Annotated in this window: 42 protein-coding genes and 3 pseudogenes (1 of these 45 only partly in view); 22 read left to right on the forward strand and 23 right to left on the reverse strand. The window is 46.4% G+C overall.

Annotated elements, in window-relative coordinates:
- The 3 genes from ACO0K1_RS07645 to xerD all read left to right on the forward strand — a co-directional run.
- Nucleotides 1-183, forward strand: partial view of a TRAP transporter substrate-binding protein gene (locus ACO0K1_RS07645; RefSeq protein ID WP_423024357.1) — the 3' end only. Its footprint begins 831 nt before the window's first position; the window shows 183 of its 1,014 coding nt (coding positions 832-1,014); its start codon lies off the left edge, out of view; it ends in the stop codon at nucleotides 181-183.
- Between the two features lie 570 nt (nucleotides 184-753).
- Nucleotides 754-1,251, forward strand: a complete 498-nt coding sequence (locus ACO0K1_RS07650) for a methylated-DNA--[protein]-cysteine S-methyltransferase (protein WP_423024359.1) — start codon at nucleotides 754-756, stop codon at nucleotides 1,249-1,251.
- A gap of 20 nt (nucleotides 1,252-1,271) precedes the next feature.
- On the forward strand, nucleotides 1,272-2,222 hold the full coding sequence (gene xerD / locus ACO0K1_RS07655; RefSeq protein ID WP_423024361.1) for a site-specific tyrosine recombinase XerD: 951 nt from the start codon (nucleotides 1,272-1,274) through the stop codon (nucleotides 2,220-2,222).
- Nucleotides 2,223-2,293: 71 nt separating this feature from the next.
- On the opposite strand, the gene ACO0K1_RS07660 is transcribed toward xerD, so the two are convergent.
- Nucleotides 2,294-5,179 (reverse strand): TonB-dependent receptor plug domain-containing protein, encoded by a 2,886-nt coding sequence (locus tag ACO0K1_RS07660; protein WP_423024363.1) that lies wholly within the window; start codon nucleotides 5,177-5,179, stop codon nucleotides 2,294-2,296.
- A gap of 371 nt (nucleotides 5,180-5,550) precedes the next feature.
- Here ACO0K1_RS07660 and ybaK point away from each other — a divergent pair, with 371 nt between their 5' ends.
- The 3 genes from ybaK to ACO0K1_RS07675 all read left to right on the forward strand — a co-directional run bounded on the left by ybaK (nucleotide 5,551) and on the right by ACO0K1_RS07675 (nucleotide 7,396).
- On the forward strand, nucleotides 5,551-6,045 hold the full coding sequence (ybaK, locus tag ACO0K1_RS07665; RefSeq protein ID WP_423024437.1) for a Cys-tRNA(Pro) deacylase: 495 nt from the start codon (nucleotides 5,551-5,553) through the stop codon (nucleotides 6,043-6,045).
- Nucleotides 6,046-6,205: 160 nt separating this feature from the next.
- On the forward strand, nucleotides 6,206-6,811 hold the full coding sequence (gene plsY, locus ACO0K1_RS07670; RefSeq protein ID WP_423024365.1) for a glycerol-3-phosphate 1-O-acyltransferase PlsY: 606 nt from the start codon (nucleotides 6,206-6,208) through the stop codon (nucleotides 6,809-6,811).
- Nucleotides 6,812-6,937: 126 nt separating this feature from the next.
- The gene (locus tag ACO0K1_RS07675; protein WP_423024367.1) at nucleotides 6,938-7,396 is read left to right on the forward strand and encodes a cache domain-containing protein; all 459 of its coding nucleotides are present in this window, start codon (nucleotides 6,938-6,940) and stop codon (nucleotides 7,394-7,396) included.
- Nucleotide 7,397: 1 nt separating this feature from the next.
- On the opposite strand, the gene tsaD is transcribed toward ACO0K1_RS07675, so the two are convergent.
- The 6 genes from tsaD to ACO0K1_RS07705 all read right to left on the reverse strand — a co-directional run bounded on the left by tsaD (nucleotide 7,398) and on the right by ACO0K1_RS07705 (nucleotide 17,906).
- Nucleotides 7,398-8,426 carry a tRNA (adenosine(37)-N6)-threonylcarbamoyltransferase complex transferase subunit TsaD gene (tsaD, locus tag ACO0K1_RS07680; protein WP_423024369.1) on the reverse strand — a complete coding sequence of 343 codons (1,029 nt, stop codon included), beginning with the start codon at nucleotides 8,424-8,426 and terminating at the stop codon, nucleotides 7,398-7,400.
- 90 nt (nucleotides 8,427-8,516) lie between these two features.
- A complete protein-coding gene (locus ACO0K1_RS07685; protein ID WP_423024371.1) occupies nucleotides 8,517-11,891 on the reverse strand; it encodes a PAS domain S-box protein in 3,375 nt (1,124 codons plus the stop codon).
- Between the two features lie 347 nt (nucleotides 11,892-12,238).
- Nucleotides 12,239-13,819 (reverse strand): DUF3369 domain-containing protein, encoded by a 1,581-nt coding sequence (locus tag ACO0K1_RS07690; protein WP_423024373.1) that lies wholly within the window; start codon nucleotides 13,817-13,819, stop codon nucleotides 12,239-12,241.
- 135 nt (nucleotides 13,820-13,954) lie between these two features.
- The gene (locus ACO0K1_RS07695; protein WP_423024375.1) at nucleotides 13,955-15,517 is read right to left on the reverse strand and encodes a sensor histidine kinase; all 1,563 of its coding nucleotides are present in this window, start codon (nucleotides 15,515-15,517) and stop codon (nucleotides 13,955-13,957) included.
- A 306-nt stretch (nucleotides 15,518-15,823) separates the two neighbouring features.
- Nucleotides 15,824-16,453, reverse strand: a complete 630-nt coding sequence (locus ACO0K1_RS07700; RefSeq protein ID WP_423024377.1) for a TetR/AcrR family transcriptional regulator — start codon at nucleotides 16,451-16,453, stop codon at nucleotides 15,824-15,826.
- The gene (locus tag ACO0K1_RS07705) at nucleotides 16,446-17,906 is read right to left on the reverse strand and encodes a PLP-dependent aminotransferase family protein (protein WP_423024379.1); all 1,461 of its coding nucleotides are present in this window, start codon (nucleotides 17,904-17,906) and stop codon (nucleotides 16,446-16,448) included. The genes ACO0K1_RS07700 and ACO0K1_RS07705 overlap by 8 nt, the downstream gene beginning before the upstream one ends.
- Before the next feature lie 193 nt (nucleotides 17,907-18,099).
- Here ACO0K1_RS07705 and ACO0K1_RS07710 point away from each other — a divergent pair, with 193 nt between their 5' ends.
- The 8 genes and pseudogenes from ACO0K1_RS07710 to ACO0K1_RS07745 all read left to right on the forward strand — a co-directional run bounded on the left by ACO0K1_RS07710 (nucleotide 18,100) and on the right by ACO0K1_RS07745 (nucleotide 29,070).
- On the forward strand, nucleotides 18,100-19,410 hold the full coding sequence (locus ACO0K1_RS07710; RefSeq protein ID WP_423024381.1) for an aspartate aminotransferase family protein: 1,311 nt from the start codon (nucleotides 18,100-18,102) through the stop codon (nucleotides 19,408-19,410).
- A gap of 56 nt (nucleotides 19,411-19,466) precedes the next feature.
- Nucleotides 19,467-20,966 carry a CoA-acylating methylmalonate-semialdehyde dehydrogenase gene (locus ACO0K1_RS07715; protein WP_423024383.1) on the forward strand — a complete coding sequence of 500 codons (1,500 nt, stop codon included), beginning with the start codon at nucleotides 19,467-19,469 and terminating at the stop codon, nucleotides 20,964-20,966.
- A gap of 202 nt (nucleotides 20,967-21,168) precedes the next feature.
- Nucleotides 21,169-22,560 (forward strand): annotated as a pseudogene (locus tag ACO0K1_RS07720) (NAD(P)-dependent oxidoreductase).
- 1 nt (nucleotide 22,561) lies between these two features.
- Nucleotides 22,562-23,854 (forward strand): NAD-dependent dihydropyrimidine dehydrogenase subunit PreA, encoded by a 1,293-nt coding sequence (gene preA / locus ACO0K1_RS07725; protein WP_423024385.1) that lies wholly within the window; start codon nucleotides 22,562-22,564, stop codon nucleotides 23,852-23,854.
- A 323-nt stretch (nucleotides 23,855-24,177) separates the two neighbouring features.
- A pseudogene (locus ACO0K1_RS07730) lies at nucleotides 24,178-25,640 on the forward strand (NCS1 family nucleobase:cation symporter-1).
- An 85-nt stretch (nucleotides 25,641-25,725) separates the two neighbouring features.
- Nucleotides 25,726-27,153, forward strand: coding sequence for a dihydropyrimidinase (hydA, locus tag ACO0K1_RS07735; protein ID WP_423024387.1), 1,428 nt, complete (start codon nucleotides 25,726-25,728; stop codon nucleotides 27,151-27,153).
- Between the two features lie 24 nt (nucleotides 27,154-27,177).
- Nucleotides 27,178-28,428 (forward strand): Zn-dependent hydrolase, encoded by a 1,251-nt coding sequence (locus tag ACO0K1_RS07740; RefSeq protein ID WP_423024389.1) that lies wholly within the window; start codon nucleotides 27,178-27,180, stop codon nucleotides 28,426-28,428.
- Between the two features lie 129 nt (nucleotides 28,429-28,557).
- Nucleotides 28,558-29,070, forward strand: a pseudogene (locus ACO0K1_RS07745) (GNAT family N-acetyltransferase).
- A gap of 27 nt (nucleotides 29,071-29,097) precedes the next feature.
- Here the strand turns inward: ACO0K1_RS07745 and ACO0K1_RS07750 are convergent.
- The 7 genes from ACO0K1_RS07750 to ACO0K1_RS07780 all read right to left on the reverse strand — a co-directional run bounded on the left by ACO0K1_RS07750 (nucleotide 29,098) and on the right by ACO0K1_RS07780 (nucleotide 37,264).
- A complete protein-coding gene (locus ACO0K1_RS07750; protein WP_423024391.1) occupies nucleotides 29,098-29,751 on the reverse strand; it encodes an FMN-binding negative transcriptional regulator in 654 nt (217 codons plus the stop codon).
- A 6-nt stretch (nucleotides 29,752-29,757) separates the two neighbouring features.
- A complete protein-coding gene (locus ACO0K1_RS07755; protein WP_423024393.1) occupies nucleotides 29,758-30,219 on the reverse strand; it encodes an OsmC family protein in 462 nt (153 codons plus the stop codon).
- A gap of 154 nt (nucleotides 30,220-30,373) precedes the next feature.
- A complete protein-coding gene (gene leuA, locus ACO0K1_RS07760; RefSeq protein ID WP_423024439.1) occupies nucleotides 30,374-32,080 on the reverse strand; it encodes a 2-isopropylmalate synthase in 1,707 nt (568 codons plus the stop codon).
- A gap of 746 nt (nucleotides 32,081-32,826) precedes the next feature.
- A complete protein-coding gene (locus ACO0K1_RS07765) occupies nucleotides 32,827-34,905 on the reverse strand; it encodes a M13 family metallopeptidase (RefSeq protein WP_423024395.1) in 2,079 nt (692 codons plus the stop codon).
- 266 nt (nucleotides 34,906-35,171) lie between these two features.
- Nucleotides 35,172-35,978: a prolipoprotein diacylglyceryl transferase gene (lgt, locus tag ACO0K1_RS07770; RefSeq protein WP_423024397.1), complete on the reverse strand. Its 807-nt coding sequence runs from the start codon at nucleotides 35,976-35,978 to the stop codon at nucleotides 35,172-35,174.
- Complete coding sequence (locus tag ACO0K1_RS07775) at nucleotides 35,972-36,883, reverse strand: LysR substrate-binding domain-containing protein (protein WP_423024399.1); 912 nt, start codon at nucleotides 36,881-36,883, stop codon at nucleotides 35,972-35,974. The genes lgt and ACO0K1_RS07775 overlap by 7 nt, the downstream gene beginning before the upstream one ends.
- Nucleotides 36,884-37,039: 156 nt before the next feature.
- Entirely contained in the window at nucleotides 37,040-37,264 is a 225-nt protein-coding gene (locus ACO0K1_RS07780) for a TIGR04438 family Trp-rich protein (RefSeq protein WP_423024401.1), read from the reverse strand.
- Nucleotides 37,265-37,390: 126 nt separating this feature from the next.
- On the opposite strand from ACO0K1_RS07780, the gene ACO0K1_RS07785 reads away from it, so the two are divergent.
- Nucleotides 37,391-37,699, forward strand: a complete 309-nt coding sequence (locus ACO0K1_RS07785; RefSeq protein WP_423024403.1) for a c-type cytochrome — start codon at nucleotides 37,391-37,393, stop codon at nucleotides 37,697-37,699.
- A 190-nt stretch (nucleotides 37,700-37,889) separates the two neighbouring features.
- On the opposite strand, the gene ACO0K1_RS07790 is transcribed toward ACO0K1_RS07785, so the two are convergent.
- Nucleotides 37,890-39,038, reverse strand: a complete 1,149-nt coding sequence (locus tag ACO0K1_RS07790) for a branched-chain amino acid ABC transporter substrate-binding protein (RefSeq protein WP_423024405.1) — start codon at nucleotides 39,036-39,038, stop codon at nucleotides 37,890-37,892.
- Nucleotides 39,039-39,185: 147 nt separating this feature from the next.
- On the opposite strand from ACO0K1_RS07790, the gene ACO0K1_RS07795 reads away from it, so the two are divergent.
- Nucleotides 39,186-39,695, forward strand: coding sequence for an Lrp/AsnC family transcriptional regulator (locus ACO0K1_RS07795; protein WP_423024407.1), 510 nt, complete (start codon nucleotides 39,186-39,188; stop codon nucleotides 39,693-39,695).
- Nucleotides 39,696-39,903: 208 nt separating this feature from the next.
- Here ACO0K1_RS07795 and ACO0K1_RS07800 read toward each other — a convergent pair whose 3' ends face one another.
- From ACO0K1_RS07800 to folD, 6 genes are all read right to left on the reverse strand, one after another.
- Nucleotides 39,904-41,211, reverse strand: coding sequence for a D-amino acid dehydrogenase (locus tag ACO0K1_RS07800; protein WP_423024409.1), 1,308 nt, complete (start codon nucleotides 41,209-41,211; stop codon nucleotides 39,904-39,906).
- Nucleotides 41,212-41,388: 177 nt separating this feature from the next.
- Nucleotides 41,389-41,766 carry a hypothetical protein gene (locus ACO0K1_RS07805; protein WP_423024411.1) on the reverse strand — a complete coding sequence of 126 codons (378 nt, stop codon included), beginning with the start codon at nucleotides 41,764-41,766 and terminating at the stop codon, nucleotides 41,389-41,391.
- A gap of 1 nt (nucleotide 41,767) precedes the next feature.
- Nucleotides 41,768-42,205: a DNA polymerase III subunit chi gene (locus tag ACO0K1_RS07810; protein WP_423024413.1), complete on the reverse strand. Its 438-nt coding sequence runs from the start codon at nucleotides 42,203-42,205 to the stop codon at nucleotides 41,768-41,770.
- A complete protein-coding gene (locus ACO0K1_RS07815) occupies nucleotides 42,189-42,809 on the reverse strand; it encodes a glutaredoxin family protein (protein WP_423024415.1) in 621 nt (206 codons plus the stop codon). The genes ACO0K1_RS07810 and ACO0K1_RS07815 overlap by 17 nt, the downstream gene beginning before the upstream one ends.
- Nucleotides 42,810-42,819: 10 nt before the next feature.
- Complete coding sequence (locus ACO0K1_RS07820) at nucleotides 42,820-44,883, reverse strand: M3 family metallopeptidase (RefSeq protein ID WP_423024417.1); 2,064 nt, start codon at nucleotides 44,881-44,883, stop codon at nucleotides 42,820-42,822.
- A 1-nt stretch (nucleotide 44,884) separates the two neighbouring features.
- Nucleotides 44,885-45,730 (reverse strand): bifunctional methylenetetrahydrofolate dehydrogenase/methenyltetrahydrofolate cyclohydrolase FolD, encoded by an 846-nt coding sequence (gene folD / locus ACO0K1_RS07825; RefSeq protein ID WP_423024419.1) that lies wholly within the window; start codon nucleotides 45,728-45,730, stop codon nucleotides 44,885-44,887.
- A gap of 695 nt (nucleotides 45,731-46,425) precedes the next feature.
- On the opposite strand from folD, the gene aceE reads away from it, so the two are divergent.
- The 4 genes from aceE (at nucleotide 46,426) to ACO0K1_RS07845 (ending at nucleotide 54,148) form a co-directional block, all read left to right on the forward strand.
- Nucleotides 46,426-49,122: a pyruvate dehydrogenase (acetyl-transferring), homodimeric type gene (gene aceE / locus ACO0K1_RS07830; protein WP_423024421.1), complete on the forward strand. Its 2,697-nt coding sequence runs from the start codon at nucleotides 46,426-46,428 to the stop codon at nucleotides 49,120-49,122.
- A gap of 101 nt (nucleotides 49,123-49,223) precedes the next feature.
- Nucleotides 49,224-50,582, forward strand: a complete 1,359-nt coding sequence (aceF, locus tag ACO0K1_RS07835; protein WP_423024423.1) for a dihydrolipoyllysine-residue acetyltransferase — start codon at nucleotides 49,224-49,226, stop codon at nucleotides 50,580-50,582.
- A gap of 14 nt (nucleotides 50,583-50,596) precedes the next feature.
- Complete coding sequence (lpdA, locus tag ACO0K1_RS07840) at nucleotides 50,597-52,708, forward strand: dihydrolipoyl dehydrogenase (protein ID WP_423024425.1); 2,112 nt, start codon at nucleotides 50,597-50,599, stop codon at nucleotides 52,706-52,708.
- A gap of 216 nt (nucleotides 52,709-52,924) precedes the next feature.
- The gene (locus tag ACO0K1_RS07845) at nucleotides 52,925-54,148 is read left to right on the forward strand and encodes an SGNH/GDSL hydrolase family protein (RefSeq protein ID WP_423024427.1); all 1,224 of its coding nucleotides are present in this window, start codon (nucleotides 52,925-52,927) and stop codon (nucleotides 54,146-54,148) included.
- An 11-nt stretch (nucleotides 54,149-54,159) separates the two neighbouring features.
- Here ACO0K1_RS07845 and ACO0K1_RS07850 read toward each other — a convergent pair whose 3' ends face one another.
- Nucleotides 54,160-54,360, reverse strand: a complete 201-nt coding sequence (locus tag ACO0K1_RS07850; protein WP_423024428.1) for a hypothetical protein — start codon at nucleotides 54,358-54,360, stop codon at nucleotides 54,160-54,162.
- A 661-nt stretch (nucleotides 54,361-55,021) separates the two neighbouring features.
- Between ACO0K1_RS07850 and ACO0K1_RS07855 the strand changes: the two genes are divergently transcribed.
- Nucleotides 55,022-55,579, forward strand: a complete 558-nt coding sequence (locus ACO0K1_RS07855; RefSeq protein WP_423024430.1) for a PEP-CTERM sorting domain-containing protein — start codon at nucleotides 55,022-55,024, stop codon at nucleotides 55,577-55,579.
- Nucleotides 55,580-55,730: 151 nt separating this feature from the next.
- Here ACO0K1_RS07855 and ACO0K1_RS07860 read toward each other — a convergent pair whose 3' ends face one another.
- Nucleotides 55,731-56,171 (reverse strand): hypothetical protein, encoded by a 441-nt coding sequence (locus ACO0K1_RS07860; RefSeq protein ID WP_423024431.1) that lies wholly within the window; start codon nucleotides 56,169-56,171, stop codon nucleotides 55,731-55,733.
- A 345-nt stretch (nucleotides 56,172-56,516) separates the two neighbouring features.
- On the opposite strand from ACO0K1_RS07860, the gene ACO0K1_RS07865 reads away from it, so the two are divergent.
- Nucleotides 56,517-56,798 (forward strand): hypothetical protein, encoded by a 282-nt coding sequence (locus ACO0K1_RS07865; RefSeq protein WP_423024432.1) that lies wholly within the window; start codon nucleotides 56,517-56,519, stop codon nucleotides 56,796-56,798.
- Nucleotides 56,799-57,380: the final 582 nt, after the last annotated feature.

The raw sequence follows: 57,380 nt of genomic DNA on the forward strand, positions 1-57,380 counted from the left end.
AATGATAAGGCGCTGGCAGCTATCAAAAAATCCGGTAAAACCAAAATTTATGTGTTGAACGAGCAGGAAAAAAATATCTGGCGTAAAGCATTGTTACCAGTACAAAAAGAAGTCGAGCCGCGAATTGGCAAAGACTTGTTTGCCAGCATTAACAAAGAGGCTGCAAAATTTGGCAATCAATAAAAGCGGCTCAGTGACCTATTCTGTCGTGAATAAATATCAATGCTAAAACGATAATTTTATTTATTTTCCTTGCGTAAATAAAATTTACAGCGACGTTTTTTTTACGCTATTATTTCCATCGAGCAATTAAAGCATCGCTCATGATTTTAAGAAACCGTTTACCACATTTTCACACTTTGTAAATGTGTTTTACATATATGCAACAGATGCGTGGTTTTACGTAGCTTTTTTTTGTCACTGGTATTTGGTCATGCTATATTCTGGCCTAACTTGAAATATGCAGGTAACAGAATTAAAAGGCGGTAGTGCAAAAAAACGGTACTCATACCGTTCACTGAGGAGACGCGCGTTTTTAATACAAGCTGAGTTAATGTGATTACACAAAAACTAAACAGCCGAAAACGCGAGATATGTTTTAAGGGCGCATCTTTGGATGCGCCTTTTTTCTTTTTGGCAATTGTTTGAATTTTGTTCTTAAGCCAATTTGCCACATTTGCCACAGGCCTAACCAAACTCCCCAAAAATTGCGCCATCCGCTATGCTATGAGCTTTCAAGAACCAAGTTAAATCATGTCTGACCATGAATCGACCATTTTTTCAGCGATTTTGCATGCGCCTTTTGGTGCGATGGGCATTCGCGTAGAAGATCAACAGTTGGCTGAACTGGTCTATTTACCTCCCCGCTTCAAAGAAAAAGCGCCGTTGGATGGTGTCTCTGAGCAAGTGATGGAACAAATTTGCGCGTATTTTGATAACCCAGACTATCGATTTCAATTGCCAATGAAGCCGGTTGGCACGGCGTTTCAACATCGGGTTTGGCAAGCGATTTCTGCAGTACCGCGAGGCGAAGTAGCTACTTACGGCCAAATCGCCAGGCATATTCGTTCTGCGCCGAGGGCAGTCGGTCAGGCTTGCGGTGCAAACTGGTATCCATTGGTGATTCCTTGTCATCGTGTTACCGCCGCCGGAGGTTTAGGTGGATTTGCGCATCATGATGATGAAACTGGCTTCCATCTTGGGGTAAAACGTTGGTTGCTCGCACACGAGGGTGTTTCGGCTTATCGCTAAGATCGGACGGTTCAGCTATCATGCGCATCGCAAACAATACCTCGAAGAACCCGACCGAACTTCCTATCGTCTTGGCAGACGAGGTGGTTGCACAAATTGATCAGTTTTGCGACATTCTGTGGCTTGAAGATGGGCTTGCCAAAAACACAGTGGAAGCTTACCGCCGCGACATGCGTTTGTTTGCAGAATGGTTGCAAGCGACAAAATCCAAAGATTTATATCAGGTCGAACACCACGATATTAGCGACTATATTGCTGCCAAACATACAACGTCAAAAGCCACGTCGGCGAATCGGCGTTTGAGTGTTCTTAAACGGTTTTATTTGTTGGCATTGCGCCAAAATCTTGTCGCTCTTAATCCATGCAGCAAACTCAAATCCGCAAAACAAGCCGCCCGCTTGCCTAAGACACTCAGTGAAGCCCAAGTTGAATCCTTATTAAATGCGCCGGATGATAGTCCATTAGGTCTACGTGATCGGACGATGCTGGAATTGATCTATGCGTGTGGATTGCGGGTCTCCGAGCTCGTTAATTTAAAATCTATTGAAGTGGGATTGAATGAAGGCGTGCTAAGGGTAACCGGCAAAGGTGATAAAACCCGCTTGGTTCCATTCGGAGAGATTGCACGTATCTGGTTAGAGAAATATTTGAAAGAGGCGCGTCCGATCATTCTGCAAGGTCAAGTCGACGATGCGTTGTTCGTCACCGCAAGAGGCGGGGCGATGACGCGTCAAATGTTTTGGATACTAATCAAAAAGTATGCTGCGCAAGCGGGTATTACCAATCATTTATCCCCACATACTATGCGCCACGCGTTTGCCACCCATTTACTCAATCATGGCGCGGATTTGCGCGTTGTTCAGTTATTGTTAGGCCATGCTGATATTTCTACGACTCAAATCTATACCTACGTTGCTAAAGAGCGGCTCAAAAAACTCCATGCCGAACATCACCCCCGAGGTACTGCATAAAAAAACGCCCCGCAAAAATAATTGCGGGGCGTTTTTTGACCATCAGCAGAATCGATACAACTTCATGAAGATTAGCGGAATGTATATTTCGCTGAAACTCTGAAGTAACGACCAAGATTGTTGTGCAGATCAGCGTTATAGCCTTGCTGAACTGTTGTCGATGTATTACCTGCAGGATAGTAAGGTGCTTTGATATCAAAAATATTGGCTACATTGACACCGAGAACCAGGTTTTTAAAGCCTGAATAAGTATAACCAACATCTACAGTTGTCCAGGTTGGTACCTGGCAGTCAGGGTAGTAAGAGTTGTACTTCGGCACACCACCTAAGCTAGTTGCCGTGGATGGTTGACCTGAGCCATAGTGGCAGTATGGTGTTGGGTAGGTAGTCGCATTATCGTAGCGGCGCACTTCTGAGATGCTATCGATAAAACGTACCGACGCGACGACATTATGCGCATCTTTTTCCCAACTTGCAGATAACGTTGCACGCAAGCGTGGAATTGGACCCACGGATGTTGACCAATCGTTCAGGCCACCTGCCGTACCAACAGCATTACGTTCCACATCACCTGGTTGTTCCGCACGACGATACGAGATCAGATATGTCGTATTCAATGAGGTTTTCAGATTGCCATAATCACCCAGACTGCTACGTAATTTCATGTCAACGTCAACACCACTCGTTTCAGTACTACCTTGATTAACCCAAGGTGTTTTGACCGCTAACAATGGGCCTGTTCCAGCGATAGGGTTGCCATTGGCATCTTTTAATTGATTCAATGGGTTGGTATCACGAACGATATAATCCGCAGGATAGTTGCCTGGATGTTCCAGCAAGAAGGTTGCACTACTCAGACTGATTTCACCTTCTTTGCGAATCTTGAATACATCAACTGTGACATCAAAATTCTTTGTCGGAGAAAAAACAAGACCTAAAGAATAGCTTTTTGATGTTTCAGGTTTCAGATCAGGATTTGCACCACCGACACCGGAAATACTTTTCGCGCAGTCAGACGTGTCCGCACCAGGGGCAGGATTCACACCGTTCGGGCAGCGAATTGGATCAACCGTACCATTTAGAAAGAACTGTGCGCCGCCCGCAGCGATTTGGGACACCGCTGGAGCACGGAAACCTTCGGAATACGAACCACGGAATGCCAAACTATCGTTGACCGTCCACTTAGCGCCAACTTTTGGTACAAAATTGGCTTTAAGATTTGGATATTTATCAAGACGACCAGCAAAGTCCATCTCGAAATTTTTCAAGAATGGCGTGCGTAATTCAACGAATGCAGAAGAAACATTGCGTTTCGCATCGATAGCCGTTGTTGCCAAACCAAGAATATCGCCGTTTGCATTTGCTGCATCCGGAGCAATCGTTAATTTTTCCTGACGGAATTCAACGCCTGAAGCGAAACCAATTGCACCACCTGCTAATGAACCAAATTCCGTACTAGCCTTGGCATCCCACTGCGTAATTTGTGCCACGCCATTGTTAGTCAAATCACGTGTAATGCTAGGATCTGCTGCGATCGATGCTAAAGAGCGATTTTGATTAATCAGCTTGTTTAAAGTCGGGATATACAAGAATCCATAAGCAGTTTCAATTCGCTTGGAGCGATTCCACAGCAGGCCAGTTTCCCAGTCCCACCCAGCATTCGTGCCGCGGAAACCACCGAGCAGACGTGCATTTTGGTTTTCAAGATCCGTGCCTGTTTTTAAGTTCTCAAAACGATAGCCTACAGCTGCGCGGGCATCTGAGAATGGATTATCCGGATGTCCGATTGGTAAAATTGCCTGGAATGGTGTCGCCAGACCGCCAACTAAAAAGTTAGTTGTTGGAGATGTGCCCAGAATGGTACGGGCAGGTGCGCGATAGACACGTTTTGAATCTGTCAAAGCCACTTCACCGAAAGCACTGAGATTTTCGTTGATTTTCAGATTGCCAACAGACATCAAATTGACATCGTCGGATTTGCCTTGAACGTCAACAAACTGGTCCGTGTCATAGTTACAGAATTTCCGGCCTAACAGCAAGCCGCTGGTAATGCCATATTGCGGGCCGCCTACAAGCTGGCGTGATGGATCGCAATTCAATTGATTTACGGCGTTAGGACCGCTGGTGTAAAACGATTTTGAATTGGGTGTTTTTTCTCTGAAGAAAAACGCTTGATTTGAAATGTAACTGTTATAAGGATTCAGACGATAGTTCATGTCGGCGTACTGCGCTGCTTGAACACCATTTGATCCTTGACGTTCTGTCGTCGCTTGCTTGGAGGAGTAATCCAAAGCAAACAAAACGTTCCAGCCATCTGTAGTTAAATCACCAAAGCCGATTGCGCCATTCGCATTTTGGCGACGGAATTGGTTATCACCATTGGCGCTGGCATTGATTGTTACTTCGCCACCTTGATAGTCACGTTTTGTGATGAAGTTGATGACGCCGGCAATTGCGTCAGAACCATAAACGGCTGAGGCACCGTCTTTAAAAATTTCTACACGATCCAGTGCAGATAATGGAATGCTGTTGAGATCGTATAGCGTGGATTGTCCATTGTTCGGATTCGCATATGCTGATGGCGTCATGCGGCGACCGTTCAGCAGAATCAGTGTGGATGTCGAGCCCAAACCGCGCAACGATGCTGTCGCAACACCTTTTGAGAATCCGTTTTGATCTGGCGTATCGTTATAGCCACCAACACCCATCGATGGAACCTGTTTCAGCAATTCGAGCACAGTTGTGGCACCGCTATCACGGATATCCTTGGCTGTGATTGTTTGAATTGGGGACGTACCTTCTTTATCGGCACGCTTGATATTTGAACCGGTAACTTCAACTTTTTGAATCTTTAATTCACTTGTTTCCTGAGCAAAACTGGCAACGCACAGCGTACTTGCAAGTACGCTTAAAGCGAGTTTTACGGAAGTAACTACCGTTTTTTCTCTTAATACCATTGCAACTTCTCCAAAGAAATAACTTATTTTTATTAAATGCACCGAAGATTGTTCGAACCACTTTGGTTCGTGCGCGGTGCCGTCAACGGGCCTTCATACATTGAACTCGATGTAGCATTGGTTTACGTAGTGATACATAAAATCGAGTTGAGTTACATTATGCCCATAAAGTGTATCCGCTGAAACATTAAGTTACCAATTGAGATTTATTTGTTGCATTCTTGTGACACGTAAAGGAAATAAATTTTCATTTTTCATTTTATTTTTTTGCCGTCGCGGGTCAACATTTAACGTCAAATGAGCAAAAAATCTCTGTTGTAGTATCAGTGAAGCTATAATTCACCTCTGTTTTTTCAGCTTGACGAGAATAAATTTTGGCAAAAAAAGAGCACGTATCCGAGACACCAGCAACGCAATTGTTAAGGAAAAACAAGATCGATTTTTCTGAGCATCCGTATGCCTACGAAGATCATGGCGGAACTTCAGTATCTGCACGTGAATTGGGGGTAGATGAGCATGCTGTCATTAAGACGCTGGTTATGCAGGACGAGGCAGCAAAACCGCTCATCGTCCTCATGCATGGTGATCGTAAAGTCTCGACCAAGAATCTGGCACGGCAAATTTCGTGCAAATCAGTTGAGCCATGTAAACCAGAGATTGCACAAAAACATTCCGGCTTTTTGGTCGGCGGCACTTCGCCTTTTGGTACAAAAAAAGCGATGCCAGTTTATGTCGAGCGTACGGTGTTAGATCTGCCAAAAATTTATATCAATGGCGGACGCCGCGGATACTTGATCGGTATTTCACCGGCTGTATTAGTTTCCTTGTTGCAAGCTAAAGCAGTCGAGTGCGCCATCGAAGAGTGAGTGTTGGCGACGCATGGTTCACCCGTTATATATATTGTCGTAAAAAATAAAAAATCACGGAGTATGTGATTAAATAGCCTTATTCTCAATGCAGTGAATGAGGTATTTAAAATTACTGGAGGGGAGTATCTTTCTTCTTCATGCTTAATCAAGGAAAAAAATGAATACTATTCTGGCAGCAGTAGTGGCTTATTTAATAGGGTCAGTCTCTTTTGCAGTGGTGGTGAGTAAGTTATTTGGTTTATCTGATCCCCGGACTTACGGCTCTAAAAATCCTGGTGCAACCAATGTTTTGCGCAGTGGAAATAAAGCAGCGGCGGTGTTGACTTTATTGGGCGATGCAGTCAAAGGGTGGTTTGCGGTGTGGTTGGCGACAAAATATGCAACGCAGTTTAATCTTGATGACGGCAGTATCGCAGCGGTTGCAATTGCTGTTTTTCTTGGTCACTTATGGCCGATATTTTTTAAGTTTGTAGGCGGAAAAGGAGTCGCAACAGCCGCTGGCGTCTTGATCGGTTTGAATCCTTGGCTTGGTGTCGCGACGTTAGTGACTTGGGTTGTGATCGCTTATGCGTTTCGCTATTCGTCACTGGCGGCGCTGATTGCAGCGATTTTCGCCCCTTTATATTACGGTCTTTTGTTTGGTCCAGATGTGAAATTGCTGGCGGTATTTATCATGAGTTGTTTACTGATCTATCGCCATCGTCAAAATATTACTAATTTGATGGCAGGAAAAGAAAGCCGTCTCGGTAGTAAAAAGAAATAAATCGAGATAAAAATCTTTGGATTGAATATTTTATTAAATAAGACCTGTTAATATTTTTATTTCTTACTATCATGAAATTGTAGAGATGCAATTTTAATATTCCGACTTCCGACAGAGGAAAATTTCATGATAGCCAACCTGAAATACGTTCTAGTCGTTTTAATTTTTGGCGTCAGTTTTTCGGCACTTTCAGCGGAGCAAGGTAATGCGGAAGAGGCTAAGGCATTGGTACTAAAAGCCATTGACTCAATGAAAAAACATGGTATTGATCAGACAATTGTCGATATCAATAACAAAGATGGTGGCTATCGAGATCGCGATTTATATGTTGTTGTTTATGATTTGAACGCTAAAAACCTGGCGCAGATCAATCCGAAAATGATCGGTAAAAACATGATGGAATTGCGAGACGCTGATGGTAAATATTTCATCGAGGAGCGTCTCGAAATCGCCAATAAAAAAGGAAGCGGCTGGCAGGATTACAAGTTTGTAAACCCGCTGACTAAACAGATAGAACCGAAATCAATGTATATCGAAAAGTATGAAACAGTCATCGTTGGTTGTGGCTTTTATAAGAAAGACTAAACTAGGCTGACGTCAATTCATGCAAGGGCCAACGAGGTCTCACATTGAACGCATATTCTCGTGTTGCTAACGCGGGATTTTTTTTGAGTCTCAGGGCGCCGGCAAAGGCAATCATGGCACCGTTATCGGTACAGAATTCAAGTTCAGGGTAGAAAACCTGAAAGCGCTTTTTTGCCGCCGCAGCATTTAAAGCATGGCGCAGTTGTCGATTAGCACCAACACCACCAGCAATGACCAGGCGTTTTAATCCACTTTGCTTGATTGCCGTGACGCATTTGGCAACTAAGACATCAACAATGGCATCGACAAAACCACGCGCTACGTTGGCTTTGTCTGCCTCGCTCATTTCTGTAGGATATTTTTTAACTGCAGTCAGTACGGCGGTTTTTAATCCCGAAAAGCTAAAATTAAAATCTTTGGAATGCAACATCGGCCTTGGGAATTGGTGAACCGTTGGGTCTCCCGACTCTGCCAGTAAGGAGATTGCTGGCCCGCCGGGGTAGGCGAGACCTAACAATTTAGCCGATTTATCAAAGGCTTCACCGGCGGCATCATCCAGCGTTTCGCCTAACAATTGGTACTGTCCGACACCATCAACGCGCATCAATTGTGTGTGACCGCCGGAAACTAACAAGGCAATAAACGGAAATTCAGGCGGCTGACTCGCCAATAGCGGAGACAATAAGTGGCCTTCAAGATGATGTACTCCAAGGATTGGTTTGTCGAGCGCTACGCCCAGCCCACAGGCAAATGAGGCTCCAACTAGCAAGGCGCCAGCGAGTCCTGGTCCCTGTGTGTAGGCAATTGCATCAATATCGTGTTTTTGAATGGCGGCTTTCGCTATTACTTCATGCAACAACGGCAAGGTACGGCGAATATGGTCGCGCGAAGCCAGTTCAGGCACAACGCCGCCATACTCCTGATGCATTGCGATTTGTGAATGCAAGGCGTGGGCTAATAAGCCGCGCTCTGTGTCATATAAGGCTAGCCCTGTTTCGTCACAGGAAGATTCAACGCCAAGAACTATCATGAAGCTACTTTTTGAAAAGAGGGGGGAGCACAGTGAGCCTGTGCAATCGAAGTAGTGATTATAACTTTCTTGGCGAATCCACGGAAAGTTCTATGCACCACTGACGATAGGCAGCTCGACATAAAAATGTGCGCCATATCCGGTAACAGAGTCAAAGCCTATTTTCCCGCCCATGCTTTCGACTAATTCTCTGGAAATGGCAAGGCCCAGCCCGGTTCCCCCTTTTTCACGCGTATCGGAGGAATCGGCTTGTGCAAATTTTTGAAAAATCCGATCACGGAACTCGCTTGGTATACCTTTTCCGTGATCACTTACGCTGATGCGAACGTGGCCATGTTTAATGGTGGTCGCAATGTCAACAGTCTCATTGACGGGTGAATATTTGATCGCGTTTGAAAGCAAATTTGAAATTACTTGCATGAAGCGTTGACTATCGATCAAAATCTTTACGTCTGGCAAGGGTTGTTGCAAATGAAGGAGCACTTTTCTTTGCGCACCAAAGGTGGTATTCGTATCAATTGCCTGACTTAACATGGGAGCCAGCGCATATTCTTGCATGTCAAAGTGCATTTTCCCTGCACTCAGTTTTTCCATATCCAACAAGTCGTTGATCAGGAATGTCAGACGCTGACTGTTTTTGCTAGCGATATTCAGTAGTGGGGTCAGACTTTCGGGTAAGGTTCCAGTGGCGCCACCTAAGATCAATCCCAATGCGCCAGAGATCGATGTTAATGGTGTGCGCAGCTCATGACTGACCGTTGAAATGAATTCATTTTTAATATGTTCGAGACGTTTTCTTTCTGTAATATCGCGCACCAAACCAATATACAAAGCCCGTCCCTGGCGTTTGACCGCAGAGACGGATAGGTCAATAGGGAATACGCTCCCATCTTTGCGTCGCGCCTCTACTTCTTGTGCGGCACCAATCAGATTCGAGATATTGTCTGCTCTGAAAGGGAAACGAGATTGATCGCGCCTATCGTCGAGATCACTTTTATCATTGATAGGTAACAAGATACTAAAGTGCTTTCCGATTAACTCGTCTTTGTGATAACCGAAGATATTTGCAGCAGCGAAGTTAAAGGCATCGATAAAGCCCAGATGATTTACCGTGATGATGCCGTCAAGCACATTGTCGATGATGGCTTGGGTATGAGCGGCTTGATCACGTAAAGCTTGCGCGTTCATTTTGCTATCGGTCACATCCTGGAGCGTGCCGTAAATGCCGCAGATTTCGCCTTCTTTAATTTGTGGTAATCCAATAATCCTGATCCAGCGTTCGTTTTTCTTGGCTGTGATAATTTTAAATTCTGCATCGAAGCGTGTTCCTTTTGTTCCAGCCTCAGTGAGCAAGTGATGAATGTGTTCGCGACTGTCTTTGCCTTTATAAAAGGCGAGTGCCTGATCAGTATTGCATTGAAAATTCACGTCGACTTCATGAATTTGTTTTGTTACCGAACTCCAATTGATTTGTCTGCTAACGAGATCGTATTCCCATGTACCGATGCGAGCAGCAGCATTAGATTGTTCAAGCAGTTCATAGGCGTGCGCCAGCTTTTCTTCCGCGATTCGTTCTTGAGTGACGTCCTGGTGACTTCCGGACATCACGAGAGGCTGTCCATTTTCATCCCAACTGACGACACAACCGCGATCTCTGATCCACACCCAGTAACCGTCTTTATGCCGCATGCGACTGGTCAGATCAAAATACGGCAATTCGCCGTTGAAATGACGTTCAATCAGTTCAGCAGAAATCTTTGCGTCTTCTGGGTGGCATAGTTCGAGCCAGGTTTGCACCGTTGTAGGACTTAGCTCAGCCAGGGTATAGCCCAACATGCCAGCCCAGCGTTCGTTAAAAATCGTCATACCAGAGGGAATGTGGCATTCCCATGTACCGATATTTGTACCCTCAATAATATTGGCGAGCCTTTGTTCACTCTGCGCATGTTGGCGCTGAATTCTGGCTGCATTGACCAACTGACCTATCGTAATTGTGACCGGTTGAAGAAAATCAACCGTCAATTTATCGTACATAGTCGGGCTATTTGCAATACCCAACATAGCAACGACCTCGCCATCGTATTCGATTGGAATGGCAAGAAAGTGTCTTAGAGGAGGGTGATTTTTGGGTAAATCACCGACCTCGCGCTCAAACGATAAATTATTAGATATGACAGGTATTTTTGTATCGAGTCTGGGATCAAATAATAAATCGAGGTTCTCGAACTCGATCCCTTGCTGAACGGCTTTTTTGTTCACTTCTATCGTTTGTTCATCCCATCCTAAATCACGAATGGAACACACTTTCAAATAGGGAATTCCATTGCGATTACGGATGACCTCGCAAATAAATCCATACTCACTCTGTGTAAGACGCAAACTATTACTTAGTAAAGTATCAAAGCCCTTACCGCGATCTTTACCCTTGATAAATTGGGCTTGCGCTTTTGCTACAGCGTCATTCAATTGTTGCTGTCTTTGTATTGATTGATTTAGTTGTTGTCGTTTTATCGTGCTGTTGACCCAATCGCCCAAGACATTCACGAATTCAATTTCAACGTCGCTAAATTCATTTGTCCGAACTTGCGGGTCGGAAAACCCCAACGTTCCGAAACGTTTTCCTTCTACAAATAAAGGAATTCCGATATAGGATTCCTGTTTGAATAGTTGATAGCTCGGATGAGAACTAAAGCTGCTTTGACTAAGATTTGCTGCGTAGATGACGTCATGTTCGGTATTGACGAAGTCGGAAAAAGTACTTTCTTTCAGATATCGTTGTCCCTCTCTGACATTACCAGATGTAGAGTAACAAACTTGAATGACACTTTCGTTTTCTTGAATCTGAGAAATGACGCCAGTTGATACCTGCAAATATTGACAACCCAGTGCAAGTGTTTCGCGCAATAAAATTTGTGGATCTTGAAACGTTAATGAAGTAATTCTGGTCAACGTTAGCAGCGCATTGTGTTGCCTCACAGATTGCGCGTTCCCAATTTCGTGTTCCATGCAATCAGCAAGATTGCGCAAAATTTGCAACTCATCATCGGTCAGCGTTCTTGGATCGGGATCAATGAGGCATAGCGTTCCAATTCGTTGCCCATTTTTTGCGTGAAGTGGTGCACCCGCATAAAAACGAATGTTTGGAGCATCGGTGACAAGTGGATTATCGAAAAAACGTAGGTCGCAGCTTGCGTCAGGCACGTGCAATATCTCTTCCGATAAAATTGCATGACCGCAAAATGAGATATTTCTACAGGTTTCTGTTGCTGGCAAACCTTGGTTTGATTTGAACCATTGGCGATTTTCATCGATCAGCGACATCAGCACGATTTTCGTCTTGAAGATTTGTTTTGCCAGCAGGGTAATTCTGTCAAAGCGCTCTTCTGGCGGCGTGTCAAGGAGGCCGCATTCTTGAAGGGTTATTAATCGAAAATTTTCGTCGTCTGGGCGCCGTGGCGATTGCATAGAAAATAGTTGTTAGTGAAAAAGACAAACTACATGAATCAAAAAATTGCAGTACGCATAAAAAGTGCGACGCCTGTTGATGGATGCGAGAATATCACTGTGGACATTCTTCGTCATCAGAACCATTTTAAATGATAAATAGCGAGGTGTACGTTAAAACTCAAGTGTACTATTTTTATTCAGACAGGGCTTTATCAATCCGAATTTATATTTTTGAATTTCTGAATTGAAATTTCTGAATTTAAATTTCTATGCTGAAATTTCTATGTTGAAATTTCTGCGTTTGAATTTTCTACATTGAAATTTAGGTTGTCGAATTAGGCGTTTAACATTAATCTTTCGATTATTTAATGACCTTCAGAAATAATCCAATCTGGATTTTTTGTTTTGATGAAATTGACAATTGCCCAGACGACATCAGGGTCAAATTGTTTTCCGCTTCGTTCCTCAAGATACGCGATGACGTCGTCCAAAGGCCAAGCTTGCTTGTATGGACGCGCATGTAGCAAAGCATCAAAGACATCGACAACTGCGACGATACGTGCAGCAAAAGGAATTTCGGCGCCTTTCAAGCGGCGTGGATAACCGCTGCCATCGTAATGTTCATGATGGCTTCCTGCAATTTGCGCGCCAATGCTCAGGCTGCTTTCACCTTCTACCATCCTGGCTGCACGAGCAAGAACTGTCTCACCTATCTGCGCATGTCCTTCCATGATGGTTCGTTCTTCTGGGGTATGTTTGCCAGGTTTGAGAAGAACATTATCAGGAATGCCGACTTTACCAACGTCATGCAAAATACTTGCGATGCCAACAAATGCCAAAAAATTGGCATCGACTTCAGGGGGTAATTTATTTGCCGCTTTTAGTTCCATGGCAATTGCATCAGTCAATCGACAAACTCGACGTACATGACCACCTGTCGTCGCATCGCGTGATTCAGCCAGATCGGCAAGTACGACCACAGTGGCTTCTTGCGTTGCTTTTAGTAGCTCAAACATATGCAAGTTATCAAACGCTGCCGCGATCCTGTCGCAAAATATATTCAACAAGCTAATCTCCAGCTTGTTTAAAGGCCATAAGGGTTTGAAAGCCACTGCGAACTGGTGGCCATGTGCTGCTTGTATTAACAGTACATCAAGTTCATCAGAGAAAAGGCTTTTTTTCTCTTCGAATGCTTGCAGGATATTTGCCGTCCATGGATGTTCAGCACGCAAGGTTTTTTGACTTAACAGTTCTGTTGATTTGCCGGTTGTTGCGATTACTAAAGGCAGACGAATGTCATTGTCCGGGGATGATCCCATTACGCACAAGACGCCATCAGTGCCAAAATTAAGAATTGCGCTGATTTGTGTCAGAACGCCTGAAGCTAATTCTTTCAGCGAATCGAGTTGGTATAAATTGCTGGCGGCTTCCAGAATTTTATCGAGTCCACGACGGTTTGTTTCTATCGTCTTCAATCCTTCGTACGCTCGAAGTGAAGAAATGACGGTCGTAAACATTTTTTGTGCTGTCAGTTCGGTTTTGAGTTTGTAATCGTTGATATCGTAATCAACAATCACACTTTGTTCTGGCGCTTGTCCAGGTTGTCCGGTGCGCAAAATAATTCGCACCAAGTCATTGTGTAATTCTTCGCGGATTCTCTTTGCTAGTAGGAGTCCTGCATCCTCGGTTTCCATAACAACATCAAGCAAAATCATGCCGATGTTGTCTTCTTTGACGAGTAAGTCGTAGGCTTCAATACCAGAATACGCCGACAGTATTTCTAATTCGCGGCCTTTGTAAGTTAGCTTGTTGAGTGCCAAGCGCGTTACGGCATGGATATCTGGTTCATCATCGACAATGAGAATTCGCCAATAATCTGACGATCTTTTGTTTTCTGCGGGCTCATCTTCCTCCAGCCATTTTTCTTCGTCGATGATGTCTGTCATGATAAATCCTTAATAATCCATTAAGCTCTATCCGAAGATTTTCTTCAAATCGGAAGACTTTATTCCCGGAAACTAATTTCCAAATTTAGAATAACAAAATTGCTCTGTAAACACTATATAAACACTATATAAACACTATATTTTTTCTAGCTGTTGTGTGACTCTCGGGATACAAATGGTAAACACGGCGCCTTGTTCTGGGTGGTTGTGTGCAGTGATGCTGCCACAAAGTTGTTTATTGATAATATTGAAAACAATATTCAAGCCTAAGCCAGTGCCACCCTGGCCACGTTTTGTTGTAAAAAATGGCTCAAAAATTTTGTCCAGAAATTCCTCAGGAATGCCACGCCCATTGTCTCTGAAACCAAGATAAACCGATGCACCAGTTAGATGAACCAGAATATCAATTTGGCCGGCCATCCCATCAGGAAATGCGTGGGTTACTGCATTCATTGTAAGGTTGGTAACGACTTGCGCCAAAAGCCCCGGATAGCTATCCATGACAATTTTTTCCTGGCTGATGATTTGAATGTTGACTCGCGCCTTACGTAGTGTTGGGTTCAAGCTGGTAATGATGTCATCAAGAAATTCGGTGAGTTCAAACTCTCGCCGTTGCTCGCTGGTTTGATCTACCGCTACCTGCTTAAAACTTTGTATTAGGTGTGCGGCTCGACTTGCATTACTTATAATTAAACGTGAACATTCATTCGTCGTATTCAAAAACGCCGTAATATCGGATTTCCGGATGGCTCCCGCAGACATGCTTTGAGTGACTTCACTACTTGCGTCTGCGAGTACAGAAGCACTGGTTACGATAACGCCAACGGGGGTGTTAATTTCATGCGCAATGCCTGCAACAAGACTTCCCAAACTGGCTAATTTTTCTGCTTGTAATAGGGATTTTTGGGCGGCTTTGAGGCTAATATAAGCCTCTTCGGTCTGCTTGGACGAGGCGAGTGCAAGGGCTTCTGCCTGTCTTTGTAAGACGATAATATTTTTTAAATTACGTAACACCAAATTGAAGCCGCGAATAACTTTTCCAAATTCGTGACTTTTTGATTCCGGTAATTCTGCTGCCGCCTCTGCATCATGTGAGCTCAATTCATACAGTGCGCTCTGTAGTCGTTTTATTGGATCAAACACGACTTTCAAACTCATGGCCAGTGCGATGATTAATATGGCATCGAGGATAAAAATTTGCAGGATCGTGAGCATTAAACTTTCGCGCAATTTTTTATCAATATAGTCATGCGAAAAAGTCACGATAAGTTCACCCAATGCTTGGCTAGTATGGGGTATTTGTGCCGAATTTCTTGGAATGACATCCGCAAATAACTGTGCTTTGATTTGGTATTCGCTCGGAAGTTGGTTCTTAGAATTAGCTTGGTTGTTAAGTCCCGACTTTGTTGCCCTTACAAAGCTAACATCAGGCATTTCAGCAGAGTAAACGGCGATCTCATTAACATCAAAATTTTGGATTTCCGCTTTAATAATCTTTGCTGCAGTCGATTCGTCCATGTTCCATAAGGTTGATGGCAGAGAGGTCTCCAAACGAGATATCACTTCTTTTTGGTGTGACTTGAAGTTTTTTTCGAGCTCATCAGAAAGGTGGATGTATTGATAAATCCCGAAGCTGGCAAGGGTTGCCGTAACGATTAAGACGAAAATCGCAATCAAGCGGAATCGAAGTGAATACATAGTACTCTTTCTTTTCTACATGGTGTACGGTCGCTTCCTGAGAACGGAAGGCGCGCAGGGCTCATCAAAGGAGGCCGATTCAGATGAGTTCAATCAGATCGCGGCGAACAACATAAAATGTTGTCGAGATTTAATTATATAGAACTGCAATTAGTTGTCCAGCCAATATTGTGGTTTCTTTTTTGTAATATTTTCATCTCTGCGATGCAGGCGGATGTTCAATATGGCATTAAAACATTATTAATAAATTATTAATAAATTATTAAAAGGCAATTTATTTTCGCATTATAAAAGTTAAAAAATCGCTTACTTGCAGTGCAAGCGCTGCAAGACTAACTCACAAATTAGTTTCTCTGCTTCATCGAAATCCGCTGATTGTAACGGTTGGTGACCGAGTACCAGACTCATCTGTGCACTGAAATCGGCATACGACTGGGTCATTGCCCAAATTAGAAAAAGTAAATGTGTCGGGTTGACTGCGGCAATTTTTCCTTGCGCAATCCAACTTTCAAAAATGGCGATATCTTTCTTTAAGAATGGGATGATTTTTTCTCGCATACTTTCAGAGTACGTCTGCGCTCCACTGATGACCTCCATGGCGTAGACACGTGATGCGTGTGCCTGCTCCCTGGAAAAACATAATTTTGCTTTGATATAACTACGAAGCAATTGTTCTGGTTCTTGGGTAGGGTCCGCCAAAATATCCATACGCTCTAGCCATTGATCCAAGACCTGATCCAATACAGTTTGGTACAACACCTGCTTATTGGCGAAATAGTAAAGCAAATTTTGTTTTGATATCCCCGCATGCTCAGCGATGGCGGCGACGGAAGTGCCTGCGAATCCAGATTCGGAAAACACTTCGGTGGCACATTGTATGATGCGCGCTTCGATCTGATCGCGTTGGTTGAGTAATGGTTCTACGCGTTTATCCATGTTGAACCCGGTTTAAAAAGTCGCGTAGTTGCGCGTTACCGCCGTAAGCAATATTGAAGCGGAACCATGGGTATGCTTGTACATCACTTGAAAAAAATTCGTTCGGCGCAAGAATAATTCCGGCTTGCAGCGCATGTTTGGTGATCTCACTCGCATGTCGTAGAGAATTTTTCCAGCCGGCACTAATGAACATCCCCCCACGCGGTTCAGCCAACGGCGTCATACCGACATCATGTAACACATCCAGGGTGCTGTTACGCGCTGTATCAAGCTGGCGTTTGAGCTTCTCTAACATTCGCCGATACAAACGTGAGCTGATCGCGTGCAGGACGGCGCGTTCGTTGATTTCAGAAGTCGTCAGGCCAGCTAACATTTTGACGCGCAATAATTCACCGATGAGAGAGTGCGATGCACAAACCGATCCTACGCGAAGTGTCGGCGACAAGGTTTTTGAAAAACTACCAACCCGTATCACACGTCGCAAACCATCCATCGCAGCTAAAGAGGGTTCTGGACGTGTACATAATTCGCGATAAATATCGTCTTCTACTAACCAGAAGTCAAACTGTTCAGCCAATGCCAGCAAACGGTGCGCATGGCTCTGGCTTAAGCTCGTTCCCAACGGGTTTTGGAGTACGGTATTGACGAACATGATCTTTGGTTGATGGAGCAAGGCCTTTTCCAATAATCCATCGACATCCAAACCATGTTCATCTCTTCGTATGCCGATTGGAATACAACCATGATGACGAATGAGAGAGAGTAAATTACTGTACCCCGGATTTTCAACAAAGACGGTATCTCCGGGTTTGCATAGGGTGCGTAAGATCAGATCAAAGCCGTGCGTGGCGCCGTTGGTGAGCAGAATTTGTTCGGCATCGACATTGAATAATTCTTGCGAAAGTTGTGCTGCCAGATGCTGGCGCAGGCTGGCAAAACCGAGTGGATTGCCGTAGCCACGTAAGCGTTGGGTAGGAATACGCATGGATTGTTTTAATGCATCTAGTAATACGTCATCACCATACCATTCTGGAGGTAACCAGCCCGAGCCAACGGGCAAGGCGGTTGATACGCCAGAGTATAAATCCGGGCTTAGTGCATCAAGGACAGTCGTCAACGGCTGTGTGCTGACAGAACCGGCTGCTTGTGAGGGTAACGGTGTTAAAGCTGGTTTGCTCACAAAATAACCTGAGCCACGACGCGAGCTGAGCAGACCCAGTGTGATTAATCGCTCATAGGATTCCACCACGGTGAAGGTGCTCACTGCATTGCATTTGGCAAATTGTCTGACCGATGGCATTTTGCAACCCAGTGGCAGGTGATTTTGGCGTACCAGACGGGTCACCTCCTGCACAATCTGATCGACCAAGCTGGATTGACACCTGCGCACTAACGCCAGCTGTGGCCATTCTAAGGGTGTTTCGTTGACGGCTTCTTCGTTCACAACTTCCATATTCTTCTCCGGTCTGGTACGCCGCAAAATTGTTGCCTGATCTTCGCTTTCATCCACTGTTTGGAACTGTATTGCTCATAAAAACTGTACGGTTGGACGAAATTTTGCTGGCTGTATATGTCTTCCGTGCCTATGCTTATCTAGGATTTCAACATATTTTTACCACTTGGTAAATCGTTTTCAGGAGAAACACATGCTTAGCAAACAACAGCTCAATTCTTATTGGATGCCTTTTACGGCGAATCGTGACTACAAAGAGGCACCACGGGTTGTTGCATCGGCGTCTGGCATGTATTACCGTGATCAGAATGGTCGCGAGATTCTGGATGGCACTGCCGGCTTATGGTGTGTGCCATTGGGACATTCGCATCCAACGATCGTTAAGGCCGTGCAGGATGCGATTGCTACCTTAGATTACGCGCCAGCATTTCAAATGGGGCATCCGGCAGCATTTGAGTTGGCAGAGCAACTCATCGAGTACAGCGGTCACAAATTTGGTCAGGTGTTTTATACCAACTCTGGTTCTGAAGCGGTCGATACCGCCTTAAAAATGGTGCTTGCCTACCACCGTGCACGTGGCGAAGCACAACGTACTCGTTTTATCAGTCGCGAACGTGGTTATCACGGGGTAGGCTTCGGCGGTATGTCGATTGGTGGCTTGCCAGCTAATCGCAAGCAATTTGGCAATTTGTTGGGTGGCGTTGATTACTTGCCTCACACACACAATCTGGAAAAAAACGCATTCACCCGCGGGTTGCCTGAATATGGCACCCACCTCGCGGATGAGCTAGAACGGCTCGTCACCTTACACGACGCATCCACTATTGCAGCAGTTATCGTTGAGCCCCTATCGGGTTCCGCAGGCGTAATCTTGCCGTCGAAAGGGTATTTAAAACGTCTGCGCGAACTGTGTGATAAACATGGCATCTTGCTGATTTTTGATGAAGTGATTACCGGTTTTGGTCGTATGGCCACACCGTTTGCTTCTGACTTTTTTGATGTGCGTCCCGATTTGATGACGACCGCTAAGGGCCTTACTAATGGCGTGGTGCCGATGGGTGCTGTATTTAGCCATCAAAAAATTTACGACACCTTGCTCGATAGTCCGGCGGGCATAGAACTCTTCCATGGTTATACCTATTCAGGGCATCCACTCGCTTGCGCGGCAGGCTTAGCATCTTTGAAAGTCTTTAAAGAGGAAAAAGTACTCGAACATGCACAAAGCATGACCGCGTATTGGGAAGAGGCGTTGCATTCTTTGAAGGGCTTGCCACATGTTATTGATCTGCGCAATGTTGGCTTGATCGGCGCCATCGAACTCGAGTCTATCCCAGGAAAAGTGGGGGCACGCGCGATGGCTGTTTATAAAAAAGCGTTTGCCGAAGGCGTGTTGGTTCGCACTACAGGTGACATTATCGCGATGTCACCACCGTTGATTTTAGAGAAAAAGCATATTGACCATTTATTCGGAAAATTAGCTGAAATCCTCAAAGCGGCCGATTAAATATCGCTTCTTGCTTCACTGAAATCACATCCCATTTATTGAAAAATTATAAAAACATGAGCCAATATCAAGTCCATCACTACATCAATGGCGAATCACATCAAAACATCGATAATCGGTTTGCCGATATTTTCAACCCCGCGTTAGGCACAGTGCAAGGCGCCGTGGCGTTGGGGTCTGAGCATGAGGTGAAGATGGCTGTTGCTGCCGCTAAACAAGCGTTTCCTGCCTGGGCAAGTACGCCAGCGCTGAGTCGCGCCCGCGTTCTCATCAATTATCTTCAGCTATTACAACAACACACCGAAGAGTTTGCACATCTGTTGACCAAAGAGCACGGCAAAACGCTCGCAGATGCGCGTGGTGAAGTGGCTCGGGGCATCGAAGTGGTGGAGTTTGCGATAGGCATTCCACAATTACTAAAGGGCGAATTTTCTGAACAAATCGCACGTGGGATTGATGCTTGCAGCATGCGTCAACCGCTGGGCGTCGTTGCAGGCATTACGCCATTTAATTTTCCCGTGATGGTGCCCATGTGGATGTTCCCGATTGCGCTGGCGTGTGGCAATACTTTCGTTCTCAAACCTTCTGAGCGAGATCCATCCGCCTCATTATTGCATGCCAGATTATTGCAAGAAGCCGGTTTGCCAAAAGGTGTATTCAATGTTGTGCAGGGCGATAAAGTTGTGGTTGATGCTTTGCTTGATCATCCTGACGTAAAAGCCATTAGCTTTGTCGGTTCGACACCGATTGCCCAAGCAATCTATGCACGTGGGTGTGCGAATGGCAAACGCGTACAAGCCTTGGGTGGCGCAAAAAATCACATGGTGGTGATGCCAGACGCCGATCTGAATATGGCGGTCGATGCTTTAATGGGGGCGGCATATGGTTCTGCTGGTGAGCGTTGTATGGCGATTTCTGTTGCGGTCGCCGTTGGCTCAGCGGCAGATGCACTGGTAGACGCCATGGCAGCGCGTGTCAAGACGTTGAAAATTAATAACGGCCTGGTGGACGGCGCTGAAATGGGACCGGTTATCACGCATGCCGCCAAACAGCGGATTGAAAGCCTGATCTCTGAAGGGGTGGAGCAAGGTGCCACCTTGGTGGTTGACGGACGTAATTACGTTGTACCAGGATGTGAACAGGGCTACTTTACAGGTGGTAGTTTATTTGATCATGTCACACCAGAGATGAGCATCTATCAACAAGAAATTTTTGGCCCTGTGCTATGCGTCGTTCGGGTGCCAGATATGGCAGCTGCAGCCGAGCTGATTAATCAGCATGAATATGGCAACGGCGTTGCGGTGTTCACGGCGGATGGTGGTACAGCACGTGAATTTGTTCGCATGATAGAAATTGGTATGGTGGGTGTGAACGTACCGTTGCCGGTACCGATGGCATTTCATAGTTTTGGTGGTTGGAAACGTAGTCTTTTTGGTGATCACCATATTTACGGACCTGAAGGCGTAAGGTTTTATACGCGTGTAAAAGCAGTGATGCAGAGATGGCCAGACAGCATTGCTAAAGGAGCGGAATTCTCTTTCCCGCAAATGAAATAAGACTTCCTGATAGCGCGTGTTGTGGACGAGAAACCGCATAACTTCACTTAGCACAGCGCGCCAGATATCGATGATTAGTGTGTTATTCGTTGCATACATCGCTGCAAACGTCACTGCAAATGTCGCAGGATACGTGCAGTGTGGGTTTTTATTTTCGTCATTTTTGTAATGGCAGTAGTATTTAGCCTGATTGGAGCCACCTATGTTGGAATCCCTTAAGTTGGAAACCCTCAAACATCTCACTGCAACAAACACGCGCCATGAGGATCTGGACGCGCAATTTAGTGATCTTCAACCCGCCCTCACTAGCCGTCAGGCAGCGATAGAAAGCGAGCGATGCCTGTATTGTTACGATGCCTCATGTACGTGAATTTGCCCTTCAGAAATTGATGTGCCTGGATTTATTCAAAATATTGCCGTCGGCAATATCAACGGCGCAGCGAAAGGGATTCTGCAACAGAATATTTTGGGTGCCAGCTGTTCCCGCGTTTGCCCCACTGAAATTCTGTGTGAACACGCTTGCGTCCGTAATCATGATGCCGAAGGCGCGCCAGTAAAAATTGGTCTGCTGCAACGTTATGCACTGGATCATATGACTTTCAAAAAACATCCGTTTAATCGAGCTGCCTCGACTGGCAAAAAAATTGCCATCGTTGGTGCGGGACCTGCAGGCTTATCGTGTGCGCACAAACTAGCGACGTTGGGGCATGAGGTGGTGATATTTGAAGCGCAGAAAAAATCAGGTGGTCTCAATGAATATGGTATCGCGAAATATAAACTTACTGGTGATTCCGCACAGCGTGAAGTGGATTTCTTATTAAACGTTGGAGGCATTAGCATTCAACACGAACAAACGCTGGGTGTGAATTTACATCTCGAAAATCTACGACATGACTATGATGCCGTGTTTCTTGCATTGGGTTTAGGAACGAGTCGCCAATTAGGTTTGACCGGTGAAAATGCACCAGGTTTGATGGCAGCGGTCGATTATATTTCTGAATTGCGTCAGGCGGATGATTTAAGCAAGTTACCAGTGCCAGCACAATGTGTTGTCATCGGTGCTGGCAATACTGCGATTGATATGGCAGTACAAATTGCCCGTTTAGGGGCAGAGCAAGTCACGTTGGTATATCGCCGAGGTGCAGAGCAGATGTCCGCAACGGTGCATGAGCAAGAAATTGCTAAAGTGAATCAAGTAAGAATTGTCACTTGGGCACAGCCACAACAGGTCTTATTCGATTTTACAGGCAACGTTTCTGGTATGCGTTTTGAAAAGACGCGTGAAACTTCTGGCATCGCTGGCTCCCCGGGTAAGCTAGAGACGACCGGAGAAACGATCGATATCCCTGCACAAGCGATTTTTAAAGCGATTGGCCAAAGCTTTGAGAAAGCCAGTTTGAGTGATCCTATTGCCCACGATATAAAACGGGATCACGACAAAATTTGGATCGACGATCACTATCGCACCAGCTTATCCAAGGTCTATGCAGGGGGTGATTGCATCGCACCTGGACAAGATCTGACGGTGCAAGCAGTTCAACATGGCAAGCTGGCAGCGCTGGCAATTAATGACGACTTGAAAGCGAAGGTGTGATATGGCGGATCTCTCAATCAATTTTGCTGGCATTAAATCACCAAATCCATTTTGGCTGGCCTCTGCACCGCCAACCGATAAGGCTTATAACGTTATACGGGCATTCGAAGCCGGGTGGGGCGGTGTCGTATGGAAAACGCTCGGCGAAGATCCTGCACCCGTCAACGTTTCTTCTCGCTATTCCGCGCACTACGGAAAAAATCGCGAAGTCATCGGCTTCAATAACATTGAACTGATCACTGACCGCAGTCTGGAATTGAATTTACAAGAAATTACCCAAGTCAAAAAGGACTGGCCTGATCGGGCAATGATTGTCTCTTTGATGTTTCCATGCGAAGAGGAAAGCTGGAAACGTGTCTTGCCTTTAGTTGAGGCAACGGGTGCTGATGGTATTGAGTTGAATTTCGGCTGTCCGCATGGCATGCCAGAACGCGGTATGGGGGCGGCGGTAGGGCAAGTACCTGAGTATGTCGAAATGATTACTCGCTGGTGTAAAAAATATTGTTCGTTGCCAGTTATTGTGAAGCTAACGCCCAACATCACCGATGTGCGCATTCCTGCACGAGCGGCGTTGGCTGGCGGTGCCGATGCTGTATCGTTGATCAATACCATTAATTCTATTACCTCCATCGATCTGGACCAGATGGTGGCGCGCCCTATCGTCGGTACGCAGAGCACACACGGCGGCTATTGCGGCAGTGCAGTCAAACCGATCGCTTTAAATATGGTGGCCGAAATTGCGCGTGACTCAGCGACCAAGGGACTGCCTATTTCTGGTATCGGTGGCGTGGGTAACTGGCGAGATGCAGCAGAATTTTTAGCTCTGGGAGCGGGCTCGGTGCAAGTCTGTACGGCGGCGATGTTACATGGTTTCCGTATCGTCAAAGAAATGACAGATGGTCTTTCCCGTTGGATGGATGAAAAAGGCTATGAACGTATCAGCGATTTTTCTGGAAAAGCGGTGTCCAATACCACCGACTGGAAATACCTTGATATGAATTATCAGGTCATCGCTGAGATCGATCAGGACAAGTGTATACAGTGTGGCCGCTGTTATATCGCCTGCGAAGACACATCGCATCAATCGATTTCACAATTGATTAGCGCCGAAGGTACGCGTCGCTATGAAGTCAAAAAAGAAGAGTGCGTGGGCTGTAACCTGTGTCAGATTACGTGTCCGGTTGAAGAATGCATCACCATGGTGCCGCAAGTCAGCGATAAGCCGTATATGAACTGGACGCAAGATCCACGTAATCCACGGGCTGTGGCGAGCGCAGAAATCAAAGCGCTGTAAGCTGTATTAGAAAATTCAGAAATGCATTTTTTGTAGAAGAAAAAGGCCATATAAAAAAGTAAAAGATAACGCTAAATCCAGTATTAATCTTTCTGCTTTCTTGTTATTGTTCATTCTTGAGTTTGATAGGACACGCGCAAAATCACCACCACGGTGCTGACGCTCTGGTCGACCAATTTGACATGTTTTCGTCGTTTTACTTACAGAAACGTTTTCGCGTAAGTCCTAAAAAATAAGAAAGAAACTGACACCCTATTTCTGGAATAAACATTGCTAGTCATAGGGTGCAAGTTTTTTCAACACATCGATCTGGAGGAGAATATATGCATACCGAGAGCAATCAACTATGGAATGAGGATCTGGCGCCCACTTCTGAAGCACAGCGCACGTGGCGTTGGTACCACTTTGCCGCATTATGGGTAGGTATGGTGATGTGCATTCCGGCATATACGCTGGCGGCCAGGCTGATTGAGGGCGGTATGTCCGGGTACCAGGCGGTGTTATGCGTGTTTGTCGCGAATGCGATTGTCCTGATTCCTATGCTGTTGATTGGACATGCTGGTGCTAAATATGGCATTCCGTATGCCGTGTTGGCCCGAACCTCATTTGGTGTGCGTGGTGCACGTTTGCCTGCTTTGATGCGTGCGATTGTCGCCTGTGGTTGGTATGGCATCCAGACTTGGTTTGGTGGCATGATGATTTATACCTTGGGTGGCGTCTTGCTTGGGCATCCATTAGGCCAAGATAAAATTGATGGTCTTGGTATCAATGCAGCGCAATTGGTGTGCTTTCTGATTTTTTGGGGCATACAGTTTTGGTATATTTTTCATGGGATGGATGCGATTCGCAAACTGGAAACCTATACTGCGCCTTTAAAAATCTTGATTTGTTTTGTGTTACTAGGTTGGGTATATAACAAAGCAGGTAGTTTCGGGCCAATTTTAGATCAACCTTCGCAATTTATTGAGGGTGGTAAAAAAGCCGGACAATTCTGGTCAACATTCTGGCCATCATTAACTGCCATGATCGGTTTTTGGGCGACTTTGGCTTTGAATATTCCTGACTTCACCCGCTTTGCTAAATCGCAGCGGGATCAGGTACTTGGACAAACGATAGGCTTACCAGCACCAATGGGCTTGCTGGCATTGTTAGCAGTGATTGTGACATCAGCAACTGTTGTGCTGTACGGCAAAGCGCTGTGGGATCCGGTGGATCTTGCCAGCCGTATGACTGGTGGCGCAGTGTTGGTCGCATTGGTCATTTTGTTGATTTTACCGTCTCCGTCAATTTAGCCGCTAATCTGGTGGGGCCTGCCTACGATTTTTCGGCATTGAACCCACAATTAATTTCCTATAAGACCGGCGGCTATATTACGGCTGGTATTGCTTTAGTCATGATGCCATGGAAAATTCTGGAAACCACACAAGGTTATATTTTCACATGGTTAATTGGTTATTCTGCTTTACTTGGACCTATTGCCGGAATCCTGATCATTGACTACTACTTCATTCGTAAAACAGAAATTAACGTCGATGATTTGTATCAAGAGCAGGGACAATATTCTTACTCTAATGGCTGGAATATCGCCGCGGTGATCGCGTTTGTGGTGGGTGTTTTGCCGAATATTCCGGGGTTTTTAAATGCGGCATTTCCGACGTCATTTCCCGTGATTCCAGAAATGTTTAAAACGATTTACACATACGCCTGGTTCGTTGGTCTGGCTTTATCTGGCGTTGTGTACCTGGTCCTGATGGGTCATAAAGGAAGTCCGTCGGCAAAAGCATAAGAGTATCGCTAAATATATTTGCCGCGACAGAGTGTAGTCGCGGCACTCTGAAATGATGACGTTGTTGAAGAATCCAGGAGTCGTGATGAGCATCTTGATACGTGGTGGTGTGGTCGTCAATGCCGATCGTGAGTTTCGTGCTGATGTGTTGTGCGAAGACGGTAAAATTATCGCAGTCGGCGAGCATTTGCATACCCCGCCCGGTGCCGAAATCATAGACGCCGACGGTCTTTATGTGATGCCTGGGGGTATCGACCCACATACCCACATGCAGTTGCCATTTATGGGCACCGTGACCCAAGACGACTTTTTTAGTGGTACCGCCGCAGGTCTCGCGGGTGGCACCACGAGCATCATCGATTTTGTGATTCCAAATCCGCAACAAAGTCTGATGGAGGCGTTTCATACCTGGCGCGGCTGGGCCGAAAAGTCGGCTGCCGATTATTCATTTCATGTGGCGGTGACCTGGTGGGACGACAGTGTTCATGCAGATATGGGTAAATTGGTCAATGAGCATGGCGTGAATAGTTTCAAGCATTTTATGGCGTACAAGAACGCCATCATGGCGGACGATGAAATTTTGGTCAAAAGTTTTAGTCGTGCTTTGGAATTGGGAGCGATGCCTACGGTCCATGCCGAAAACGGCGAATTGGTTTATTTGTTGCAACAAGAATTATTGAAAAAAGGCCAAACTGGGCCAGACGCCCATCCGTTGTCGCGCCCACCCGTCGTTGAAGGTGAAGCGGCACAACGCGCAATTGCGATTGCCAATGTACTCAATACGCCGCTCTACATTGTCCACGTCTCTTGCCGCGAATCTCTCGATGCAATCACTCGCGCACGTGCCAGCGGACAACGCGTCTTTGGCGAAGTGCTGGCAGGTCATCTGACGATCGACGATAGCGTCTACCAACATCCTGATTTTGCACAAGCAGCAGGACACGTAATGAGTCCCCCGTTCCGCAGCAGCAGCCACCAGCAAGCACTCTGGCAAGGCTTACAAGGCGGTAATTTACATACGACCGCTACCGATCATTGCACGTTTTGCGCTGAACAAAAAGCTGCCGGAAAAAATGACTTCACTAAAATTCCAAACGGTTGCGGCGGCATCGAAGAACGCATGATGGTGTTATGGGATGCTGGTGTGAATACGGGGCGATTGACACCATCAGAATTTGTTAAAGTCACGTCCACCAATTGTGCCCAGATTTTTAATATCTACCCACGTAAGGGTGTGATCGCGGTAGGGTCTGATGCAGATATCGTTTTGTGGGACGCGCATGCCAGCAAAACTTTATCGGCAAAAACGCAATTTTCCAAAGGTGACTTAAATGTCTTTGAAGGGCGCACTGTCAAAGGCCTACCAACTCACACCATCAGCAATGGCAAACTGGTGTTCAAATTGGGGCAACTTATGGCGCAAACGGGCGCGGGTAACTATGTCAAACGGCCACCATTTTCCGCGATATTTGGTGCGTTGAATAAAATGCGCGAATCTGAAAAACTGGCTTAATCAAAGACGAATAAGGAGTGCAATATGGCTGTAGCATTACGTGATTTACGGATCAATAGTGATCGTCTTTGGGCTTCATTAATGGAGCTGGCACAAATAGGTGCGACCGCAAAAGGTGGCGTCAAACGGCTGGCACTGAGCGATCTGGATAAACAGGGGCGCGATTTGGTCGTTTCATGGGGCAAACAAGCAGGTATGACGGTGACCGTGGATAAAATTGGCAATGTTTTCATGCGCAGAGCCGGGCGCAATGCCGCGCTGCCACCAGTAATGTCTGGCAGCCATATTGACACCCAACCTACCGGCGGAAAATTTGATGGCAATTACGGCGTGTTGGCAGCGTTGGAAGTTGTGCGTACTTTGAATGATCATCAGATACAAACCGAAGCACCTATCGAAGTCGCGTTCTGGACGAATGAAGAGGGATCACGCTTTGTGCCGGTCATGATGGGTTCAGGTGTGTTTTGCGGTGCTTTTACGCTCGACCATGCGTACGCCGCAAAGGACATCGACGGCAAGACCGTCGCCGACGAACTGGCGCGTATCGGTTATCTCGGAACAGAAGAACCAGGGCAACATCCTATTGGTGCCTATTTTGAGGCGCATATAGAACAAGGCCCGGTATTGGAAGATGCCGATAAAGTAATTGGTGTCGTGCCCGGTGTTCTCGGATTATCGTGGTACGACTGCGTGGTTACAGGGATGGAGGCGCATGCAGGCCCGACCCCGATGGGATTGCGTAAAGACGCCTTGCAGGTTGCTACCCATATTATGCAAGAGGTGGTGAATATCGGAAATCGCTATCCACCGTATGGTCGCGGCACAGTCGGCATGGTGCAGGTGTTTCCGAACAGCCGCAATGTGATTCCAGGTGAAGTGAAATTTAGTATTGATCTACGCAACGTCTCAACCGACTTGCTTGACACGATGCACAATGAGATTCTGGCCTATGTCGATAGCCGTAGCCGTAGTTCCGGTCTGAAAATCAGTATAGAGCGTGTTTCCTATTTTCCACCTTGCCCATTCCATCCTGAGTGTGTAGATGCAGTGCGTAAAGCAACCGCAAACCTCGGTTATAGCACGATGGATGTGGTGTCAGGCGCTGGACACGATGCAATTTACGCTGCACGTCTGGCACCAGCAGGGATGATTTTTGTGCCGTGTAAAGACGGTATCAGTCATAATGAAATTGAAGACGCTAAGGCGGAACATCTAAGCGCTGGTTGCAACGTGTTATTACATGCAATGCTGGAGCGCGCACAACCCGTGGTCTAGCCCATGTGATCAACGTTGATATAGTGGCGATAGCGGCTCATTGAATGGTAATCTAATTAGAATCATTCCAGCATTAGATAAAGCTTGAAATGCTATTTGTCACCCTTTGATTTTCTTAGAGAAAGTGAGATGCAATTACATATTCCAAAACTCAAAACCACCCGGCTTGCGTTGGTCCAACCGGATTCCTCCCATCTGGCAAATTACCTCGCGGTATATGGCGATGCGGAAGTGATGTCTCATGTAGGTGGGCCAATGGATGCCGACCAGGTATTTGAAATGATGGCACGACAAATTGGTCACTGGGCGTTGCGAGGATTTGGAGGTTGGGTTGTACAGTTACGCGATACTGGGGCCATCATAGGGCGGCTGGGCTTGATGCGGCACTAGGGCGCTGTTGATACCGAGATTGGTTGGGTACCCGGCCGTGAAAGTTGGGGTAAAGGCTACGCAACAGAGGGGGCGCAAGTGGCGCTGGTATTGGGTTTTGATGTGGTTGGTGCGCAGCAAATATCAGCACACATCGCCCCTGGGAACACGGGCTCGATTGCGGTAGCGACCAAGCTGGGTATGTGGCTGGACACTGCGAGGTCAGTGCCAGAAACAAATGTTTATGTTCTTACTGCCGACGAATTTAATTGATCTGAAATGTGCAGTATCGCGACTTTGCTAAACGAAATCTGTTGAAACGTCGAACAACTGAGCTTCCATAATGTCTGCCAATGCAACGCCGTGCATATTATTTTCTTCACGTAATTGCACCGCAATATGGCTACGGTTGGTTGTCGATTTATTCTGGCTGGTTTTCCATTTGCCAACTAATCGTGTAATCGGGATTTCAATACCCACGATTTGTGCCATCATATTTTCAATGTATTCCGGTGGTGCATCTGCGACCGCCCATGGCTTTGGGCGTGTCGATTCAAAATGCTCGGTGAGTTGTGTGAGTAAGCTCAGAAATTGTGCGCTGTCTTCCACCACGTTGATTTTTCCATGAACATGAACAACCGCGTAGTTGTATGTTGGCACAACCGCGCCTGTTTGTTTTTTTTCTTCGTACCAGCCAGGGGTAATGTAAGCCGATGGTCCCTGAAAAATCAACAGAACCGGTTCGCGATTTTGCCACACCGGATTGGCGCGCGCGACGTGACCGAGTAATTTACCGAGCGGTGCCTCCGCCGTTGGTGGGGTAATGATGAACGGAATATGATTGGCGGTCATGCCATCCGCTTCCAAACTAACCATGCTGGCAAGCGGGTGTTGATGGATGAGATCATGTAAGACGTCGAGGCGCTCTTCAGAAAAATGGGCAGGCATGTACATACTGGGTTACTCCGGAATAATCGTGACATCAGCGCGCAAGGAATTGGCGATATAGCAGTGCTCGTGAGACAAATGATGGAGAGCATCGATTTGCTCCTTCGTGGGCATCTTCTCACCCGAAAAGCGCGTAGCAGGGCGCAACTCTATACGTGCTATGTAGAGACGTCCGCGTTCATTTTTTTCCATAAAACCGGTGGCATGGTCCTGATAGTGATCAACGATAAACCCCTGCTTTTGGGCAAAGCTCAGGAAAAATAACATATGACAACTTGCCAGAGCAGCGACTAACGCCTCTTCTGGATCGACATTTTCTGCCACCGACATCGGTAGTGGAACTGAGCCGGGTGCCGAGGAAGCGGGAACGCTAAATCCCCCATCAAATTTCCATTCGTGACCGCGACTATATCGATTATCAGTGAATAGCTGATTCCCACGTTGCCAAACTACCTCTGCCTTGTATTCGCTCATTGAATGTCCTTTTTGATCTAAAACTTCAGGGCTTAGTGTACGATAAATTGATAGAGAATCAATCTGGATTTGATGGTGAAAAATAAAAAAAGAGAAAAAGGTGTCTGACAATAGATGTCATTCCCTTTTCTCCTGGCCGTTAATGAAAAATGTCTTAGGCGACTAAGGCTTCTTCATTGTTTGTTAAGTGCCTGTTGACGACGCTACATAATGCTTGGATGTACGCTGACTCTGCCTCCGCCGCAATACCTGCACCGAATTGTTTGTCGCCATTGATGCGCGCCTCAATGACGCACTGGCATTGTTTTTGCTGCCGATGATCGATGAAGGTGTGTTCTGTTACTTCAACGGGATCAATGTGTATTCCTTGTTGTACAAATGCTGTAATGCTTGCCGCATGAATACCATGACCTGTTGCCTGGACGACTCGTGATTGTCCGTTGAACAGCAATTCCAAACGCATTGATAAATGCGCAGGAACAGATGGCGACGTTCTCTGTTCGAGAACTTGATGTGCGTGATAAGCGAAACCTGTGTCGGCAGTTAAAAATACCTGCCTGAAAATCTGAAACAAATCGCTGGCCTGAACTTCCAGTCCACTGCGATCCGCGAATTGTTGGACTACATGGCTGAACTCAATTTGCATACGGCGCGGCATGCTGATGCCGTATTCTTGTTCCAGTAAATACGTCATACCACCTTTGCCGGATTGGCTATTGACGCGGATAACCGCATCGTAATTGCGACCGATATCGCGCGGGTCAATTGGGAGATAAGGCACTTCCCATATGCCATCCGGTGCTTGTTGGGCAAAGCCTTTTTTGATCGCATCCTGATGCGAGCCAGAGAATGCGGTATGTACTAAATCACCAACGTAAGGATGGCGTGGATGAACTGGGATCTGATTACATTCTTCAACGCATTGACGCACTGCATCGATATCAGAGAAATCTAAGCCCGGTGAAATGCCTTGGGTATAAAGATTTAATGCCAAGGTGACCAGATCAACATTGCCGGTGCGCTCTCCGTTCCCGAATAAGCAACCTTCGATGCGATCTGCCCCTGCCATGACTGCGAGTTCTGCAGCGGCGACTGCTGTGCCACGGTCGTTGTGAGGATGTACGCTGAGAATTGTGGCTTCACGATGTGCAAGATGACGATGCATCCACTCGATCTGATCTGCATAGATATTGGGTGTTGTGCATTCCACAGTTGATGGAAGGTTGATAATAATTTTACGTTCTGATGTCGCTTGCCAGATTTCGCTGACGGTATCGCAGATATCTTTTGCAAAATCGAGCTCTGTCATACTGAACGTTTCGGGTGAATATTGAAAAGTCCATTCCGTCTCAGGTCGTGCGTCAGTCAATGTTTTTATCAAGCTTGTCCCATCGATTGCAATTTGCTTTACATCTTCGCGCGATTTAGCAAAAACGATACGTCTGAAAGAGGGCGAGACCGGATTATATAAATGAATAATGGCGCGCTTTGCTCCCTGCACCGCATCGATGGTGCGACGGATGAGATCGTCACGCGCCGGTGTTAAAACTTCAATCGTGACGTCATCCGGAATATGGTGGCCGGTAATTAACTGGCGGACGAAATCAAAGTCGGTATCGGAAGCTGATGGAAAAGCGACTTCAATTTCTTTGATGCCGATGCTGACCAACATCTTAAAAAAGCGCATCTTTTTATCTGCGTTCATGGGTTCGATCAACGCCTGATTCCCATCGCGTAAGTCTGTGCTCATCCAGATTGGCGCTTTCTCAATCTGACGAGATGGCCATTGGCGATCATTCAATTGGATGCTGGCAAATGGATTAAAAGCACGGTATTTAGATGATGGATGTGCAAGCATGATAAACCTTTAAAAAATAGTGAATCCTTCACCTCGCTGGAGGTGACGCTGAGAATAAATAGAAGAGAAAGGTGGTCAGAGGCTAACTGGCTTCCACCGGCTTACGCGCGGCCAGTTAACCGAGCGGTAGTCGACGTAGTCGATGTAGCAGAGTGGATGCGGGCAAGCTAGTTGCGTCATGCGAGGTGTGATTGTTCAAGACACAAACGTGCACCGCCGATGTCACGGTCTTAAACTCGGTGCTGGTTGTCTTGAATATGAACATGCTGATCATCCTGTATGGCTTATCTCGAGCCGGGTAAAACAAATAGAGTGTTGAAACTGGTAGCGATTACTTCAAGGTCTGATGAGGTAATGCTGGAAACTAGGGCTAATTATTTAGCTAGTTGTAGAGATAGTAGTGCTAGTAGTGATAGCAGCACCAAAGCGGAAACAGTCAGCACCAGAGCAGGTCTGTGCAGAGCAGTTTGTTTCGCAGCGATGATGTGTTTTGGGGATGTCATGAGATCCAATGTAAATCGAGACCTTATCCTTCGTCAAGGCCTATTTTTGAACTTTTGCAAAACAATGTAAGTTCTGCTTGCATCGTTGCTGCGCAAGCTGAAGCTCAGAGGTGTTGGTTTTTTAGTTATGCGAAGTCTGTGATACACGCCAGGATTGGCCGCGAGGAAAGAGACACTTCTTCACCTAAAATAAAAAAACTCAGGATTGCAACAACATCCTGAGTTTTTAGATTGTTGCTTTAACGCTTACCAGATAGTCGTTCTCTTCTCTGGCGCGACATACATTTTATCGCCTTCTTTGACACCAAATGCAGAGTAAAAGCCCGGTAAATTCGTCAATGGCGCATTGCCACGGACTTCTGCCGGAGAATGTGGATCTGTGCTGATCAGACGGATTGTTTCTGCGTCTCGTGCTTTACCGCGCCAGACTTGTGCCCAACCCATGAACAGACGCTGATCGCCAGTGTAGCCGTCGATTACCGGTGCTGGTTTGCCACCAAGCGAAATTTGATACGCTTTGTAAGCGATCGACAAGCCTGAGTTATCCGCAATGTTTTCACCCAACGTGAGCTTGCCATTGACGTTATAACCCGGTAATGGGCTATAGGCATTGTATTGCGCGACCAGGGCGTCAGTCAGTTTTGCAAAGTTTTCTTTATCCTCTTTAGTCCACCAATTACGCAAGTTGCCGTCGCCATCTGACTGGCTGCCAGAATCGTCAAAACCATGGCTGATTTCATGACCAATGACCGCACCAATGCCACCGTAATTAACGGCATCGTCAGCTGCGGGATTAAAGAATGGCGGTTGCAAAATTGCCGCAGGGAAGACGATTTCATTTTGACGTGAGTTGTAATACGCATTCACCGTTTGCGGGCTCATGCCCCATTCTTTACGGTCGACAGGCTTACCCAGTTTCGCGATTTCACGTTGATGTTCAAAGGCGTGGCTACGTTCAATATTTCCAACCAGATCGTTTGGCTTGATTTGCAACGCGCTGTAGTTGCGCCATTGATCAGGATAAGCGATTTTAGGTGTGAATTTAGAGAGTTTGACTAAGGCTTCTTTTTTTGTCTCCGGGCTCATCCAAGTCAGCGTTTCGATGCTCTGTTTGTAGGCTTCAATCAGATTTGAAACCATCTTTTGCATACGAACTTTATTTTCTGGCGGGAAGTATTTAGCGACGTACAATTCTCCCAAGGCTTCCGACATACTCTCTTCAACACGCGCTACGCCACGTTTCCAACGTGGTTGATTTTCTGGAATTCCGCGCAAGGTAACACTGGAGAATGCAAAATCTTCATCGACAAAACGTTTGGATAAGAATGGCGCATACGCATCTAATACTTTCCATTTGTAATACGTTTTCCAGATGGCGACAGGCGTGTCGTTGATGATTTTAGCGATGCCAGTCATAAAACTCGGTTGACGCACAATCACATAATTCACCTTGTTGTTCACGCCAGTACCAGCAAAATAGGCAGTCCAATCAAACCCTGGGGTGAGCTCGGCTAATTTCGCAATTTCAACTTTGTTATATGTGTTGATAGGGTTGCGGTTTTCTACCTTTGACCACTGAATTGTCGCGATTTTGGTTTCTAGCGCAAGGATATCAGCAGCGGCTTTATCAGCATTTTTTTCACCGCTCATTGCCAGCATTTTTTCTACATGCTTTACATAAGCGTCACGAAATCCTTTGAATTTCGCGTCGTCTTTGAGATAGTAATCACGGTCGGGTAAGCTCAATCCACCCTGGCTCACATAAACCGCATAGGTTGTCGATTCACGCGCATCCTGTCCCACTCCTGAATTCACAGGCAGTGATACGCCGAGTTGCGACAAGTGGGCGATCAGCGCAGGAAAATCAGCTTGCTTGGCCACTTTGTCGATTTGAGCAAAAGTCGGTTTCAGTGGTTGAATATCAAGTTTATTGGCGCGGGCTTCATCCATAAAGCTGCTGTATAGCGCCGCAATTTTTTGCTGATTGCTGCCAGTTTTCAGATGCTTATCCGCAACCAGTCCGTCGATAATGTCACGCGAACTTTGCTCGGATAATTCACGTAATTTATCGAATGAGCCATAACGTGCACGGTCGGCAGGAATTTCAGCGGTAGCCAGCCATTTGCCGGACATAAACTTAAAGAAATCATCTTGCGGTCGCACGGTGGTATCTTGCCATTGCAAGTCTATACCTGAGCTAAGTGTTGCGTTGGGTTGGCTAGCGGTACTGGCGATTGTTGGTGCCGAAGACTGTGCGAAAGCGATGCTTGAACCACCAACGGATAATGTGGCGAGAACAGCGAGAGACAGCAGAGTGCGTTGCATGTGATGATCCCTTAATTATTTTAGTAAAGCTGGCGCGTAACCAACCGGATGGATTAATCCGCACGTTTGAAAAATGTAATTAATTTTTCCAAAAGCGCGACCTCATATGACAAAAAAGCTGGCAAATAGTTCGTTGCTCAACGAAATATATGCCAGCCTGATGTTTTTGTACGAAATTTTTCGGTCAGATCACGTAGAGTTGGTCTTTTCTTTAACCTCGCTGCAACGATCAAGTGAAGTTGAACCGTATTCGCATCCTAAATTCATCACTTGAGAGGCAGGTTCTTTTGCTTCCAGTAGGCAAAAACCAGCAGACACAAACCACCAACGATCATCGGTAACGAGAGCATTTGTCCAGCGGATATTGTGATGCCAGCAAAGCTGCGTTCATAATCCGGCGTGCGGAAATACTCGGTGAAAAAGCGGGCGCATCCATACAAAGTCACAAAAAGTGCACCCACTGCTAATGGTGGACGAGGCTTGCGTGCGTAAATCCACAAAATGATGAATAACAGGACGCCGTCGACCAAGGCCTGATAAATCGGTGATGGATGTACTGGATAATCGACGCCTGGCCATATCATTGCCCAAGGCAAATCGGCAGAGGCAATGCGGCCTGGTAATTCGTGATTAATAAAATTGCCAATGCGGCCCGCGGCATAACCAAGCGGTACCAAGGGGGCGATAAAGTCGTAGACGTTCACCAGCGGCATTTTGACCTTGCGTGCCCACAAAAACATCGCAACTAATACGCCGATGAAGCCACCATGGAAGGACATGCCACCGTGCCAGACTTGCAATATTTCTAGTGGGTTGTCCATGAAAAACTGCGGGCGATAGAAAAAAACTTCGCCTAAACGACCACCTAAAACGACGCCTAAAACACCATAAAACAACATATCGTCAATGTGTTCTTTGGTCCAGCCTTGCGCTGCGATGTGCGGCAGCTTCAGACGCAAGCGACCCAGCGCAACAAATTGTGCAAAGGCGACCATGTACATCAGGCCATACCAATGCACTTTCAGGGGGCCAAGGGAAAAAGCAACCGGATCTGGATTAGGATGAATCAGCATAATTTTTGCTTTAAAAGCTGTAAAAAAGAGGTTAATACCGTTGAAGGATTTTCTTTGCGCCACGCAAATCCAATTTCAACTGACGGGGCTTGGTTCGTCAGCGGATGGTATGACACGCCAGGACGTTGTAAGTTCGAGACGGATTGTGGCACAAGCGCAATTCCCATACCAGCAGAAACCAAGCCAACGATGGTTTGCATTTGAATTGCTTCCTGGCCAATTTCTGGCGTCAGGTTATGTTCATGGAAAAATCCAAGAATGGCATCGTGTAAAGAGGGCGCGATTTTGCGCGGAAACAAGATCAGCGACTGCTCGTTACATTCTACTAAGCTTACGGCTTGTCCGCTGACAAAAAGATGCTCTGGAGCCGCCAGCATTAATGGCTCGGTGAGAATTTTCTGATACGCGAGTAGGTGCTGAAATTTTTCAGGAATTGGCGGAATGATAAAACCGGCATCAATTTCTCCTTTTTCAAGGGCTTCCAGCTGCACATCAGTCGTCGCCTCGCGCAATTCAATACTGATATCGGCGTAGGTTTGCCGAAACGCCCTCAGCGTAGGCGGTAGGATGCTGTAATCGGCGATGGAGACAAAGGCCAGACTGAGATGCCCTTGTGTGCCGCTTGCTGCACGTTGGGCTATTTGGCGTAGATTTTGCGCCTGTTGCAATAACTTCCTTGCTTCCGGAAGTAACGCTTTACCTGCTGGGGTCAAACTGATTTGACGCGTCGTACGTACGAAAAGTGCTACCCCGAGCTCGGCTTCAAAGGCCTGTATTGCTTGCGACAATGGCGGTTGAGTCATATGCAGACGTTGCGCTGCTTTACCAAAATGCAGTTCTTCCGCCACTGTAATGAAATATCGTAGCTGTCTTAGTTCCAAATGCCGCTGTTCAAAATCACTCATGAGGTGGCAGGAAGTTGTCAGGCAACGCAAAATCAAAACCAGACCGATATGGATTTGACACATAGCGGTCGGTAGATATGAGCGATAAATTGATTAGGTTGATATTTGCAGCTAGCAATTAGCTGCTTTTTATTTTTTATCTTTTATTTTCTATCGTCAGTTTTTTTTGTTAAACGTCCGTTTGATGCGCTCTTGCTTCATTTTTTCGAAATGGGCATTGTCTCTGCGCTTATCAAGTCCCAATATACGTTCAAAAATTTCAAACCAAAGAAAAGCAAATACGGCCAATCCGATGATCCACCACCAAGACATCGTTGCAAAAATCCATACATTTGCCAGTTTTAAAACAAGTAATAATATGAGTGGAATAATTAATAACATAGTTGACTCCCTTTGTCGGCAGATTAAAGTGTATTTTGCCGCTGGTCAACCCAGACGTTTTTCGTGCTGATCAAATTTCTGAAAAAGCGTTAAAATGAAATCGCATTATTTAACCTGGAGAAAGCAATGAAATATTCATTATTGGTAGGTGCAACACTAGCTCTTTTGGCTTCTGGCTCAGCGATGGCAAATATGGATCTGGCGAAAGCAAAAAATTGTATGGCTTGTCACTCTGTCGACGCTAAGGTCGTCGGCCCAGCATATAAAGACGTCGCAAAAAAATATGCTGGCGATAAAACAGCTGAAGCAAAATTAGTTCAAAAAGTATTAAAGGGGGGTAGTGGCACATGGGGAGCGATGGCTATGCCAGCAAACACCCAGGTTTCAGAGGCAGAAGCCCACACTTTAGTTAAGTGGATACTGTCGTTGAAATAAGAACTTAAAATAATTATTTGAAATCATTTTTTGAAATAATTGCCTATGAAGCGCGTCGTGCACGGCGCTCAGTCAGAGCAAAAAAGTATTGATGTATAAAAAAGCCCGGAAAATTTACATTTTCCGGGCTTTTTGCTCATTGAGCAAACATTAACTGGTGAGGGTTTTACCCCAGACCAGTTAAATTGGCTTACTTAGTGACTGCTAACAGATCACGTTTGCCGCCTTTGTATGTGTACAAAGTCAGAGTACCGTCTTTGATATCGCCTTTGTCATCAAAGGAGATGTCGCCAGTAACGCCGTGGTATTTGATTTTCTTCAAGAATGGCAGGTATTTTGCTGGTTCAGCAGAATTTGCTTCTTTCATTGCCTGAGCCATTGTCATCACAGCATCGTAAACATACGGTGCATAGATTTCAACTTCTACGCCGAATTTCTTCTTGTAGTCAGCTTTCCATTTTTCATTCGCTGCTTTTTGCGCATCCAGAACACCGCCTGCTTCAGCGCAAACTACTTGGCCTTCGCCGATTGCATCGCCAGCCAATTTGACCAGATCCGCTGAACAGATACCGTCGCCGCCCATGAACTTAGCATTGATGCCCAGTGCTTTCATTTGACGCAGCATTGGACCAGCAACGGCATCCATACCGCCGAAGAAAATAACGTCTGGGTTTTTAGCTTTGATTGTGGTTAAGATCGCGCTGAAATCTGTGGATTTGTCAGTTGTATGTTCTTGAACAACAACTTCTGCGCCTTTACCTTTTGCGCCTTTGATAAACTCAGCAGCAACACCTTCGCCGTAGGCTGTTTTATCATCGATCACAGCGATTTTCTTCGCTTTGTTGATCTGTACTGCATAGCGACCCAATGTACCGCCCAATTGGCCGTCATTCGCCACTACGCGGAATGCACCTTTAAAGCCTTGTTGTGTGTACTTTGGATTTGTTGCAGATGGGGAGATTTGTACCAGACCAGCATCGTTGTAGATTTTAGACGCTGGAATTGTTGTACCAGAGTTCAAGTGACCGATTACGCCATTGACTTTTGCATCGACCAGTTTTTGTGCTACGGTAGTTGCTTGTTTTGGATCTGCTGCATCATCTTCAGCCAGCAGTTCAAATTTTGCTTTTTTGCCGCCGATCATCAAGCCTTTTGCATTCAGATCTTCGATCGCAAATTTTGCGCCGTTTTCATTGTCTTTACCCAAATGCGCGATTGCGCCAGAGATAGGACCTACGTGACCAATTTTAATTACTACTTCGTCAGCTGCCGCTGCTGCACCAGCGAAAGCGAAAGCAATTGCGCCTGCCAGTGGGATCATTTTTGTTTTGAACGACATGAACATTACTCCTAAGGTTTAATAAAGTAGGACAACACTATTGCATTACCAACTTATTCAGATCACTGAATAAACAAAAGGTACAACATAAAAAATATTTCGCAAAGCTATTTTGTGCGGTTTTTTTTCAAAACAGACGATTTTTATATGCCTCATTTCCGTGCGCTAGACAAGCTTGATCGCAAGCTTTTGAATCAACTTCAAAAGGATAATCAAATCCCGACTCGTACTTTAGCTGAAAAATTACACATTTCCCAGCCTACTTGTTTGCGCCGCATCAGAGAATTGCGAGACGCAGGCGTGGTCAGCGCTGATGTTAGCGTGGTCGACCCGTTCGCGCTGTCGTTTGGTATGCTTGCTTTCCTTGAAGTCTCTCTCGTGAATCAGAGTGATGAATTTATGCACGATTTTGAGGCACGCATGAATAAGGAAGCGGAAGTGATGCAGTGTTATTTTGTATCGGGCGAGTACGATTATTTTCTGGTTGTGCATGTTATTGACATGGATGCCTACTACCAATTTGTGCGGCGCGTCATTTCTGGGTCCGGAAACGTCCGCCATTTTCATTCTCGTTTTCCGATGAAGAAGACCAAGTTTACGACGCGAATAGTGTTTGACGAGAAAGCTGCGGAATTGCAGGTTAAAGTGAAGAAATAATGCGGAAATTTGACATTAAGTTGACAGTTTTTTCGCAAAAATGAAACATATTACGCCTTGCCAGCACTCTCACTGAAGAAGTCAACTTGCCTGAAGTACAAAATGGGCGGTATTGACTCATGTGCCCTGAGGTGCAGTCACTGTGGCGAAACAGGTCATGTTTCGCGGTAGTGCTGCACCTATAGTATCGACACCTACCTAACGGTTTTTAAACTGCGGCGGCAAATTGCGCGGAGCGTTGTCGTCGTTCCACCCCAGTAAATGCAAAATCGACCTCAGGTAAGTAGCCTGAAATAATATCTGCCAGCGCACGCCCGGAGCCAACGCCCATTGTCCAACCCAAAGTACCATGTCCTGTATTCAAAAACAGGTTCTGGTATTTGGTTTTACCTATATAGGGCACGTTAGAGGGGGTAAGTGGTCGCAGCCCTGTCCAATAGACGGGGTTCGTGTAATCACAGGCGTGGGGGAACAATTCCCGGGTGCGGCGGGTGATCGCCTCGCATCGGGCTGTATTGAGCTCCCGCGTATAACCATTAATCTCACAAGTGCCTGCTACCCGCAAGCGGTCTCCCAGCCTTGAGACGACCAATTTATAGCCGTCATCGGTCAGAGAGATTGTTGGCGCTGCTGCGCTATCAACAATAGGGTAGGTGGCTGAATAGCCTTTTCCAGGATAAATCATCAAGGGAATGCCTAAAGGTTTGAGCAATAGTTGCGAAAAGCTGCCCATGGCGACGACAAAGGCGTCAGCGTGCAAGACCTGATGCCTTCCTTGTGGATCAATGATTTCGACACCCGTAATTGTTGCTTCTGCGCCACAACCTTCAGACAGCAGTCTGGTGACGCTGGTGTTGTATTCGAACTTTACACCGGACGCAGCCGCTTTGTTCGCTAGTCCGGTCGTAAATTTGTAGACGTCGCCAGATTCATCTGTTTCAGTGAAATCTCCCCCTACAATGTGTTGACGTACGCCTGCCAGAGCCGGTTCGCGGTGTACGACCTCATCAGCGCTGATCGAAACGCGTGGGCATCCTAATTCACGCATTAATCTCGCGGCAGGCAAGGAGATGTCGAATTCTTTTTGGTCTGTATAAAAATGCAATATTCCTTTGCTTAGGCTATCGTATTCAATCCCTGTGCTTGATCTTAGTTCGACTAAGGTCTGGCGACTAAATTCAGCGATGGCCACGATCTGGCGGATATTATGGTCGGTACGCCCTTGTGTGCATTCACGTAAAAATTGTAAGCCCCACTGCCATTGCAACCATTCTGCATGCGGCCTGAACAGTAGGGGTGCATCTTCTTTGCCTAGCCATTTCAAAACTTTAAGCGGTGCCGACGGGTTTGCCCACGGTTCAGCATGGGAGACGGAAATCTGCCCACCATTGGCAAAGCTGGTTTCTTGCGCGGCGCCAGGTTGGCGCTCGATGACGGTCACGTCGTGACCTTGTTGATTGAGAAACCATGCTGTGGATGTACCGATAATACCGGCACCAAGTACGATGACTTTCATTGACCGATCTCCAGTTTGTGATGGATGCAGCAAAAAATGTGCAGTCCTTTATTTTTCAACTGAGATTGTAGAAAGCTTGTGCGTTTTCAGGTAATCATAAAGAAGGGTTTTATTTTTATTTTTAAAAGCATAAAAAGAATTTATGTTTAAAAATAAAAATAATTTCCTGAATTTTGCTTATTTTGGTGTTTTTGCCTTGGCAATTTCTTGGGTCACCGCACGAGTGACAACTTCTTCCAGTGAGTTCTTTAAGCCCGCACGAATTTCATCGGCGAGTTTTTCTACGGCAGTTTGTAAAACATCTGCAAGATTATCGCGGACGCGGTGTTCCAAGACGAAATCAACTCTGGCTAACACTTGTTTGAGTACATTCTCTCTCAGAGTTTGCTCCATTAATTGCCATTCTTCGTCATTGATCGTGCCACGTTCACGTGTCGCCATTTCAGGGAGCTTTTCGCTCAAATCCAGTGCGACAGAATCCACCTCTGATATAAGTGCGTCTGCCGAAATTACTTCTGTAAGTACGGGGATGCTAGCGTCGAGTTCTGTATTCATTTTATTTCGCCACGTTATGACTCAGTGTATAGGCTTGATGATGATAGTAGCGATATCGTTCACGACCTAAGGCAGTTTCTTCTGCTTCGCTAGAGACAATTTCTATCATACGTGCAAATAAGTCAAAATTTTCTGGCGTCGAGGTACTTAGATTGACCAGTAATTCAAAGTGTGGACTTTGTTCCAACTTGCCTTGGCTAAGGATGATAGGGGTCACGTTTGCGAGCGGGTCCTCGGCCATAACATGCGGCAAAAATCCGGTATCTTCCAGTGTCCACAAGGCAGCATCAATTCTCTGTAATTCCTGTTGGACTGGATGATAAACAATGACTTTACAGTTGGCAGCACGTGCTTTACGAATCAAGCGACAAGCGTAATTGAGCTTATCGGCGACGTTACTATGAAAATCAATGCGGGTTTTCTCAGAAGCGGAAGCCATTATTGTTTTCCGGTTTTTTTATTGGCGTCGTTGCTGGCGCAGGGTCAGTTACATCTTTCTTTGAAACGGCAGCAGGATCAGGTTTGCTAACGGGTACCGCGCTTTCAGCCGTCGGGTAAACATAGGTCGCTGGCAGCCGATTGCTATCTGGGTAGCCGGCAGAATTAATGGCAGCTTGCCAGTCGTCGTGGTTATAGCCCTGAAACTTTTTACTGCCGATGGTCATCAATGGTAATTGAAGATCACCACTGATTTGCTTGAGTTTTTCGGAGTCTGCACTTGATGTTACGGTCTTCTCAGAAAATGGAATGCCGGCGCTCTTCAAAAATTTTTTACCATCGTTGCATGGTTTGCAATTGGATGTCGTGTAAACGACGACGGGATTTTTTGATGCGGCTAATTTAAGCTCATAAGGAAAATTAGCGACATCTTGTGAGACCGCCATGCTCTTCGTTTCGATTATTTTTTGATTGGCAGGTGGTGGTGTATCGGAATAAGTCACTTTACCGTCAGGACCGACAGATTTATACAACTGTGCCTGGACAGCACTTGCCAGGCACAGCGGTAATATCAGCACACACAACTTGATCGAGGTTAGCGTCATTTTTTCTCCTTCAGACTGTCATGCCACTGTGTCGTAACAAGGCGTCAATTGACGGTTCTCTGCCACGAAATGCTTTAAAGGAGTCAAGTGCCGGACGTGAGCCGCCGACCTCTAAGACTTCTTTTTGAAATTGTGCGCCAGCACTTCGCGACAATGTACTGCCGTCTTTTTTGCCGTGTTCCTCAAATGCTGCATACGCGTCCGCAGATAATACCTCTGCCCATTTGTAGCTGTAATAACCTGCGGCATAACCACCAGCAAAAATATGGCTGAATGAATGCTGCAGGCGATTGAAATCTGGTGCTATAAATACGGAAACTTGAGCACGAACAGCATCGAGCATCTGTTGAACGGTTTGATTGCCAAGAGGCTCAAAGTCACCATGCAAGCGCATATCAAATAAAGCAAATTCTACCTGACGCAAAGTTTGCAATCCAGATTGGAAATTTTTGGCCGCAATCATCTTGTCGAAAAGGGCGCGCGGCAAAGTTTCACCCGTGTAGGCATGCGCGGTCATTTGCTGCAATACATCCCATTCCCAGCAGAAATTTTCCATGAATTGCGAAGGTAACTCAACTGCATCCCATTCGACACCAGAAATTCCAGATACGGACAAATCATCCACTTTGGTCAACATATGGTGTAAACCGTGGCCAAATTCATGGAATAAGGTAATAACTTCATCATGAGTGAAGTAGGCTGATTTAGCGATACCGTCGACGATTGCTGGTTCCGTGAAGTTGCATACCAGATAGGCAACGGGCGTTTGTATCCCATGCGCTGTCAAGCGTCGTCCACGTGCATCATCCATCCAGGCGCCACCACGTTTGCCATTGCGAGCGTATAAATCCAGGTAAAATTGACCAACCAACTGGCCTTCTTTTTCTATCCGATAAAATTTGACGTCTGGATGCCAGGTGCCCGCCTGATCAGGTTTGATGTCAACGGCAAACAATGTTTGAATGACGCTAAATAGGCCGTTGATGACCTGATGTTCTGGGAAATATTGTTTTACTTCTTGTTCTGAGAATGCGTAACGTTGCTCGCGCAACTTTTCGGAGGCGTAGGCAACATCCCAGGCTTCCAGTTTTTCGATACCTAATTCTTGTGCCGCGAACTGGCGTAATTCTTGCAAATCTTTTTCAGCGAAAGGACGCGCTTTTTTTGCTAAATCTTCGAGGAAACTGGCCACCTGCACAGGGGACTCAGCCATTTTACTGACGAGTGATACCTCAGCAAAGTTTTGGTAACCCAATAACTGCGCTTCTTCTTTACGTAATTGCAGTATTTCACTAATGATCGCCGTATTGTCCCATTCGGGCTTTGCACCGAGTTCCGAGGCTTTGGTAGCATTGGCACGATAAATTGTGGCGCGAATGTCGCGATTGTCGGCGTATTGCAATAACGGGAAGTACGAAGGAAAGTGTAGCGTAAATTTGTAGCCAGCCAGGTTATCCTTTTCAGCCGCCGCCTTTGCCGCCTGAATCACGTCTTCCGGAAGACCTTTAAGCTGCTCAATATTGTCTATCAGTAAGCGATAATCATTGGTGGCATCGAGAACGTTTTCAGAAAAGCGTGTGGTCAACATGGCGCTTTTTTCCTGAATCTCTGCGTAGCGCTGTTGCTTATCTTCCGGTAATTCGGCACCGCTTAAACGAAAATCACGAATAGCATGTTGAATAATCGTTTTTCGTGCAATCGGTAATGTCTCGAACCCTGTTTGTGCAGCTAATGCTTTATATTTCTCAAATAGCACCAAATTTTGACCGAGCTCGGTCCAGAATTCCGTGATGGCGGGTTGATTTTCATTATAGGCAGCGCGCAATTCTGGCGTATCGGCGACGCCATTGAGATGGCCGACAATACTCCACGCGCGGCCTAGTCTTTCTGTTGCGTTCTCCAACGGCTCAACAAAATTTTCCCAACTGACGGCAGTTTGGTCATCACATAGTTGTTTTACAACGGCGCGATTTTCTTCCAAAAGACGAGTAATGGCAGGGGTGACGTGTTTAGCGCGAATCTCTGAAAAACGCGGGAGGTCGCTAAAGTCGAGCAATGGAGAGGCAATAGTCATATTAAATTCTTTCGGCGGCTTCGATCGTGTTTACCAGCAACATGGTGATCGTCATCGGACCAACGCCACCTGGTACTGGGGTAATGTAACCCGCGACTTCTTTACTTGGTACGAAATCAACGTCGCCGCACAGTTTGCCTTCATCATCACGATTCATACCAACGTCGATGACGACAGCGCCAGGTTTGATCATGTCAGCAGTGACGATATTACGTTTACCTGTGGCAACAACCAGAATGTCAGCATTGCGCGTGTGTGCAGCAAGGTCACGGGTCTTGGAATTACAGATGGTGACGGTTGCACCGGCTTGCAAGAGTAACATCGCTTGTGGCTTACCGACAATATTTGATGCGCCAACTACGACAGCATTAGCACCGCGGACTGGATAGTCGATGGACTCCAGCATTTTCATCACGCCGTATGGTGTGCAGGGACGGAACAGCGGTTGACCTGTCATTAGCAACCCTGCATTGCTGATATGGAAGCCATCAACATCTTTCTCAGCGGCAATTGCTTCAATGACTTTATTGGCATTGATATGTGCTGGCAATGGCAGTTGTACCAGAATGCCGTTGATTTTTGGGTCGTTGTTCAGACGATCAATGTGTCCCAGCAATGCTTCTTCACTCAGTTCCACATCGTATTTTTCTAACACTGAATAGAAACCGCAATCTTCGCAGGCTTTGACCTTATTACGTACATACACCTGTGAGGCTGGATTCTCACCCACCAGTATCACCGCCAGGCCTGGCTGTTTGCCTTTTGCCGTTAATGCGGCAGCACGCTGACTGACGTCGGCGCGTAGTTGTTGGGAGAGGAGGGTTCCGTTGATGATTTGTGCAGTCATGATAGCGATGGGTAAAAAACAGGAAGAACCATGATTATAAGGGATGCACTGAAATGCATAGACCGCAAGTTGATCAACTCGACCAAGTTTTTCTTCTGGTTGGGACAGAATGGGTATTCAACGGGTTTTCGAGCGTGTATTTCGGATGAATTAAATGATGTAGATCATTTAAGTGGTCATTTAAGTGGTCATTTAAGTGGTCATTTAAGAGATAAATTAAGGGATTAAATAAGCGATTAAATAAGAGATTACTTCATGCAGTATTTAATCAAGTATTCAATGGATTGCTTTTTAAATTTGAACAATTATTAACGTTCAGGGCATCAATATGGCGGGAAAATTAGCTGTTTTAATTAAATAATTGCTAATAAACTAGGTCTGCTTTCTTAGATTTTTATGAATTTTCGACATACCTGTTGCGATAAAGTCAGAGTTTTTTTGATGAAAAACAAACATATATTTTGAATATATTGCATTGCAATGTTAATAAAATCGTTGCCTTTATTTGCAATAGAAAAAAAATAATGAAAATATTCTGCATAGCAGCAGTATTTCATAATATGAAAACGCATATCGCTATTTGGAAAATTAAAAAACCCCTGTTAGAATACCTACACTAAGAAAAGTAATGCCTATATTTGTCGATGTGCCACCGCGCAATTAACTCAAAAAGCGCACTAACAGGAGACCTTTTTATGTCACCCCAGATAGACCAAGTTTTGGCGCAAGCCGTCAATGATCCTGATGTTATGGAAACCAATGAGTGGCTTGACGCACTCGAATCAGTGATTGAAAACGAAGGGCCAGAACGTGCTCATTACCTGATGGAGCGCATGGTAGATTTGGCGCGTCGTCGCGGTGCGCATATTCCGTTCTCTAGTAATACCGCGTATGTGAACACAATTCCTGCTGACCAAGGCGAACATTGCCCTGGTAACCTGGAAATCGAAGAAAAACTGCGCTCCATGATGCGCTGGAATGCGATGGCAATGGTGGTGAAAGCCAATCGTCTCGATGGCGACCTCGGTGGTCACTTGTCCAGTTTTGCTTCATTGGCAAATATGCTCGGTATTGGTTTTAACCATTTCTGGCACGCACCGACCGAAGAACATGGCGGCGATTTGCTCTACATCCAGGGTCATTCTTCTCCTGGTATCTATGCCCGCGCTTTCTTGGAAGGCCGTCTGACTGAAGAGCAGTTATTGCATTTCCGCCGCGAAGTGGATGGCAAAGGTTTGTCTTCCTACCCGCATCCAAAATTGATGCCTGATTTTTGGCAGTTTCCAACTGTCTCCATGGGTCTTGGCCCATTGATGGCGATCTATCAAGCACGTTTCTTGAAGTACTTGCACGCACGTGGTATCGCTGACACAGAAAAACGTAAAGTCTGGGCGTTCTGTGGTGACGGTGAGATGGATGAACCAGAATCCATGGGTGCGATTGGTATGGCTGGTCGCGAACAACTGGATAACCTGGTGATTGTGGTGAACTGTAACTTACAACGTCTGGACGGTCCTGTCCGTGGCAACGGTAAGATCATTCAAGAATTGGAATCGGATTTCCGTGGCGCAGGTTGGAACGTCGTCAAAGTCATCTGGGGCTCAGGCTGGGATGAGCTGCTGGCAAAAGACAAGGAAGGCATCCTGCAAAAAGTGATGATGGAAACCGTTGACGGTGAATATCAAAACTACAAAGCCAAAGATGGCGCCTATGTTCGCGCAAATTTCTTCGGCAAACATCCAAAATTGCTGGAAATGGTCAGCAAAATGTCGGATGACGATATCTGGCGCCTGACTCGTGGTGGTCATGACCCACACAAAATCTATGCTGCATTTAAAGTGGCACAAGAAAACAAAGGTCAGCCAACTGTCATTCTGGCAAAGAGTATTAAAGGTTTCGGCTTCGGTAAGTCGGGTGAAGCACGTAACACAGCCCACAACACCAAAAAACTGGATGATGAAGCGATCAAAGCAATGCGCGACCGCTTCCAGTTGCCAATCGCTGACGCTGATCTGCCATCCATTCCGTTCTACAAACCTGCGGATGACACACCAGAAATGCAATATTTGCATGCACGTCGTGCTGCATTAGGCGGCTACCTGCCACAACGTCGTCAAAAAGCCGATGAGGCTTTGGTGGTACCTGCGTTGTCAGCATTCCAGGCAATGTTGGAACCAACGGCAGAAGGCCGTGAAATTTCCACAACAGCGGCTTATGTACGTATCCTGACAGCCTTGTTGCGCGATAGCAGCCTCGGTCAGCGTGTGGTGCCAATTATGGTGGATGAATCCCGTACATTTGGTATGGAAGGTCTGTTCCGTCAGATCGGTATTTTCAGCCAGGTTGGTCAGTTGTATGAACCAGTCGATAAAGACCAGGTGATGTACTACCGTGAAGATAAAGCCGGTCAGATTCTGCAAGAAGGTATTAATGAAGCGGGTGGTATGAGCTCATGGATTGCGGCAGCAACGTCCTACTCGACCAACAATCGCGTCATGATTCCGTTCTACACTTACTACTCGATGTTCGGTCTGCAACGTATCGGCGATCTGGCATGGGCAGCGGGCGATATGCGTGCACGTGGCTTCTTATTGGGTGGTACTGCTGGTCGTACGACATTGAACGGTGAAGGCTTGCAGCACGAAGATGGTCATAGCCATGTATTGGCTTCGACGATTCCAAACTGCGTTCCTTACGATCCTACGTTTGCGCATGAAGTGGCAGTCATTATTCATGACGGTCTGCGCCGCATGGTGACAGAGCAAGAAGACGTGTTCTACTACATCACATTGATGAACGAGAACTACAGCCACCCAGGTATCAAACCAGGTCAGGAAGAAGGCATCATCAAAGGTCTGTATCAGTTGCAACAATCTGCACAAACAACAAAACACCGTGTGCAGTTGATGGGCTCCGGTACGATTTTGCGTGAAGTCGTCGCTGCTGCTGCATTGTTGGAAAGTGACTGGGGTATTGCGGCTGACGTCTGGTCAGCACCATCCTTCACATTGCTGGCACGTGATGGTCAGGATGCAGAACGTTGGAATATGTTGCACCCAACCGAAACAGCACGTTTGCCGTACATCACACAATGCCTGAAAGATACACAAGGTCCTATCGTGGTATCGACAGATTACATGCGTACATTTGCAGAACAAGTTCGTGCGTTTATTCCTAAAGACCGTAGTTACAAGGTTCTGGGTACAGATGGCTTCGGTCGCTCCGATTCACGTGAAAAATTGCGTGAATTCTTTGAAGTGAACCGTTACTTCGTGGTGATCGCTGCATTGAAATCATTGGCTGATGAAGGTGCCTTGTCCGCTTCCGTGGTAGCACAAGCCATTACGAAATACGGTATCAACGCAGACAAACCGAATCCGGTCACTGTGTAAAACATGCGCGAGGGCTGCACCGCACGCCCTCGCACGATTGCATCCTGGAACGGTGCGCTGTGGTGCGCACCCTACGAAAGAAACGTAAACGGAGCTATTTTATGAGCGCAATTGAAGTCAAAGTACCAGATATCGGTGATTTCAAGGAAGTTGAAGTCATTGAACTGATGGTCAAAGTCGGCGATACCATCAAAGTGGATCAGTCATTGATCACTGTAGAATCTGACAAAGCAAGTATGGAAATTCCTTCCAGCCATGCCGGCGTCATTACCGAAATTAAAGTTAAAGTTGGCGACAAAGTTGCTGAAGGTTCTTTGTTGGTGTTGGTTGAAGCCACTGCTGGCGCGGCTGCACCTGCTGCAGTCCCAGCGCCTGCAGCCGCCCCTGCCGCAGCGGCGCCAGTTGCTGCCGCTCCAGTTGCAGCAGCACCAGCACCAGCACCAGCACCAGCACCAGCACCAGCACCATCACCAGCCGCTGCTCCTGCTGTGTCAGCGACTGCGCCGGCTGCGACTGCCAGCGCAGGCAAGGCACATGCGTCACCATCTATCCGTAAGTTTGCGCGTGAATTAGGTGTTGATCTGAGCCGTGTTGCTGGCTCTGGTCAAAAAGGCCGTATCACGCAAGAAGACGTACAAAATTTTGTTAAAGGCATCATGGCAGGTAGCACCGCCGTGGCTGCGGTGGCAGCACCAGTGGCTAAAAATGGTAGCGGCGCAGGTCTGGATTTATTGCCTTGGCCATCATTGGACTTCAGCAAATTTGGGTCTACTGAATTGCTGCCGCTGTCGCGCATCAAAAAACTCAGTGGCCCAAATCTGCACCGCAACTGGGTCATGATCCCGCACGTGACGCAATTTGATGAAGCAGACATTACTGGTCTGGAAGACTTCCGTAAATCGTCGAATGATGCATTGGTTAAATCTGGCGTTAAATTAACCATGTTGGCGTTTGTAATCAAAGCCAGCGTTGCTGCCTTGAAAAAATTCAAAGCATTCAATGCGTCCCTCGATGCGACGGGCGAAAATCTGATTCTGAAGCAGTACTACAACATCGGTTTTGCGGCGGATACACCGAACGGTCTGGTAGTTCCTGTCATCAAAAATGCGGATCAAAAAACCTTGTCGCAGATCGCTGTTGAAATGGGCGAATTGTCCGCACAAGCGCGCGATGGCAAGCTCAAGCCAGCCGATATGCAAGGCGCGACATTCACAATCTCTTCTCTGGGTGGTATTGGTGGTACTGCATTCACACCGATTATCAATGCGCCTGAAGTCGCTATTCTGGGCTTGTCGAAATCCAGCATGAAACCAGTCTGGGACGGCAAACAATTCGTGCCACGCCTGATGTTGCCACTGTCCTTGTCCTACGATCACCGCGTGATCGATGGCGCGATGGCTGCGAAATTTACTGCATATCTGGCGGATGTTCTGGCTGATCTGCGTAAAACCTTGCTGTGATTGGAGAGCATGCGATGAGTACAGTTGAAGTCAAAGTCCCGGATATCGGCGATTTTAAAGAAGTCGAAGTGATTGAGTTGCTGGTCAAAGTCGGCGATACCATTAAGGTTGATCAGTCTTTGATTACCGTCGAATCCGACAAAGCAAGTATGGAAATCCCTTCCAGTCATGCAGGTGTGATCAAAGAATTGCGCGTCAAGCTCGGTGATAAAATCGCCGAAGGTAGCTTGTTGTTGATCGTGGAAGCAGAAGGCGGTGCTGCTGCGCCGACCTCTGCCGCCGCGCCAGCTTCCACACCAGCACCTGTTGCAGCAGTATCTGCACCGGCAGCGCCAGTAGCTGCTCCGGCAGTCGTTGGCATCGTTGAAGTTAAAGTGCCAGATATCGGTGATTTCAAAGAAGTGGAAGTCATTGAATTGATGGTCAAAGTAGGCGATACCATTAAAGTTGATCAGTCATTGATTACAGTGGAATCTGACAAGGCAAGTATGGAAATTCCATCTAGTCATGCAGGTGTGGTCAAAGAAGTGAAAGTCAAAGTCGGTGATAAAGTTGCCGAAGGTTCGTTGTTATTGCTGGTGGAAGCGGCGGGTGCTACAGCTACTGCAGCTCCGGCAGCTCCAGCGGCTGCACCAGCTGCCGTTGCTTCCGCAAGCGCACCTGCAGCGCCAGCACCGGTGGCGTCTGGCTACACTGGTCAGGTCGATGTGCAATGCGACATGATGGTTCTGGGTGCGGGTCCCGGAGGTTATTCAGCAGCGTTCCGTTCGGCTGATCTGGGTCTCAATACTGTGCTGGTCGAAAAATATGCGGCACTCGGTGGCGTCTGCCTGAACGTGGGTTGTATTCCATCCAAAGCACTGTTGCACGTGGCAGCGGTGATCGATGAGACCTCGCACATGGAAGCACTTGGCGTGAGCTTTACAAAACCAAGCATCGATATCGACAAACTGCGCGGCTACAAAGAAAGCGTCATCAAAAAAATGACGACTGGCTTAGCTGGTATGGCAAAAGCACGTAAAGTCAATATCGTTCAAGGCGTTGGTCAGTTCCTCAGCCCTTATCATATCGAAGTGACCGCCGCCGACGGCACCAAAAAAGTGGTGCAGTTCAAACAAGCGATCATCGCAGCGGGTTCTTCTGTTGTGAACTTGCCGTTCGTTCCAACTGATCCACGTATCGTTGACAGTACAGGCGCGTTGGAATTGCGTCAGATACCAAAACGTATGTTGGTCATCGGTGGCGGCATTATCGGTCTGGAAATGGCGACGGTCTATTCCACACTCGGTGCGCGTATTGATGTCGTCGAAATGATGGATGGCCTGATGCAAGGCGCTGACCGGGATATGGTCAAGGTCTGGCAGAAGTTCAACGAAAAACGTTTTGACAACATCATGTTGAAAACTAAAACGGTTGGCGTTGAAGCACTCCCAGAAGGCATCAAAGTCACTTTTGCAGCTGCCGTCGAAGGCGAAACAGCACCGGCACCGCAATTGTACGATCTGGTGTTAGTGGCGGTCGGACGTAGCCCGAACGGCAAAAAAATCGCTGCAGATAAAGCAGGTGTGGCTGTGACTGACCGTGGTTTCATTAACGTCGACAAACAAATGCGTACCAACGTACCGCATATTTTTGCAATTGGTGATCTGGTCGGACAACCAATGCTGGCGCATAAAGCAGTGCACGAAGCACATGTGGCTGCCGAAGCAGCAGCAGGCGAAAAAGCCTACTTTGATGCTTCTGTCATTCCTTCTGTCGCTTACACTGACCCAGAAGTAGCATGGGTAGGTGTGACCGAAGATGAAGCTAAAGCTAAAGGTCTGAAAGTTGAAAAAGGCTTGTTCCCATGGATGGCTTCTGGTCGTGCAGTAGCAAATGGCCGTGACGAAGGCTTCACGAAGTTGATTTTTGATGCGGAAACCAAACGTATTGTGGGCGGTGGTATCGTTGGCACCCATGCGGGCGATATGATCGGTGAAATTGCGTTGGCGATTGAAATGGGTGCTGATGCAGTGGATATCGGTAAAACGATTCACCCACATCCAACTCTCGGTGAATCCATTGGTATGGCTGCCGAAGTCTATAAAGGCGTCTGTACCGACTTGCCACCACAGCGTAAAAAATAAGCTGATAGTGTCATTCTAAAAAACCGCGATCGAGGTCGCGGTTTTTTTATGCCTGTCTGCAAAGCATTACCCTACGTTGTCGCCGCCCTATTAAAAAAATAGTGTCCTATCTGTTATTCTGGCAACTTTCCGACCGACGTGAAAAGGCAAGCATCAACCATGGCTCAGCAAACGACACTACTGCGTAGAACGCGCCTTTTTGCGACACGATGCATCGTGACTTGCTTGTTATTGACCACCTCACTCTCATGGGCCACCAACGATCGCGAATGGGTCGGTACTTGGATGGCCGCTCCAGATCAGGTCGGTCCGCCACTGAAGGCGCAAACGATCAGACAGGTGATACGGTCCAGTATCGGTGTAAAACGTGTCCGCATCCGTCTCTCGAACCAATATGGCAAAGAACCGCTCGAGCTGGGCGCGATCCATCTGGCAACGCATACCAATGGTGCCGCGATCACACCAGGGAGTGATCATGTGGTTACGTTTAGTCGTAAGCCTCGTATCACGATTCCTGTTGGCGAAACTGTCCTGAGTGATCCCATCGACATGACGATTGCGCCGTTGCAGGAACTGGCAATTAGTATGTTCCTGCCGTCAGGGATTATCGCATCTACACAGCATGGAACTGGCATGCAAACCGTGTATTCGGTACTAGAAAAGGACGTGACCGCGGCGATTGATTTACCCCAGCCAGAAAAAGACGACAGCCGCTATTTTTTAGCAGATATTGAAGTATCGGGAGCGCGTGATGGACATGCGATTGTCGTGATTGGGGATTCAATTACCGATGGTGTCGGTTCGACGAACGATAAGAATGCACGCTGGACGGATATTCTCGCTGAACGCTTACATGCCGAAGCCAGGCTGTCTTCCATCGCTGTTCTGAATGCGGGCATCAGTGGTAATCGAATTCTGAACGATGGTGTGGAGCCGTTTGTCGGACCAAGTATGCTGACACGACTAGAGCGCGATGTGCTGTCCAAGCCGGGCGTTAAATGGGTCATGGTGTTTGGCGGTATCAATGACATCAGCGCTGCGAATGTGCTGCATTCTTCCAAGGATAAGGTCACGGTGGCGCAACTGATTCAGGGAATGACCAGCTTGATTAACAGGTCGCATGAAAAGGGCTTGAAAGTATGGGGTGCAACGATTCTGCCAAACGGGGGCACTGTCGGCATTATCGGTCACAGCGCCAATGGCGAAAAAATGCGACAAGAGCTCAATGCCTGGATACGTCAGTCAGCGGCTTTTGATGCCGTGATTGATGTCGATCGCGTACTAGCCTCACCTGACCGACCTGCGCAACTCGCTCCGGAATTTGATAGCGGTGATCACACGCATCCCAATGACGCAGGTTATCGCGCGATTGCTGATGCGGTTGATCTGAAGCTGTTTTCTGACACGCTTAAAACGACGACTCGGCGTAATGGTAAGTAGGATCTTAGATTTTAGTTTTTGTTGGTATCAACCAGCTTATTGATCAGCTCTTGTGGAATTGCTTGACCATTCGCACTCAACTGGCGGACAGTTTCGTGAAGAAGTTGCATGCGGACGATTTTTAAAACTGCTGATGCGATGATGCCGACGATAGGGATGAGGAGTGCGATGATGGGAATGAAAACGGGAGACACGTCGGTGAATGCATTCATGGTGGTCTTTCTTGGCTAGTTAGCGTGTTACCTGAGACGGAGATCGTTTGTATTACAAATGATGATTGTGAGAAATATATTAGCACGCAATTCTGGTGATAGAAATACAAGTTGCTAAAGCATCTGTTTTTTTGGTTGCGGAGTATAGCGCAGTGTTTGTTTCATGTGATTCTATTACTGACGGAGCAGTTTCTACAGACGACAAGAATACACGCTGACCTGATTTGCTGGTAAAGCGCTTACAACGTTGCTATGCACTCTCATTCATTACCGTGCTGAACGCTGGTATTGGTGGTAGTAACGGTAATAGCGCTATTATCGATAATTGCCCATTGAACGATGGCGCTGATCCTTTTGTAGACCCCGGCATGCTCTTACGATCAGAACACGGTGTGTTGTCCAAGCCACGTGTTCGATGGCCCATGTTTGCGAGCCGGATTCAATCATATTACTGCGCCACACGGTTTCATTTTCTCCTGTGCAAAATTTTGTCTTAGGTGCTGAAACCTGTCGATATTTTTTACATTAAAGAACTCACCTTATTCGTTGAGATTCTTAACTCATTGAATTTATTAAGATAATTTAATTTTTGAAGAGCTGGTACGATTCGTGCTGCTTTAAAGCACATAGCTACTAATTTTAAATTACTCTGGAGAATAATGTGAATATTGTAAAAAAGATTACAATTTTAGCGACCTTCGCATCATTTGGTTTGCTTGCATTGATGCCTTTAAGCGCTTCAGCAAATGTGGTGACATTTAACGATATTTCCGGTAACCCAGGTTCCTCATTTACTTCTGGAGGTTTCCAATTTACCGGTACTAACACCTACGCTTGGGCACCGGGCGGCGGCGGAGCAAATAATGGAACTGAAAACCTCATCGTTGGTTACCACGGTGGGTTTACGATTACGAAAGTAGGCGGTGGAGAATTTACTCTTAACCAATTGGATGCCGGTCTAAGTTGGTATACGTCTGATCCATCGTGGGTTGTTTCTGTAGGTGGTGATTTGATCACATTGAACCATAGCTATCAGACCTTTACATTCGACAATTTGACCAATGTGACTTCAGTTACGGTGTCTTCTGCGCCAAACGATGGGTACTTGGCTTTTGATAACATAGTAACTGATGCAAATGTTCCAGAACCTGCAACTTTATTGCTGTTTGGATTAGGGATGGCCGGCTTAGCCACTGCGCGCAAGAAAAAGCAAAGCTAAGTACAAAAAAATACCCGGTTCTTTACTGGGTTTTTTTTCGACAAAAATTCATACATGCAAGACGGGAACAACCCGCCCAAACTATTCAGGCCTTATCACGCCTCATAAGGGCGCCGATTGTATTCGCCCATTGGACCGTGTATGACAACATTTAAAAGTGCAGGCCGACGTAAAACAACGGGATATTCGCCTTTTTCATCCGATGCAGTGACCAGAGAGAATATGTGAGCAATCCCGCAGAGAGAATATGTGGGTTTCCGCCTGCTTGTTCGTACATATCAATGTCGTTTCCGGTGTAGCCATTTTCTCCACGTACATGTGTGTAATAGGTAGTGACATGAAGAAGATTTGATATCACGGAAGTACCGAGAACACTTTGCGCATAGGGCGAATTGTGAAGTCCCTTTTTTTGAATAACGATTTCCCCGACCAATGCCGAAGTCACCAAACCTGACGCCGCAATCAATTGCATCTGCGTTTGACTAAAACTGGCATCTGGCTCCGTAGCGCGCGTTACGCCGCTAAATATCGAACCACCAGGGCGAGGCACCGCGACAGAAATGTCTGTGGCGCCAAATGCATCGTAGAACAAGGCGTGACCTGCTTCATGTATATAGATGCTGCTATAGATCCCGCTAATAGTCTAGATTGCATTGCCCATTTCTTTTTCCGCGGCATGACTGATCGTTGGCAAGAGAATGAAAAATACAAATGCAAAATAACGATGAAGAGACATGGCTGATAAGTTATGTCTAAATGACACACACTGTTAAAGCGCCAAATTATAAATCCTAATATGTAATAAGCGGCGTTAGTGCTAAGTCCTTCATTGACCAATACGTCGTAAATTACACGAGGCAGGGTGTAACCCACGCTACTATTGCGTTTGAATCAACTTGGTAGATTGCTCTAGCACTACGACTGAATATCCATATCCATGGCAATATCGCTTTTGACTGTCACCGCTTTAGACAAAGCAATTTGTGCGTCACGGAAAACGGATCAGAAAGTGTCGTTGTCTGAGCGCAGCGAGTTTCGACACTTTCCCGTTTTACGTGACGCACAAATTGTGCTGACACGTAGTGACGGCACCCGCAGGGCAAAGTCAGCGTCGCCTTTCTTTTGCTTACTTTACTTTGGCGAAGCAAAGAAAAGTAAGTGGCCGCCGGGCCACACCCGGCTTGGCTCTACGAAGTGCGATCGTTTTACGGATCAATAATGATGTAAAAATAAAGTAATAAAGAGGATCTGAGGACATTAGAATTGGCTTTGATAACGGCATCTACTGAGCATATCTACTAGCCGACATACGCTTATAGCGCGCCAATTTATAAGTCCCAATAAACAGCATTTGTGCTAATCCCCTCTGTTAATCAATAACTAGAGGCATTTCCGGAGACTAAATCTTTTTGTCAGCATGCAGCCGCAAACCCACTCAAATCGAATTCAAGTGCGATTCTTTTTTTGTTTGAAAATTTCAAGTATTACTGGCCCAAGCCAAAAAGATATGGGACCAAGAAAACCAAAAGAGATGATGATGGACGATAAGAGTGAATGCGTAAATAACGCAATTAGTGCAATGATAAGTAGTTCAATTATCAGGCAACAAATAATGGTTTTACTCAGAGGATTCAATGAAGTCAAAGTGCTTGATAAGGACATAGTGTTCCCCTGTCGGTAGTTGTCAACAAAGATGTCGCGTCAAGTCATGCTGCTAGCATTAGTTCCTCTGCCTGATTTCGTTTCGGATTCAGCCAGACCTCGTCCTTCAATTTCCAATCCCGCGTCGCACCAGACCAGC

It is taken from the genome of Undibacterium sp. SXout20W (genome assembly GCF_049340285.1).
GTDB lineage: Bacteria > Pseudomonadota > Gammaproteobacteria > Burkholderiales > Burkholderiaceae_D > Undibacterium.

Bases quoted from the DNA above. Each gene is read 5' to 3' on its own strand.
- ACO0K1_RS07650 (WP_423024359.1), top strand. From the start codon at position 754: ATGTCTGACCATGAATCGACCATTTTTTCAGCGATTTTGCATGCGCCT.
- xerD (WP_423024361.1), top strand. From the start codon at position 1,272: ATGCGCATCGCAAACAATACCTCGAAGAACCCGACCGAACTTCCTATC.
- ACO0K1_RS07660 (WP_423024363.1), bottom strand. From the start codon at position 5,179: ATGGTATTAAGAGAAAAAACGGTAGTTACTTCCGTAAAACTCGCTTTA.
- plsY (WP_423024365.1), top strand. From the start codon at position 6,206: ATGAATACTATTCTGGCAGCAGTAGTGGCTTATTTAATAGGGTCAGTC.
- ACO0K1_RS07675 (WP_423024367.1), top strand. From the start codon at position 6,938: ATGATAGCCAACCTGAAATACGTTCTAGTCGTTTTAATTTTTGGCGTC.
- tsaD (WP_423024369.1), bottom strand. From the start codon at position 8,426: ATGATAGTTCTTGGCGTTGAATCTTCCTGTGACGAAACAGGGCTAGCC.
- ACO0K1_RS07685 (WP_423024371.1), bottom strand. From the start codon at position 11,891: ATGCAATCGCCACGGCGCCCAGACGACGAAAATTTTCGATTAATAACC.
- ACO0K1_RS07690 (WP_423024373.1), bottom strand. From the start codon at position 13,819: ATGACAGACATCATCGACGAAGAAAAATGGCTGGAGGAAGATGAGCCC.
- ACO0K1_RS07695 (WP_423024375.1), bottom strand. From the start codon at position 15,517: ATGTATTCACTTCGATTCCGCTTGATTGCGATTTTCGTCTTAATCGTT.
- ACO0K1_RS07700 (WP_423024377.1), bottom strand. From the start codon at position 16,453: ATGGATAAACGCGTAGAACCATTACTCAACCAACGCGATCAGATCGAA.
- ACO0K1_RS07705 (WP_423024379.1), bottom strand. From the start codon at position 17,906: ATGGAAGTTGTGAACGAAGAAGCCGTCAACGAAACACCCTTAGAATGG.
- ACO0K1_RS07710 (WP_423024381.1), top strand. From the start codon at position 18,100: ATGCTTAGCAAACAACAGCTCAATTCTTATTGGATGCCTTTTACGGCG.
- ACO0K1_RS07715 (WP_423024383.1), top strand. From the start codon at position 19,467: ATGAGCCAATATCAAGTCCATCACTACATCAATGGCGAATCACATCAA.
- preA (WP_423024385.1), top strand. From the start codon at position 22,562: ATGGCGGATCTCTCAATCAATTTTGCTGGCATTAAATCACCAAATCCA.
- hydA (WP_423024387.1), top strand. From the start codon at position 25,726: ATGAGCATCTTGATACGTGGTGGTGTGGTCGTCAATGCCGATCGTGAG.
- ACO0K1_RS07740 (WP_423024389.1), top strand. From the start codon at position 27,178: ATGGCTGTAGCATTACGTGATTTACGGATCAATAGTGATCGTCTTTGG.
- ACO0K1_RS07750 (WP_423024391.1), bottom strand. From the start codon at position 29,751: ATGTACATGCCTGCCCATTTTTCTGAAGAGCGCCTCGACGTCTTACAT.
- ACO0K1_RS07755 (WP_423024393.1), bottom strand. From the start codon at position 30,219: ATGAGCGAATACAAGGCAGAGGTAGTTTGGCAACGTGGGAATCAGCTA.
- ACO0K1_RS07765 (WP_423024395.1), bottom strand. From the start codon at position 34,905: ATGCAACGCACTCTGCTGTCTCTCGCTGTTCTCGCCACATTATCCGTT.
- lgt (WP_423024397.1), bottom strand. From the start codon at position 35,978: ATGCTGATTCATCCTAATCCAGATCCGGTTGCTTTTTCCCTTGGCCCC.
- ACO0K1_RS07775 (WP_423024399.1), bottom strand. From the start codon at position 36,883: ATGAGTGATTTTGAACAGCGGCATTTGGAACTAAGACAGCTACGATAT.
- ACO0K1_RS07780 (WP_423024401.1), bottom strand. From the start codon at position 37,264: ATGTTATTAATTATTCCACTCATATTATTACTTGTTTTAAAACTGGCA.
- ACO0K1_RS07785 (WP_423024403.1), top strand. From the start codon at position 37,391: ATGAAATATTCATTATTGGTAGGTGCAACACTAGCTCTTTTGGCTTCT.
- ACO0K1_RS07790 (WP_423024405.1), bottom strand. From the start codon at position 39,038: ATGTCGTTCAAAACAAAAATGATCCCACTGGCAGGCGCAATTGCTTTC.
- ACO0K1_RS07795 (WP_423024407.1), top strand. From the start codon at position 39,186: ATGCCTCATTTCCGTGCGCTAGACAAGCTTGATCGCAAGCTTTTGAAT.
- ACO0K1_RS07800 (WP_423024409.1), bottom strand. From the start codon at position 41,211: ATGAAAGTCATCGTACTTGGTGCCGGTATTATCGGTACATCCACAGCA.
- ACO0K1_RS07805 (WP_423024411.1), bottom strand. From the start codon at position 41,766: ATGAATACAGAACTCGACGCTAGCATCCCCGTACTTACAGAAGTAATT.
- ACO0K1_RS07810 (WP_423024413.1), bottom strand. From the start codon at position 42,205: ATGGCTTCCGCTTCTGAGAAAACCCGCATTGATTTTCATAGTAACGTC.
- ACO0K1_RS07815 (WP_423024415.1), bottom strand. From the start codon at position 42,809: ATGACGCTAACCTCGATCAAGTTGTGTGTGCTGATATTACCGCTGTGC.
- ACO0K1_RS07820 (WP_423024417.1), bottom strand. From the start codon at position 44,883: ATGACTATTGCCTCTCCATTGCTCGACTTTAGCGACCTCCCGCGTTTT.
- folD (WP_423024419.1), bottom strand. From the start codon at position 45,730: ATGACTGCACAAATCATCAACGGAACCCTCCTCTCCCAACAACTACGC.
- aceE (WP_423024421.1), top strand. From the start codon at position 46,426: ATGTCACCCCAGATAGACCAAGTTTTGGCGCAAGCCGTCAATGATCCT.
- aceF (WP_423024423.1), top strand. From the start codon at position 49,224: ATGAGCGCAATTGAAGTCAAAGTACCAGATATCGGTGATTTCAAGGAA.
- lpdA (WP_423024425.1), top strand. From the start codon at position 50,597: ATGAGTACAGTTGAAGTCAAAGTCCCGGATATCGGCGATTTTAAAGAA.
- ACO0K1_RS07850 (WP_423024428.1), bottom strand. From the start codon at position 54,360: ATGAATGCATTCACCGACGTGTCTCCCGTTTTCATTCCCATCATCGCA.
- ACO0K1_RS07865 (WP_423024432.1), top strand. From the start codon at position 56,517: ATGGCAATATCGCTTTTGACTGTCACCGCTTTAGACAAAGCAATTTGT.